Source organism: uncultured Clostridium sp. (assembly GCF_963515715.1).
Classification (GTDB): domain Bacteria; phylum Bacillota; class Clostridia; order Clostridiales; family Clostridiaceae; genus Clostridium_AW.
Genome location: NZ_CAUPZS010000027.1, coordinates 1 through 54,838, shown reverse-complemented (window position 1 = coordinate 54,838; position 54,838 = coordinate 1). Strand labels below are relative to the sequence as shown.

Below are 54,838 nucleotides of genomic sequence, written 5' to 3'. Positions count from 1 at the left end.
AAGGTATGATTCTCTTTAATTTTAGGGGGATTATTTATGAAAAAGAAAAGGGCAGCAGCTTTAAAATATGAAAATGGATACAGTGCTCCAATAGTTACAGCTACAGGTATGGGATATATTGCAGATAAGATAATTGAAAAGGCTGAAGAAAAAAATATACCAATAGTATATGATCAAGAATTAGCAAATTTGCTAACTAGTGTAGATGTAGGGGATTCAATACCCTTCGAATTATATGATGCTGTAGCTAAAGTAATAGCATATGTAGTTGATATAGATGAAATGATAGACAGAGGGTGACTATATGGCAATTTATGCAATTTCCGATTTTCATTTGGCTTTTACTACTGAAAAGCCTATGGATGTATTTGGAGAAAAATGGTTTAAACATGAAGAAAAAATAAAACATAATTGGATTAATACAATAAGTAATGATGATACTGTGCTTATAGCTGGAGATATATCTTGGTCTATGAAAATAGATGAAAGTATTATGGATTTAGAGTGGATTCACAAGCTTCCAGGGAAGAAAATATTTGTGAAAGGAAACCATGATTATTGGTGGAATGGTATAAGTAAATTAAATAATTTATATGAGGATATGAACTTTATACAAAACAATCATTTTTCCTATGGAGAATACGCTATATGTGGAACAAGAGGATGGATATGTCCTGGTGGAGAAAAGTTTACAGAACATGATGAAAAGATATACAAAAGAGAATTAATAAGACTAAGACTTTCTTTGAATTCAGCAGTGAAAGAAGGGTTTAATAAATTTATTGTTATGCTTCATTATCCCCCAACCTATGATAGAAGAGAAGAGTCAGGATTTATTGATATACTCAAAGAATACAATGTAGAAAAGGTAATTTATGGACACTTACATGGTATTCCAAAGGAAAAGGTTTTTCAAGGGAATTTAGGAGGAATAGAATATATTTTAACTTCTTGTGATTATTTAGATTTTATGCCTACAAAAATATTATAGTTTTTGTAGGATAATTTATTGACAACTATATTCAAAAATCGTAATATATAAATATATTGATGGAGGTAATTGAAACATGGATAATCATAATATAAAAGATTTTAACGAGAGAGCAGAGTTATTAAAGGTATTAGCTCACCCTGTTAGATTATGTATAGTTAAAGGTTTAATAGAAAATGGAAAATGTAATGTAACACATATGCAAAATTGTCTTGATATGCCCCAATCAACAATATCACAGCATTTACAGAAACTAAGAACTGCTGGAATTATACAGGGAGAAAGAAATGGACTAGAGATAAATTATAGTATTTGTAATGAGGTAACAATAAAATTAATCCAATCCCTATTTGAGGAATAAAATTTTATGGAGGGTAGAGTATGGATAAAAAAGTTGTAATAGTAGGTGGAGTGGCAGGAGGTGCTTCTGCAGCGGCAAGACTTAGAAGACTGAATGAATCTATAGAAATTATAATGTTTGAAAAGGGAGAATATATATCTTTTGCTAATTGTGGTTTACCTTATCATATAGGAGAAACCATAAAGGAAAGGGAAAATCTCATATTACAAACACCAGAAGAAATGGGAAAGAAATTTAATATTGATATAAGAGTAGAAAGCGAAGTAATAGAAATAGATACTAAGAATAAAAAGGTGAAGGTAAATAGTAAGGAGAAAGGAATATATGAAGAGACATATGATTATTTAATTCTATCTCCTGGAGCAAAGCCAATAAGGCCAGCTATTGAAGGGATTGAGAGCAAGAAAATATTTACTTTAAGAAACATACCTGATATGGATAGAATAAAGTGCTATGTGGATAGTGAAAAAGTAAAGAGTGCAGTGGTCATAGGTGGAGGATATATTGGAGTAGAGATGGCTGAAAACTTAATCCATAAAGGAGTTGCAACAACCTTAGTAGAGGCGGCCCCACATATTTTAGCTCCTTTTGATTCAGATATGGTTACTTATGCAGAAAAAGAACTTGAAGATAATGGTGTGTCCTTAATATTAAATGATGGTGTTAAAGGTTTTAAAGACAATGATGAAAGTATAGAAGTAGAATTAAATAGTGGACACATATTACATGCTCATATGATTGTACTAGCTATAGGGGTTAAACCCGATACTGAATTTATAAAAAATAGCGGCATAGAATTAGGGGTGAAGGGACATATTCTAGTAAATGAAAATATGGAAACTAATCTTTCTAATGTGTATGCAGTAGGAGATGCTATAGAAGTTACAGATTTTATAAATAATAAAAAAACTGCTATACCTCTTGCAGGGCCAGCAAATAAGCAGGGAAGAATAGCTGCTGACAATGTGTGTGGAATAGGTTCAAAATACAAGGGAACTCAAGGAACTTCAATAATTAAAGTCTTTGATTTAACAGCTGCCAGCACAGGAAATAATGAAAGAATGCTTAAAAATCTGAATATAGATTATAAAGTAGTTTATGTTCATCCACAATCCCATGCTTCATATTATCCTGGTGCAATCCCAATGTGTATAAAGGTAATATTCAATGATAAAGGTAAAATATTAGGGGCCCAGGGTTGCGGATATGATGGTGTTGATAAGAGAATAGATGTTATAGCAACTGCTGTTAGATTTGGTGGTACAATTTATGATTTAGAGGAACTAGAACTTTCCTATGCACCACCTTATTCATCAGCTAAAGACCCAGTAAATATGACAGGATTTTTAGCCGAAAATATGCTAGAAAATATAGTAGAAATGATATCGGTAGAAGAGTTAGATAATAGAGATAAGAGTAGAAGTATACTTCTAGATGTTAGAACAGAGTTAGAATACTCTGGTGGGAAATTAGAAGGTTCTGTCAATATTCCACTACAAGAGTTAAGAAGCAAATTGAATAAAATAGATAAAGACAAAGAGATAATAGTATACTGCCAAATAGGTTTAAGAGGATACATAGCCTATAGGATATTGAAAGCCAGCGGGTTCAATGTAAAAAACCTGAATGGAGGATACAAAACTTATACTATGAGTAAGTTTATCCCAAAAAAAGTTGAAGGAAAAATTTCTAATAGTCCACAAGAAGGAGATAAAGAAGCTATGGATAAAGTGGATAAAGAAATAGATATCTGTGGATTAAGTTGCCCTGGGCCTTTGATGCAAGTAAGTAAGACCGTAGAATTCATGGAAGATGGAGAAATTTTAAAAGCTAAAGCCTCTGATCCAGGATTTTTTGGAGATATAAAGGCTTGGTGCCAAAGGACTAACAATGAATTAATAGACTTAAAGAAGGAAAAGGGGATAATTGCAGCTACTATAAGAAAAGGAAATGTAGATAAACTTAGGAATAGTGATATAGCAATCACTTCTAATGAAAAGGACAACAAGACTATTGTAGTATTTAGTGGAGATTTAGATAAAGCAATTGCCTCTTTTATAATAGCTAACGGTGCAGCATCAATGGGCAAGAAGGTGACTATGTTCTTTACATTTTGGGGGTTAAATATATTAAGGAAGCCAGAAAAAATAAAGGTGAAAAAAGGATTCATGGATAAAATGTTTGCAGCCATGATGCCAAGAGGAAGTGAAAGATTAAAGCTTTCTAATATGAATATGATGGGCATGGGATCTAAAATGATAAGAAAAGTAATGAAGGATAAAAATATAACTTCATTAGAAGAGCTTATAAAGGCTGCTATAGATAATGGAATAAACATAGTAGCTTGTCAAATGTCTATGGATGTCATGGGATTGAAAAAAGAAGAGTTAATAGATGGAGTAGAAATAGGAGGAGTTGGATACTACTTAGGAGAAGCGGAGGACTCAAATGTAAACCTATTTATTTAAGTTAGAATTGATAATGAAGATTTGACAGTTATTAGAAAAGGTTGTCCCGCAAGGATAACCTTTTTGATAACTGTCAATTGTGAGCTTTTAATTAGAAAAGTACTATTTACTAAATAGCCTAGAAAAAATACCTTTTTTAGAATCTTCTTCAATATCAGCAGCAGTTTCCTCCACTGCTTCATGGGATTGTTCAGCTTCTTGTTCTTCTTTTATTAAATCCTTACCATCTCTAGCTAATTCTTTTAATTTTTGAGAGACACCAGGAGTTGTGATAACTTGGCTATACCAAAGCAATGCGTTATCATATTCTCCAATCCTTCTATGAAGTTCTCCTATAAGATACATTACTATAAATTTATTCATTCCATAAACGGGGAAAAATTCATTGAAAAAAGTATTATTAAATCCCTCTAAAGCTTGCCTTAAGAAGGTTATCTCGTTTTCTTCATCTTTTAGTAGCCTATACATCCATGCAAGCTTCAGACAAGTTAATGCTTTTTTACTTGACTTTGAATCTATTACAGCATAGTTTAATAATGCTAGTTTATACCTTTCAATAGCTATGTTCTCATCATAATTTTCGGGATATTCTCTAGATTTCCATCTTGATTTAATTACTTTTTCGATTTTTTTAATTTCAGGTTCTTTAAGGTTTTCAAAGTCTACTTTTAAAGCAGCGTATCCACAGCTATTGCATAGCCAAACATCATAGAAATAAGGATTAATAGTAAGATATCTTATAAAGAAGTCTGAGTCTCTCTTACCAATTCTATAGTGGGAAGACTTTACTGACTTTGCTTTAAAAGCATATCCACATACAGGACATATTACCGACTTATTATATAAAGGAGAGTTTATTGAAGATTTTTTATCATCCTTTTCTTCATCATCTGTATCTTTATATATTTTTATATCCTCTATATCCTCAAATCCAAGTTTTTCCAAACCTGAAAAAATATTGTTGTTCATATAATTCAACCTCTAATTCTTATTTTATTAATATAAAGACATTATATCAAAAAATAAGAAAAAATGTATTATTTATTCTTTCTTAATGTATTATAATAATAAATGAAGAAACTTAAGAAGGGGGATATTTATGGCTATAAGAGAATGGAAAACTTTTCTAATACCATATGAGCAGGCTGTAGAAGAATTAAAAGTAAAATTTAGAAGTATAAGAACAGAATTTAGAAGAAAAAATGAATATTCACCTGTGGAGTTTGTAACTGGTAGAGTAAAAGAAATATCTAGCATTTTAGAAAAGGCTAATAAATTTAATATACCCTTAGATAGAATAGAATATGAAATGGAAGATATAGCTGGCATTAGAGTAATGTGTCAATTCGTAGATGATGTAGAGAGAGTTGTTAGTATAATGAGGCAAAGAAGCGATTTGCAAATTATGTATGAAAAAGATTATGTAACCAATGTTAAAGGTAGTGGGTATAGAAGCTATCATGTAATAATAAAATATCCTGTAAATATGGCTGAAGGAACAAAAGAAATATTAGCAGAGTTTCAAATTAGAACATTAGCTATGAACTTTTGGGCTACAATTGAACATTCACTAAATTATAAGTATAAACATGACATACCTTTGGAAATAAAACATAAGCTTAAAGGTGCCGCAGACGCAGCTTTTCAACTAGATCAGCAAATGTTAGAAATAAAAGATGAGATTAAAGATGCGCAAAAGTTATTTGAAATAAAGTCAAATATAGTTTCGAATGTTATGGATAATATACTTACTCTATCATCTATTGGAAAATCAGCAGAGTCTTTAAGGTATCAAACTCAATTAAACAAATTAATAGAAGAAGGAGAAGTATTTGAATTAAACAATTTACTAAGGTCCACAGAGAAAACCTTAGAAATATATAGATAAATATAGTATATAAATAAATGCAGTATATAAATAAATATAGCATATATAAAAATCTAGAGATGAAAATTTTCTAGATTTTTATTTTTTGTTACTATATTATAGAAAGTAGACCTATTTATTAAAAAATCCTTAAAATTATCTATTATTAGCAAATTCTATATATTTTTACGTATTATTAATGTAAAATATGAATAGGTATACTAGGAGGTGAGAATATATTTGGAAAGTATAATTGAATTGAATAATGTACGAAAAGTTTACAGAATGGGAGACGAAAAAATAATTGCTCTAGATGATATTAACCTTAAAGTATATGCTGGAGAAGTTTTATGTCTTTTAGGGACTTCTGGATCTGGTAAAAGTACTTTATTAAACATGATGGCTGGCTTAGAAAAACCAACTAAGGGAGAAATTATTATAAAAAATAATCATATTGAAAAAATGAGCGAAGACCATCTAGCGATGTTTAGACAGAAATACATAGGATTTGTGTTTCAGTCTTATAATTTATTACCTACTTTTTCTGCATTAGAAAATGTAACTCTACCTTTGATATTTAGAAATGCAAGTAAAGCTCAAAGAGAGAATAGCGCAAAAAAAATGCTAGAGGCGGTAGGGTTAGAAAAAAGGCTTTATCATAAACCATCTCAGATGAGCGGAGGGCAACAACAGAGGGTGAGTATAGCAAGAGCTTTTGTAAATAATCCTAACATAGTTTTTGCGGACGAGCCTACAGGAAACCTTGATACAAAAACAACCTTAGAAATAATGGACCTAATTAAAGGTATGGCTAAACAACATAATCAAACACTGATCATAGTAACTCATGATGTAGAAATATCCTCTTATGCAGACAGAATTGTCTATATAAGAGACGGTAATATAGAAAAAATAATAAATAATAAAAATATAGAAGTTAAGGGAGAAGCATAAGAATGAAAAAGTTTTTTGTCTTTTTACTAACAGTAATGTTAATGTTTTCAGGAAATTCATTTCCAGTTTCTGCGGCGGGAGAAACAGAAAGGTATATGCCAAGATTAAACATAATGAATAAGGACATTTCAACTATAGAAGCCGGAAAAGTTGCTGAAATAAAGTTTACTGTAAAGAATAACAGCGGATATTCAGCTTACAACATATTAATAACACCTGAATTTGGAGACGCCGATAATAACCCATTTACTTTTGAAGATTTGGTATTCAACAAGAATATTGATTCTCTTTTAGGAAATAATTCAGCAGACGTTAGCTTTAAAATTAGAGTAAATTCAGATGCGGCAGAAAAAAATTATCCGATAAAAATAAAATATGAGTTTACTAATGCGTATGGAGATTCTAAGACTGAATCTGAGACAATCTATGTAAAAGTAAGAAATACCAATACACCAGCTAGATTAGTGGTAGAAAAAATAGAAACTGATCCTGGAAATATAACAGCGGGACAAACGTTTACAGCATATTTCTATATTAGAAATAAAGGTAATGTGGAAGCAAGAGACGTAAAATATACTCTAGAAGGATTAGGGGGATCATTTACAATTGCCAGTGGTTCAAATATAAACTATTTTGGGGCAATAAGTGGAGAAGGTTATACATATGTAAAATATCAGCTAAAAGCTGCTAGCAATATTTCTAATGGTACACATCCATTAAAACTTAAAATGAATTATAAAGATCCACAGAACAAAGCTATTGAAGAGACCCATGAAGTTTACCTTAATGTAGGAGGAAGTGGTGGCTTATATGATTTAAAAGTTCAAAATATTAGCTATCCTACTAATGGTGTTTCTACTAATCAAGATATAAATATCGGTTTTGACTTAAAAAATGAAGGAAAAGGAAAAATATCTAATGTAAAGGTTACTTTAGATAGTGCTGACGAAGCTGTAGTTCCTAAGTCCACTAAAATTCAAAAAGTTGCAAATTTAGAACCTGGAAAATCAGTAAGACTAAACTACGTGTTCTTTGCAACTTCTGAAGCTAAAACTAAAAATTATCCTATTAGCATCACTGTAGAATTTGATGAGTCAAATGATGTTAAGGTTCCTACTGATGGAAACTCACCTGCTCCAGTTTCAAATAATAAGATAGTTCAATATGTAGGTGTGCTTGTCAACGGTGGGGATTCCAGTAAAGCAGTGCCAAAGCTTATAATTGATAAATATAATTTTGAACCTAAAATAGTAAGAGCAGGACAGGATTTTGACGTTAGTCTATCTTTCTTCAATACAAATTCAAATAAAACAGTTAAGAATATAAAAATATTTTTAACTGTAGATGAAAAGACTGAACAGAGTGGAAGTGTATTTAGTCCTGTTAATAGCAGTAATACATTTTATATAGATGAAATTCCAGCAAAGGGAAGAGTAGAAAAAAGTCTTAAAATGTTTACAGTTCCTGATGCTAAACCAAAAACTTACACTATGACAGCAAAATTTGAGTATGAAGACGAGAATGGGGAAAAATATGAAGCAACAGAACTTATAGGAGTGCCTGTAGTTCAACAGACTAAACTAGAAGTAGGAAATATAGAATTGCCGCCACAAGGATATGTAGGACAACCAATCCCAGTTATGGCTCAGTTCTATAATAAAGGTAAGGTTACTTTAACTAATGTAATGATAAAATTAGAAGGTGATTTCGATAAAGAAAACGGAGATTATTTCTTAGGCGATTTTAATTCAGGAAGTTCAGAAAGTTACGATGGTAGTATTATTCCAAGTGAAACAGGAGAATTAAAAGGAACATTAGTATTTTCTTATGACGATAGTGCAGGAGAACAAGTAGAGGTAAAAAAAGATTTTACTATAAATGTAGTAGATGCTCCACCGATGGAACCAGGAATGGACAATATGTCTCCTGAAATGAATAAAGGAGGGAAGAAAGGTAAATTAATTTGGGGTGGAGTAATAATTATTGCTGCAGGTGCAGGATTTGTTTTCTGGAAGAAAAATAAGAAAAAGAAAGGTATGACCTTAGATGAATAGTTTAGACATTATTAGAATGGGGTTGAAAAATCTATGGCGTAGAAAGTTAAGAACTTTCCTAACCGTCCTAGGAGTAATTATAGGTACAAGCTCCATAATCACTATGCTTTCTTTAGGATTTGGTATGAGTGATAGTTTTCAGAAGGAAATAAGTAATATAGGAAGTCTAAACACTATTAATGTTATGGAAGACTATGGTATGGGTGCACAAGGTGGCGGAACCTTAAATAAGAGAAAGGTTTATTTAGATGATAAGGCCATAAAGGAATTAAGCGAAGTAGAGGGAGTAGAAGTAGTAACTCCACTGATGGACTTGAACATGAAAATAAAGACAGGAAAATACTCAGCATATGTGAATTTAAGAGGTATTGATCCTGAAACTATGGAGGCCTTTGATTTTAAACTTGAAGATGGAAAATATCTTAAAAAAAATGATACTCTTAATGTAATTTTTGGAGGATCTATAAAGCATTACTTCTATGATGAAAAAAGAACTGGTGGTAGCTTTAAGGAACCAAATATAAAACCATTAAAAGATAAATTTACCATGAATTATAATATTTACGATGAAAATGGAAAAGAAAAAACTCCAAAAGAACCTATGAAAATAAATGTAGCGGGAGTTCTTAAAGAAGGAGATTATCAAAAGGACGGCTATGTTTATATGAACATAAGCCAAGTTGAAAAACTAAAAAAAGAGCAACAGAAATTAGACGGAAATAGAAGTAGACAAAACGGTAATAACAAAAATAAATATAGTCAAATACTAGTTAAAGTAAAGGATGTTAAACAAGTAGCTGAAATACAGAAAAAAATTAAAGATATGGGCTACGAGGCGTATAGCTTAAATGATATGCTTGAATCCTTAAATAAAGTGTCACTGACTATACAGGGAGTATTAGGAGGAATAGGAGCAGTATCTTTACTAGTTGCAGCAATAGGTATAACCAATACAATGATAATGTCAATATATGAAAGAACTAGGGAGATTGGGGTTATGAAGGTTATTGGTGCTCAAATAAAAGATATAAAAAGAATATTCCTTTTCGAAGCCGGAACTATTGGACTTTTAGGAGGATTCATGGGTATAGGAATAAGTTATGGTCTCTCTGCTATAATTAACTTTCTTGCGGGTAATATGAATATGCTTGGTTTTGGTGGAGGTCCAGCAACAGATACCAAGTTATCCATCATTCCTATATGGTTAGTTTTTGCATCTTTAGCATTTACAACTTTGGTAGGAATAATGTCTGGATACTACCCAGCTAAGAGAGCAACTAAACTAAGTGCTTTAGAAGCTATTAAGACGGAGTAAAAATACTAAGTATTTTTTAAGTGAAGAGTTAAAAGTCAAAAATGAAAAATAAACGAGGGAATTTTGCATTGCAAAATTCCTTTTGTTTTTTAGTAATATCAATTTATATTTAATCTTGGCTAAAATCTGATCTGATCATTAAGTATATAAAAAAGACTGCTGATAAATTTGCTTTTATACAAATTTATCAGCAGTCTTTATAATAGTAGAAATTCTACCTTTGATAAAATTTCATCATTAATTCTTAAATTTTCATTATTAACTCTTCACTGTATAAAGGTTTATTTAACAACTATATTTACAAGTCTTCCTTTTATAACAATTACTTTCATTAAATCTTTTCCAGCTATATTTTTTTGTGTGTCTGGAGAAGCTAGTGCAGCTAATTTAATTTCATCTTCAGAAAGTCCAGAAGGAACATTAATTCTTCCTTTAACTTTGCCGTTGATTTGAATTGCTATTTCAACTTCATCTTTAATTAATGCACTTTCATTAAATACTGGCCATTTTTCGTTGAATACAGAAAATGGCATATCTAAAAGATTCCATTGCTCTTCGCTGAAATGAGGAGCAAAAGGAGCAAGTAATTTTATAAAATCTATTAAGCACTCTTTTAAGAAAGTAGGATTTTTACTTTCTTCATTAATGTATTTAGATAATGCATTTGTATATTCCATAATTCTTGCTATACAAGTATTAAACTGCATTTTATCCATATCTTCAGTAATAGCTTTAATTGAGGAGTGTCTTACAAAATTCAATTCTTTTTCTAATTTATCCATAGAATTTTTACCGTTCGTAGCATTATTAATATAGTCTCTGCTAGAGTCTAATATTCTCTCCACTCTATCAATAAATCTACCTATGGATTTTATTCCATCGTCACTCCAAGCTCCACCTTCAGTGTAATCAAAACCAAACATTAAATACATTCTAAATACATCGGAGCCAAATTCTTTAATATAGTCATCAGGTGAAATAGTATTCCCCTTTGATTTACTCATCTTAAGTCCGTCTGGCCCAAGTATTAAGCCCTGATGAGTTAAAGACAAGAATGGTTCATCAAAGTTTAAATATCCCATATCTCTTAGAGCTTTATTGATAAATCTAGCATAAAGAAGATGCATACAAGCATGCTCTGGACCACCAACATATTTATCAACAGGGAGAATTTTATTTATTATATCTGTATTGAATGCTTCTTTATCATTCATATTGTCTGCATATCTTAAGTAATACCAAGATGAACAAACAAATGTATCAAGAGTATCAGCTTCTCTTTTCGCTGGGGCACCACAATGTGGACAAGTAGTGTTTATAAAATCTTCGCACTTAGCTAAAGGTGACTTACCATCAGGTGTAAATTCAACCTCATATGGAAGTTTAACAGGAAGTTGATCCTCTGGAATTGGTACAATTCCGCATTTATCACAATATACTACTGGAATAGGTGCTCCCCAATATCTTTGTCTGGATACTAACCAGTCTCTTAATCTGTAGTTTATTTTTTTAGTTCCATGGCTGTCTTTTTCTAATTTGGCTATTATAGCATCTCTTCCTTCTTCAGAGTTCATGCCATCGAATTCACCGCTATTTACCATAATCCCATGGTCAACATAAGGAAGACTTTCTCCACCTTTAATAACTCTCTCTATTGGAAGTTCATATTTAGTTGCAAAAGCAAAGTCTCTTTCATCATGAGCAGGAACAGCCATTACAGCACCGGTACCATAAGTAGCTAATACATAATCTGCAACCCAAACAGGAACCTCTCTTCCGTTTATAGGATTTATAGCATAGGCACCTGTAAATACGCCAGTTTTTTCTCTTGTTATAGATTGTCTTTCAATTTCAGATTGTTTCTTTGTATCTTCTTTATAAGCCTCTACGTCTTTTTTATACTGTTCTGTTGTAATTTTATCTACTAATGGGTTCTCAGGAGCTAATACTACATAAGTAACTCCAAATAATGTATCTGCTCTAGTGGTGAATACGTCAAAGGAAAGATCTGAATCAGCCATTTTAAAGGTTACTTCAGCTCCTATAGATTTTCCTATCCAATGCTTTTGCATTGCCTTAGTTTTTTCAGGCCAATCTAATTCATCAAGTTTTTGTAGTAATTCTTCTGAGTAATCAGTAATTTTAAAGAACCATTGAGTCAAATCTTTCTTAGTAACTTCACTAGAACATCTTTCACATTCACCATCTAATACCTGCTCATTAGCAAGAACGGTATTACAGCTAGGGCACCAGTTAACAGGTGCGTTCTTTCTATATGCCAATCCTTTTTCATATAGCTTTAAGAACAACCATTGAGTCCATTTGTAATAATCTTCATTACAGGTGATTACTTCATTTTCCCAATTAAACATAGCTCCCATAGCTTTTAATTGTTTTTCCATTGTTGCGATGTTTTTTACAGTAGAATCCTTTGGATGTATTCCAGTTTTTATTGCGTAATTCTCTGCTGGAAGTCCAAAGGCGTCAAAACCCATAGGTTGGAATATATTATATCCTTGCATTCGTTTAAATCTTGCCCAAGAGTCTACTGGGCCATAGTTGAACCAATGACCGGCATGAAGATTACTACCTGATGGATATGAGAACATTTCAAGCACATATAATTTTTCGCCACTTTTGTCTTTATCAAATTTATAAAGTTTAGATTCCTCCCATTCCTCTTGCCATTTAGTATCAATGCGAGTTCCGTAATTTCCCATATTTATCGCTCCTTTTCATTTTGTTATATTGTGTCCATTTCAAATAAAAAAACCTTCATCTCCAAAGAGACGAAGGTATGCTTCGCGGTACCACTCTAATTAAAACCTAGATGAGGTTTTCACTCGAAATTTATAACGGAAAAACCGTATTTGCCTTTAGGGCAAATAAACTCCCAGGCGAGTTCGCTTTTTATCACTGCTACTTTTCACCAGCCAATAGCTCTCTTAAAGTGAATCAAAAACTACTACTCCTGTTCACAGTTTCGAATATTGATTTATATAATTCTATAATACTATTAAAGTAATGTCAAGAATGTATTGGATATAAAATAAAACTCTTGATCTCTCAAGAGTTTTATGGCTGCCCATGCTGGATTCGAACCAACACAATGCCTGCTCCAGAGGCAGGTGCCTTACCGTTTGGCTAATGGGCATCAGTTATTTTGTCAATATCGACATTTACTATTATATCAAAATATAATATACTGTCAACTGTTTTTAATAAAAAAATCTGAAACCTTATGTATGAAAAGCGTTAAAGTATAATCGTATAAAAAAAATGATAATACAACTAAAATTATGAGTACAGGTAGTGGAAAAGGGAAATTACTTAAGTTATTAATAGGGAAAATAGTTGAGAAAGCAAAAAAAGCTAAAGAGAGACATAGGATAAAAAATATAAATTTAAGTATTAACTCTATAAGTAAATTATCTATTTTTTCTATTAATAATTTTATTAAGCCGTATACACCAAAAAATACTATATATAAAAAAACAGAAGATTTAAAGCCTATGAGTAATAAAATTAACAAAGAAGTACTTAAGTATATACCTATACCAGTTTTAACGCTAGTACTGATTACTGCTAAAGGAATTAAACTAGAAGCTACCACCAATAAAAAGAGTTTATTTGTTGGAGCAATGCTACTTATATATACTAAAATTACTCCTAGGGAAGTAAGAATACCGCCTCTAGTTAAGTAAGAAGTTTTCATATATAATACCCCCAGTTATACTATATTAACAGCAGCTTATTATATCTCCACCACAACAACATTCGCAACAACAATCTAAAAAGTATAAAGTAGCGCAAAAATTACACAGTTCTGAATCACGTCCATATCTGCTGTTATGATATGGCTGCCTATAGGTGTTATTCATATTATTTATCCTATTAAATGTATCTCTATATTCTGTATTTCTAGGATCCATACTACATGCTGTTCTAAGATAGTTGTTAGCAGCATCGTACCATCCTTTTTTTAGATTTATTATTCCCATTAAGTAGTTCCATTCTGCATTTCTTAAAGATATTCTTGAAAGTTTTTCTTCAGCTTCATGAAGTTTTCCTAATTGTATATCCATTCTTATGGAATGAAAGTTTACAGCATCATTTCTCTGGTGGCTATAATTATCATTGGAATTATTGTTGTTATTATTATAATTATTGTTGTAACTATTATAGTCATTAGTATTTTTCATAAGATAATCATATGCTTCATTTATTTCACGCATCTTCTCTTCAGCTAAATTTTTTAAAGGATTATCACCATATTGATCTGGGTGATATTTTTTTGCCAGCTCTCTATATGCTTTTTTTATATCTTCTTTAGAAGATCCCTCTCTAACTCCTAATATCTCATATGGATTTCCCATTATATATTCCACTCCTTTTAAAAACTTTATCCATTTTTTCCATAAGTCCAAATTGAAGTATATTGTATAAAAGTTCTTCATTTTTTTTAATCGGAAGCTGTTTAGTGTAATAAAGACATTGTCTTGCACAAAAGGTTAGTATAAAGTCAATTCTATTTTTTATATCTAATTTAAACTCTTCAAAGGGTTTATTTTCTTTATTAAAGGCAGAATTTATAGCATTAAATTTATTATGCAATATATCTTTTTCTAAGTCATCCCAAGCGTCTATAATATAAATCCATTTACCTAAATTATATCCTAAATTATAAAGAGTATCGGAGACTTCATCCTTATCAGTTATATATGATGAAAGTATATATGCTGTTAAATGGGCAAAAGGATGGCTTAATTCATCTATAGAGCAGTGAATTCCTTGCCTTTCTAGTACATATAATTCATTAAGGGTCTTCTCAATATAATCTAACTTATCTTTATCATTATCTTTATCAATATATTTTTTTAAAACTAAAGTAAGCATTTTACTTTTTAGGGAATTATCATCATTTACATTATCTATTAACTTAAAATAGGCCAAAACTACATTGCAGAAAGCTGCATACTTTAAAGGTTTATTTTCTAAAAGTACTAATTTTTTTTTCAATGGATGAACCATACAATGTTGTAATTCATAAGAAGGATGGGATTCATCAATTGAGTGTAGTAATATAGCTAAAAATGTCATATCATAATTCAAAACAAATCTAGGTACATTACCAAAATTATTTTTAATAGCTTTGCAAAGGCCACAATAATAGGATTTAAATTTTTCATAATCTTTAAATTTTAATTCCATTTTACAAGGTGTTACATATCCAAACATAATTAAATTCCCTTATTATTAAATATTTCGATTAGTTCGTATATACTTTTAGATGTTGTATCCTCTATTTTATACCCAAGCATTAGAACAACCTCTTCAAGTTCTTTTTCGTTAGGAGATTCAACTTCAATATAGGGAAAAGGACAAAAGGATTTATCGTTAATGTCTATTTCTACTAATGAATTTTTATACTTATAACTTTCTCTGTATTTTTTTATACTTTGAGTTAATTCTAAACCTAATGATTTAAATATCATTTCTCCTTCAATAGGATCAGATATAATTACTTCATTTTCTTCCATAATTTTAAATCTTTCATCGCTTAGTAATTTTTTTACTGTCATATAGTATTTGTATTTTTTATTTAATAAATCTTCTACTATCCTAATTCTTGCATATCCTTGTTGTTTTAAAAGATCTTTGTTTTTAAAATCAAAAAGATTATTTATCTGGTTTTCTTCTTTAACTTTTTCACAATTTAATTCTTTTAATTTTCTTCTAATATAGTTTAAATCTATATTAAGTATCTTAACCTCAAGTTCGTTCAAATATATCACTCCCATTTAATTGAGATTATAGCATATAAATTATTCCCTTGTACACTTAAAAAGTATATGCATTATTTACAAAATTAAAAGATAAATAATTGTTTTTTAAAAGGGTAAAATAAATACCGTAAGATATAAAAAATTATAAATGGGAGGTAAAAATATGAATACAGCCAACAAACAAATAGAAAGCAATAATTTAAAGGTTATATCAGATCAATTAAATTATGAGTGTCTTTTAAACAAAAAATTTAATTTGTATGCACAGTATTGTACAGATACTAAATTAAAAGATTTATGCAATCAAGCGGCTAATACCCATAAACAAAACTTTAATGATTTAAAGTCATACCTTGAGAGCCATCAGTAATAATTAAAAAATTAGGAGGGAATCTTATGCATAATACACCAAATTTAAGCGAAAAGGATTTAATGGATGACTTATTAGCTACAGAAAAACAAACAATTTCAGCATATAGTACGGGAATAACAGAAACATCTTGTCCAAATTTAAGAACAGTATTATTAAACAACTTTAAAAATGCAGAGAATACACAGTATCAGGTATTTGACGCTATGAAGCAAAAGGGATGGTATCAAACAAAGGATGCTCCAGACAATGAAGTTCAACAGATAAAATCAAAAACAACACAAATGCAACAAGAATTAAAATAATCATATAATTGCTAGGGAATTTTCATAAAAGAAAGTTCCCTAGTTTTTTTATATTACATACTTTTTAAGTTCGAATCTTGAAAAGGAGCATACAATTAAGTATCATAAATATTAATATGTCTATTAACTAGATAATAATTATTAAAGGGAAGTGGAAAACTTGCAATATATTAATGAAGTGAATATAAATGAGGCTGTTATACATATATTAGATAATAATGCAGATGAACCAGTATTAAATGAATGTAAATTAAATTTAAATGAAGAAATATATAACTTTTTATTAAAGCACATTGAAAAATGTCTAAAAGATGAGGAGTTAAAATATGCATTATTTAATGAAGAAAGAAATATAGTAAAAGAAATCAGTATGGAGTATTTGAATGGGCAAATGGATATAATTGAAACTTCTAAAGAAATAGGAAGACAGCTTTTTGTATTAATGCAATCCAATGTAAATATACCTTCTGGAGATTTAATAGTAGTATCATTGTCTACAGAGCAGGGGCCTCTTTTAGGCATAATAAAAATGGATTATGTAAAGAATTATACCCATAGCGTTAACTTTGTGGAGAATAAAATTGGTATAGAAATTGTCCCAGAAGTGACAGGACTTCCTTCGAGCGCTCAGAGGATACAGAAATGTGCTTTTATAAAGCCCATACTTGAAGAGGATGATTTTCATTTATATGTAATAGATAAACAAAAGAAAAAGGATGATGAAGAGTATGGTGCTAACTATTTTATTAGTAAATTTTTAGGCTGCACTATAATTGATAATAAAAGAGATTTAACAAAAAAATTCCTTGTAGCTACAGAAAAATGGACAAGAACAAATGTAAAAGAAAATGCAGAAGAGGCTGAAAAAATTAGAAGCAGTGTAAGAAAGAAATTAAAGGAAGAGGAAGATTTAGATGTTTACCAGGTATCACAAGACATATTTGGAGACAATAAAGAAACTCAATCTAATTATATGAATTATATTTATTCAGAGGGAGTTAAAGAAAAAATAGAGGTAGACAAGGATTGGGTTGAGAAAAAATATAAAAGAACCAGACTTAAAATCGATAGGGATATAGATTTATATATAAATGAAGAGGCTTATACTGATGTTAATAAGTTTCAAATTCAAAGAAATGGGGATGGAACCATAAACATTGTTATAAAAAATATTATTAATTATATTGAGAAATAACTTCATTCGTGAGTTAAGAGTGAAGATTGAAGAATGAAGAGTAGAGGATGAGATTCCCTTGCAGGGAATCCTTAAATTATAAATAAAAGGGATTTTAGCTTTGCTAAAATCCCATCAATTATTTTTAACTTTTAATTTTTGATTTTTCACTTAGATTAAAGTGTATTTGAAGAACCTAAAACATTTTTAATTTTATTTTTAACTAATTCTTGGATTGATTCTCTTGCGGCACCTAAATATTTTCTAGGATCTATTTCCTTTGGATTTTCAGCCATAATTCTTCTAACAGATGCTGTCATTGCAAGTCTTAAATCTGTATCCATGTTAATTTTACATACTGCCATAGAAGCAGCTTTTCTTAACATTTCATTTGGAACTCCTTTAGCTCCTCCTATTTCACCACCATATTCATTACACATAGCAACGTACTTCTGTTCAACGGAAGATGCACCATGTAATACTATTGGAAAGTTTTTAATACCATCTGCTTCAAGTTTTTCAGTTATAGATTCAAGTCTTTCAAAATCAAGCTTAGCTTCTCCTTTAAACTTATAAGCACCGTGGCTTGTTCCTATAGCTATTGCTAAAGAATCCACTCCTGTTCTTTTTACGAAGTCTACAGCTTGATCTGGATCTGTGTAAGTAGCCTCATGACTAGCAACTTTTACATCGTCTTCTACTCCAGCTAATTTTCCAAGTTCTGCTTCTACAACAACGCCTTTGCTATGAGCATATTCTACTACTTCTTTAGTTAGTCTAACATTTTCTTCGTAATCATAATGAGAACCATCAAACATAACTGAGGTAAATCCAGTATCTATAGCTAGTTTAACCTGTTCCATATTTGCTCCATGATCTAAATGAAGAGCTATATCTATTCCTGTGTCTTCAATAGCGGCATCTACCATATGTTTTAAATACTTAGGACCAGCATATTTAAGAGCTCCAGAAGAAACCTGAAGAATTACAGGAGAATTCTCTTCTTTCGCTGCATTAACCACCGCTTGAATTATTTCCATATTGTTAATGTTGAAAGCACCTATAGCATAATTCCCTTTAAAGGCCTTCTCAAACATGTCTTTTGTTGTTACTAAAGCCATAATATCCCACCTTCTAATTATTTTTTATTGTTCAACCGTATTAAATCTATTATAAATCATAATATTAAAATTTGCCAGAACCATGGGGGCGATAATGGTAAATCTACAATATGTTTTGGTAACTAATTTTCTCCAAATCTAAAGTGTGTTGAAAGAAAAATTTAATAACATAAAGACTTGCCATAGATTCTTCTTTATTATTGTACTTAACATATTGTGTCAATTTATTTAATTCACTATTTATGTTATCTATTTCATTATGATTTAAAAAAATGTATAATTTATTACAGTCTTTATACCACTTTTCAGATATCTCATTAATCAATAAATTAGAATTTCCCCAATCTTCTTTTTCTATGGATTGTTCTAATTTAGAATTCAAATTATCTAAATCGCCATATATTCTGTCTAGTGCATTTAAGGAGAATATCATTCCTAGTACCATGCAGAAAAATATAAAAAACGAAATAAACACATTTCTCATAAATATTCACCCTTTAAAATTATTTTTTTGACCTTTTTTGAAAATATAATTTACCATGAGAATCAATTAAAACAATAAAGGCTTCTTTAAAGCTTTTTATACCATTTTTATTTAGATTTTTTTCTAACCAATTTGTATTTTTCCCTAAGGATTTAAGATTTTTATGATTTATTTTTCCATCTAGTATGAGAGTAATTGGTAAACTATCTTGAGAAGTTTTTATGTTCAGATCCTCTTTAGTAGGTGGAGTTAAACTTGTTTTAGGTATTATAGATAGTTGACCGCTGGTTTCTAGTATTGCATACTCTATATCCGAAAGATTATAATATCCATTTAATCTCAATTCCTCCATAAGATCATTTACATTAAACCTTTGATACCTTAATTCATTAATATCTATTTCGCCATTCTTTATCAATATACTTGGTGTTCCATTAATTAATTTTCTTATAAATTCACTCTTAAGTTGTAGTATAGCTAAAATAGTCTGTAACAAAACAAGAGTAATAATAGGTATTACTCCATGTATGATAGGAATTCTTGTATCTTGCATTGGTAGGGCTGCAAGTTCAGAAATCATTATGGTAATGGCTAATTCAAAAGGTTCTAATTGGCCTATTTGTTTTTTACCCATTAGTCTCATGGCTGCAATTACTAAAAAATATAATATTATAGTTCTAATCAACACTGTAAACAATCATATCACTCCCTGTAGATTATATTATTTGAATAAAACTCAAAAATATAACTTAGTAAGAGTTAATTTTGAAAAAAATCAGTATAATGAGTTATAATTATATTATATCGACTTGAAATGGGGGATAAATTTATGGAAAAAATACAATTAAAACTAAAAAGCGGAGAGAATATTCAAGTAGAAAAAGGAAGCTCTATTGCTGAGATAATAGATGAAAATTCTATGGAAAAGGATATACCAGTAGTTTTGGCCAAGGTCGGTGAAGATATTTGCGAATTAGCCCATATAATTGATGGTGAAAATAGCCTTGAACCATTAGATATTAGCAGTAATATAGGCATGAGAACCTATGCAAGAACACTGCAATTCGTGCTAATAAAGGCAGTACTTAATTTATTTCCAGAAGCGAGAATATCTATAGAACATTCCCTAAGTAAAGGGCTTTATTGCGAAGTTAGTAAAGATACGCCTCTTACTGAAGAGGACTTAAGAAAAGTCAAAGAGAGTATGAAGCAAATAATAGGAAGAAATTCTCGTATAAATAAAATTGCACTTGAAAGAGAAGAAGCTATAAAAATATTTGAAGATTACAAGATGGAGGATAAGGTTAGATTATTAAGACATGTAAGGGCAGATGAAGTAAAATTATATGAACTAGAGGGAAGATATGATTATTTTTATGGACCTATGGCATATTCAACAGGAGTGATAGAAGTTTTTGATTTAATGTATTATGAACCAGGATTTATATTAAGGTATCCTACAGAAAACAATCCTAAAGAAATATCAGAATTTGTAGAACATAAAAAACTAGCTAAAATATTTAAAGAAACTGAAGAGTGGGGGAAAATATTAGAGGTTGGAGATGTAGGTTCCTTAAATGATAAAGTTGAGAGCGGAGAAGTTTATAATATTATAAGAGTATCAGAAGCATTGCATGAAAAAAAGGCAGCTTATATAGCAGATATGATACATGAGAGAGAGGATGTTAAACTAGTTTTAATTGCAGGTCCATCCTCATCAGGAAAAACTACTTTTGCAAAAAGATTAGGAATACAATTAAGGGTTAACGGATTAATGCCAATTCCTTTAGGTTTAGACGATTATTTTATAGATAGAGAAAAAACACCTAAAGATGAGTTTGGAGAGTATGATTTTGAATCTATTAATGCCTTGGATTTAGAGCTATTTAATAAACATCTTATCTCTATATTAGAGGGAGAAGAGGTGGAAATGCCAAGTTATAATTTTATAACTGGAAAAAGAGAATGGCAAGGGCATAAAGTAAAACTTCCTGAAAATGGTGTGCTTATAGTAGAAGGAATACATGGATTAAACGAAATGTTAACTTCCTCCGTATCTACGAACAAAAAATTTAAGATTTATATAAGTGCTTTAACGCAATTAAATTTAGATGATCACAATAGAATAGCTACAACAGATGTAAGAATAATAAGAAGAATAGTAAGGGATTTCTTATTTAGAGGATATAGTGCTGAAGATACTTTAAATATGTGGCCTTCTATTAGACGAGGAGAAGAAAAAAATATATTTGTATTTCAAGAAAATGCTGATGTTATGTTTAATTCTACTTTAGTTTATGAGTTGTGTGTCTTAAGACAGTATGCATTAAAGGAACTAAACAAAGTTGCGCCTTCTAGTCCAATTTATCATGAAGCTTCCAGATTAAAGAGCTTTTTAAACTTTTTTAAGGATGTAGATGTAAAGCATGTACCTGATAATTCTATATTAAGAGAGTTTGTTGGAGGGAGTTATTTCAAATAGCATTATCAACAATAATAGGTAATAAAATTATATTTCTTTCCATATAGATAAATATAAATTAAGTTTTATATGTGGTGTGTAAAATGAATCATAGAAGAGTAGTGGAAGGGTATTATGGAGATATAAATAATTTAACTGAACTTCTAGCGAAGCTAGTTAATTCATATAGACTGCTTGTTGGAGGAGCGGGGGAATTAAATGGCATAGCATTAGCTAGAAAGAAAGACGTGCGAGATGCTATTGATAGGGCTAATGACCTAGGATGCGTCATTGATGAAATAATAGATGCTTTAGAACATTGTTCTTGTGAGTATACTAATTATTGCAGGATAAAAGGAGATGTAATTAAGTCTAAAGTTCACCTTAAGAATATACTAACAGAAATAGATGAGGAATTAAAATTAAAAGACTAACCTTATGAAAGAAGCAAAGGGTTAGTCTTTTATATTTTTAAATTAAACTTTTTTAAATTTTAATTTACTTACCATAAGATATGAGAATGTCACCACTAAAGTTATGGTAAGGACGGGACTCATAATTCTATCCATGGTAAGCAAGGAATAAAGAGCCATAAACATACCAGCTGCAGTAATAGGAACACCTGTAAAGGCGCCATCAAAAGCAGTTGTATTATACCTTGCCAATCTATAAGCTCCTGCTAATGGGAATACTAGAACTAAAAGATATCCTAATAAGCCAAGAGCAGAGAAATTATGCATATTAAAGACTAATATGGATGGAGCTACACCGAAGGAAACTAAGTCTGCAAGAGAATCAAGCTCCTTACCAAGGTCACTACTAACCTGTAAATATCTAGCAACTCTTCCATCATATCTATCCATCAATCCAGCTAATAATATGAATAAACAAGCATTTTTATAATTACCCTGAAAAGTCATCATTAAAGACAAAATACCACAACATAAATTACCAAAAGTAAATAAGTTTGGTAAAGCATTTTTTTGCATTAGATTATCACTCCTAAAAACTTTATACCTAATTATACTACATTATAACTTATTTTCGTTAAGTTTTTAGGTAAATTTAAGATATTTTTAATCTTTAAATTTCCCTAAATATTATATGACCTTAAAGGGTAAAATATTTTAGGAGGTGTTTTTAATGAAAGTGAAGGATGTTATGACTAAGACTTTAGCAACTTTATCTCCTGAGGATACTGTGGAACGTGCAGCTCAGATGATGAGAGAACATAATATAGGTTCTCTTCCAATTTGCCAAGAAGATAAAGTAATAGGAATAATAACAGATAGAGATGTAGCTTTAAGATCCGCAGCAGAAGGAGAAAATGCTCAAAGGCAAACGGTAAGAGATATAATGAGCTCTAACCCTGTAATAGTAAGTCCAGAAATAGAGGCAAAAGAAGCTGCTAGAATAATGAGTGAAAGACAAATAAGAAGACTACCAGTTGTTGAAAATAATTCTTTAGTTGGAATGCTATCATTAGGAGATCTATCAGTAGAGCCAAATTTATCAAATAAAGCAGGAGAAACATTGACAAATATATCAGAACCAAGCAGCCCTAGTATACAGTAGAAAATTAAGATTTTAAGAGATAAACGTAAATAGATTTTAAATGACTATTTACGTTTATCATCTATACTTTTGATGACATAGATATTGTATAATGCTATAATAATATATGCATATTATAAAAAATAGGAGAGACTTAATATGAATAAGGTAAAATTTATTTATAATCCATATTCGGGGGAAAACTCAATTATAAATGATTTAGATAGAATTATAACAATTCATCAAAAGTATGGATACACCGTAGTACCTTATAGAATAAGTATGAATTATACTTTGGAGAGTGCCTTTGAAGATATAAATAAAAATTATAAATATATATTAATTGCAGGTGGAGATGGAACGGTAGATAGCATAGTAAACTTTATTAAAGAAAAGGACATTGATCTGCCTATTGCAATATTGCCTGTAGGTACTGCAAATGATTTTGCAAAATTTATAGGAATGCCTACAGATATAGGGGAAGCGTGTGAGCAAATACTAAATAGCATACCTAAAAAAATAGATATAGGAAAAGTAAATGATAAATATTTCATTAACGTAGCAAGCGCGGGGTTGTTTACAGATATATCTCAAAAAACTGATACAAATTTAAAAAATAATTTAGGTAAATTAGCTTATTATGTAAAAGGAATAGAACAAATCCCTAACTTTAGAAAGTTGAAGATTAAAGTTAGTTCAGATGAGATAAATTACGATGGGGATATGTATCTTATATTGGTTTTTAATGGTCAAACTGCTGGAAATCTACATCTTGCATACAAGGCTGAAGTTGATGATGGTATGCTAGATGTAATAATAATTCAAGCAGGTGCGCTTATAGATTTAATACCATTATTTATAAGCATGTTAAAGGGAGATCATCTAGAGAATGTGCCAAACCTATTGTATTTTAAAACAAATAAACTACATATTGAATGTTACGAAGATATAGTTACTGATATAGATGGAGAGAAGGGACCAGACTTCCCTTTGAGCATAGAATGCATAAAAGATGGAATAGAAATATTGGGAGCCGTAAATACAAAGCATAATCCTAAAAAAAGAAGTAGAATATTAACAAAACCTAAAATGGATATAAAAAGAATCACTGAGTAATTCCTTGGTGATTTTTTATTTTTATTAAATTTATAAAATAAATGTATTTTTTTACGCTCTTAGGTAAAAAATAAGATAAGAAAAATTAACATTTACTGAGGAGTGTATTAACATGAAGAAATATTTTTCTTTTAAAAAGATCGTTCTCTATATGATGGTAGCCTTAATAACCTATTTCAGTACTATTATATATTTCGCTCCCTATAATAAAGCTTTAAGCGTAGTTACATATTATTATGGTTCAAGAGGTGACGTTGTATCTGAAATACAAAGAAAGCTTAAAAATTGGGGGTACTATGATGGGGCAGTAGATGGAATATATGGCTACCAAACTTTTCAAGCTGTACAAAAGTTTCAAGGTAAAAATGGATTGGCGGTAGATGGAATAGTGGGAAGTGCCACTTTAGCCGCTTTAGGTGTCAATCCAAATACAACTGGTACCAATCCTGGTACATCTAATCAAGATGTTCAGCTACTAGCAAGACTGATAAATGGTGAGGCTCGTGGTGAACCTTACGAAGGTCAAGTAGCTGTTGGAGCAGTAGTGCTAAATAGAGTCAGAGACTCTAGATTCCCTAATACTATAGCAGGAGTAATATATCAACCACTAGCATTTACAGCTATAGCAGATGGGCAGATAAATGCTGCAATGCAACCAGATAGTATAAGAGCAGCTAATGATGCTTTGAATGGGTGGGATCCTTCAGGAGGCGCGATGTACTATTTTAATCCAGTAACGGCAACTAGTAGTTGGATATGGTCTAGACCTTTAATTAAAGTTATTGGAAAGCATAGATTTTGCAAATAAAGTGGTTGACAAATACATCAATTAGAATATAATAATTATATAAATCATAGTGAAACAGTCGGAAATACATTGAAGAAGGAAAGTAACATATATGGAATATACAGAGAGGAAATTTATTATGCTGAGAGGATTTCTATTGAAAGTATATGTGAAGTGCCCTTTGGAGTAGTGCACCGAATATAGTAGGCTGCATCGGGATTACCCGTTATAGTAATAGAGCATTTAAAAGTGCTTGAATGTATTAATACATTTTACTTTTTGTAGAGTGGAACAGCGAAAAATTTACTTCGCCTCTATTTTGGAGGTGAAGTTTTTTGTTTTTGCAGAGTTATAATCTAATATTTTTTAAATTAAATATAATTTTTATCGATGGAGGGTTTTATGTTTATGAGTATCAAATATGATATAGATTCTATTATGAAAAATGATCCCGCAGCAAGAAATAGATTAGAAGTTTTTTTGTTATATCCTAGTATTCATGCAGGTATAAATCATAGAATTGCTAACTTTTTTTATAAACGCAAAATGTTTTTCTTTGCAAGATTAGTATCACAATTGTCCAGGCATTTGACAGGTATAGAAATACACCCAGGGGCTAAAATAGGGAAAGGTTTATTTATAGACCACGGAATGGGTGTAGTAATAGGTGAAACAGCAGAAATAGGAGATAATGTAGTAATGTATCATGGTGTTACTTTAGGTGGAACAGGAAAGAATAAAGGAAAGAGGCATCCAACTGTTGGGAATAACGTTATAATAGGAAGCGGAGCTAAGATATTAGGACCAATTACTTTAGGGGATAATTCAAAAATTGGCGCTAATGCCGTAGTGCTAAAAGACATTCCAGCTAACAGTACAGCAGTGGGTATACCTGCAAAAATAGTTGGGCACCAAGAGTAAAATATAAAAATATATTTTTGGAGAAAATGAAATGAATAATAAAGAAAAGATAGTAAACTTCTGTAAATCTTTAGGCTTAGACACCTTAGGAGTTACATCTATTAGAAGATTGACGGAATTAGAGGAAAATCTTATATATAGAAAAAACAGTGGATTAGAAAATGAGTTTGAAAGCTCAGATATTGAATCAAGAGTAAATTTAGAAAGTTTTTTAGAAGGCGGAAAAAGCATTATTTCTATAGCATTCCCCTATTTATTTAATGATGAGAATACTACAAATCACATTTATTTTTCTAAGTATACACTAGGACAAGATTATCATAGTGTAGTGATAAATTATCTAAAACAAATAGGTGAATATATTTCTCAGCTAGGAGGTAATTTTAAATATTTCGTTGATAGTAATCCATTGCCAGAAAGATATATTGCTAATTTATGTGGTGTAGGTTTTATAGGTAAAAATAATATGCTAATAACAAAAAAATACGGTTCTTTTGTATTTTTAGGTGAGATAATTACAGACTTAGAACTAGAGGAGGATGAGAAGATGCCATCTAAGTGTGGTGAGTGTGATTTATGCTTAAAGTCATGCCCAACTAAGTCTATAAAGGAAGGCATTAGCAATCCAAACGTTTGTTTATCCTATATTACTCAAAAGAAGCATATTGAAAAGGAATGGTTTGAATTATTTAATGGTAGGATGTTTGGATGTGATACTTGTCAAATTGCATGTCCTCATAATAAGGAAGTTATTGAATCAAATATTAAGGAGTTTAAACCTTTTACTTTTATGAAAAATCCTAATTTAGAAGAATTGATAAGATTAGATAATAAAACATTTAAAGAAAGGTACAGGTTGACTTCTAGCGGCTGGAGAGGAAAAAATATTATAATTAGAAATGCCATGATAAATACTTTTGTAGATGGTAAACTTGACCAAAGCTTAGATAAAGATATTAGCTCACCTTATTTAAAGGATTATTATAATAGACTTTTAGGACTTTAGAAACTATAATTTAATTATATAATCTTTTACGAAAGGTGGAGCGTCTATGATTTCGCCCAAAATGGCTAAGCTAATTTCATGCCTTCCAGAAGGGGTAGTAGTATATATAGCTAAAAAAATATTAGCAGGATATTTAGATAAATATGCAGATATAGAAGTAGAAGGATTAGAGAACTTAAAAGAGTTAAAAAAACCAGTTTTATTTATATGTAATCACTTGAGCAATTCGGATGCTTTAGTTATAAATGAAGTGTTAAAAGATCAAGATTTAACCTTTGTAGCAGGAATAAAACTTTCTGATAATCCTTTAACTAATTTAGGAATAAAGATAACAAAAAACATTACAATAAAACCTAATACAGCAGATAAGGAAGCAATTTCTAATATTGTAAAAACTCTAAAGAGAGGCAATAATGTTTTGATTTTCCCAGAAGGAACTAGAAGTAGAGTAGGGAGTATGATAGAAGGGAAAAAAGGTGTAGTTTTGATACAAAAACTATCTAAAGCCACTGTTATACCTATGGCTATGACAGGTACGGAAAAGCTTTTACCAATAAGTGAAAAAGATATGGGCTCTGAAAAATTCCAACATGCAAAGGTTAAAGTTACAATAGGAAAGCCTATAGAAGCACCAAGCAGGGAAGAAGGAGAAGATAAGCATCAATATGAAGAAAGAACCCTTAATCATTTTATGTATGGTATAGCGGCTCTTTTGCCAGAGGAGTATCAAGGAGTATATAAATTGGATAACAGGTAATATATAAAGATGAGGTTCTGTAAAGGAACTTCATCTAAATTTATATTCAGGTATTGTTCTGAGGAAAATAATTTTTATTTAAAAGTAGGTGATAAGTATTGGATAAAGATAGGATAGATAAAATATTAAATACATTAATGCATACTTATCCTAATGCAAAGTGTGCACTTCATTTTAATTCTTCTTACGAACTTTTAATAGCTACCATACTGTCCGCTCAATGTACTGATGTTAGAGTAAATATTGTGACAGAAGAATTGTTTAAAGAGTATAATACTCCAGAAAAAATGGTAGCTTTATCAGAAGAAGAATTAGGAGAAAAAATAAAAACTTGTGGACTATATAAAAGTAAAAGCAAAAACATATTAAAAACTTCAAGAGAATTAATAGAAGACTATGGGAGTAAAGTACCTAGCATCATGGAGGATTTAATAAAATTACCTGGAGTAGGTAGAAAAACTGCAAATGTAGTGTTATCTAATGCTTTTGGTGTTCCAGCAATAGCTGTAGACACGCATGTGTTTAGAGTATCAAATAGAATAGGAATAGCTAAGGGAAAAACCCCCGAAGCCGTTGAACAGGAACTTATGAATAACATACCTAGAGAATTATGGAGCGATGCCCATCATTTTTTAATATGGCATGGAAGAAATATATGTGTTGCTAGAAAGCCTAAATGTGAGGAATGTCCTATAGCTCCTTATTGTGAATACTTTTCTTTAATTGAAAATTAAGAATTAAAAATTTAGAGTTGAGAGTTAAAATAAAAATTTTAAATTAAAAAATTAATATTTTAACTCTCAATTTTATTGTAAATTACCATGGATTAAAGAAATTTTTCCTTGAGAAGTCTTCTCAGCCAATCTAAAGAAAAAGTTACAGTTCTTTCTCTTATAGTCTGTCTATTACCGGATAGATTAAGCTTTTTTACAAAAGTTTCACCATTTATGTAGATGCCTACGTAAACTAAACCTAATGGTTTCTCATCAGTGCCACCAGCGGGGCCAGCTATACCAGTAGTAGAAATTCCTATATTGGAGTTAGAAGTTTTAGCTATTCCCTCTGCCATCTCTTCTGCAGTTTCTTCACTTACTGCTCCAAACTTTTCTAAGGTGGTTTCCCTTACTCCAAGCCTACTGATTTTTGAATCATTGCTATAGGTTACGCAGCCTTCTATCAAGACTTTTGATATGCCAGGATAGTTTACTAACCTTCCACAAAGTAGTCCCCCTGTACAAGATTCAGCTACAGATATAGTTAAATTGTTTTCTATAAGTATTTTTCCTACTACCCCTTCTAATGTATCCTCATTAATACCGTATATATTATCTCCTAATATATTTCTTATTTTACTTTCCATAGGAGCTATAAGTTTCTCTCCATCCTCTTTACTATTAGCTTTAGCGGTTATTCTTAATGTAACCTCATTATCTTTTGCATAGGGAGCCACTGTTGGATTAGACTGATTGTCGATTATATCATTTATTTTTGTTGCCACCATTGATTCGCCCATGCCGCAAATTCTTAGAGTTTTAGATATTAATGTATGATTAGAAATCTTATTAATATAGGGTACAACATAGTTTTCAAACATAGGTATATTTTCTTTTGGAGGACCAGGAAGCAGTATTAAAGTTTTACCATTTTTATTTATTATGCACCCTGGAGCAGTGCCAAAATGGTTAGGAAGTATTGTAGAGCCTACTGGGAAATATGCTTGTTTTATATTGTTTTCTGTAAGTTTTCTATTTTGCTTTTTAAAATATTCAGTTAATTTTATATAAGATTCTTCATGGAGCTCCATAGATATATTAAAGTACTCCGCCCCTATCTCTTTGGTCAGATCATCTTTAGTGGGTCCCAGACCTCCAGTAGCTACAACTAAATCTGAACGACTAAAAGCCCTTTCTAACTCCTGCTTTAGCCTTTGGGCATTGTCTCCTACTACGGATTGATGATAAAGATAAATACCTAAATTGGCTAATCTTTTAGATAAGTACTCAGCATTAGTGTTTAAAATATCTCCTAATAAAATTTCAGTTCCTATAGAAATTATTTCGCCAATCATATAAATCCCTCCTTGTATAATATAAACATAACATTAAATTATTATTAAATAAATATTATATTCTTGAAGTAAGGGTATTTTTTAAAGTAGAATATATATAATATCTTATAGGTACTTACAAGAGGAGGTATATGAATGAATAAAACATTAAGAAATATACTTATAGTAATTGGGGTGTTGATACTACTAATATCTCCAGTTATATCAAGTTATAACAAGATGGTAGGCTTAGAACAGAAGGTTAAAACAGCTGAATCAAATATAGAAAGTGATCTTCAAAGGAGATCAGATTTAATCCCTAATTTAGTGGAAACAGTTAAGGGGTTTGCAAAGCAGGAGCAACAAATTCTTGCAGATGTAACAAGTGCTAGAGCAAAACTTGGAGGAGCTAATACTGTAAATGAAAGAGCTAATGCGGATAGCGAATTATCAGGTGCTCTTTCAAGATTACTTGTAGTAGTAGAGAACTATCCTGAGCTTAAATCCAATGAAAACTTTAGAAGTTTAATGGTTCAATTAGAAGGAACAGAGAACAGAATTAATATAGCTAGAAAAGACTATAATGCTACTGTAGCTGAGTATAATAGTAAAATAGTAAAATTCCCTAGTTCAGTAGTAGCTTCAATTTTTAGATTTGAAGAAAAACAATATTATAAGGCAACTGAAGGAGCCAAGGAAGTACCTAAAGTAGATTTTAATACAGGTAAGTAGTTATGAATAAATTAAAAAGGTTTTTTGTAGTTTTATTATTTTTGTTGACCTTATGTATTACTACTGTTAGTGCAGAAGTTAGCATCCCTAAACCTACGAATTTAAAATATGTAAATGATTATGCAGGGGCATTAAGTTCGGAGGCTAAGGAGTATATTGTATCAGTAGGAAAAGAATTAGAAGATAAAACTGGAGCGCAATCTGTAGTTGTTATTGTGAACTCACTTGAGGGATATGATATTGAAACTTATGCAAATACTTTATTTAGAAACTGGGGCATAGGACAAAAGGAAAAAAACAATGGACTCTTAATGTTGATATCCATGGATGATAAAAAAAGAAGAGTAGAGGTAGGGTATGGCTTGGAAGGAGCTATCCCAGATATTTATACAGATAATGTAATGGAGCAACTATTTAAGCCCGCATTTAAAAATGATGATTATGATAAGGGCATAAGAGATTCTTACTCAGCTTTTGCTGATGCAATAGCTAAGGAATATAATGTGCAGTTAGTTAAAAATGATAAGGTTAATTTGCAAATTGACAAAAGTAAGAGTAATTCTATTCCAGGAAGTGGTATAATCAAAATAATAGTATTTTTAATCATTCTAGATACATTATTTAATAGAGGAAGAGTAACAAGAGAAATAATGTCCGCTATATTTTGGAGCTCCTTTTGGAACAATAGAGGCGGACGAGGTGGACGAGGAGGCCGTGGCGGCGGAGGCTTTGGTGGCGGCGGTTTCGGAGGCTTCGGGGGAGGTTCATCAGGCGGCTTTGGTGGTTTTGGAGGAGGTTCCTCTGGTGGCGGAGGTTCTTCAGGAGATTGGTAATACTGGAATATCAAAAATGAATAGTGATAAATTAATTTTGGGATTTTGGCTATCAAAATCCCTTTAATCAGTATAATATAAGAAATTTATGTTCTTAACTTTTTATCAAAAATAATACATATTAAAGAATGAAAAATTACTACTATTTTCCTGAACATTATTGTTAGTTTTAAATTGACTTTTAGTACATAAGACTCGTACTATTATTATATATGATATTATATAGTATAATAAAAATGTAACTAGTGAGGTGATGCAAATGAAAAGGAAGAAGAAAAGAGCCAGAGCCAAGAAAAAGGCAATTATAATGATATTATCTATATTTATGTTACTTTTATTGGGTTTTGGTTCAGCGACTGTAGCTTATGGATATAGCTATGTAAAACATTATAATAATTTAATTTTTCCTGGTGTTAAAGTAGAAAATGTAGATATATCAGGAAAAAGTGTACAAGATGCTAAAGCTATTTTACAAAAAAGCTTTAATGATAAAGCATCAATGAGCAAATTAGTTGTAAAAACTCCAGGCAAGGATTACACTTTAGGTTTTGATAAAGTAGAGCCTAAATATGATATAGATACAATAGTTAATGAAGCTTTTAACTATGGAAAGAACTTAAATCTATATAAGAAGTATAAAATTATAAAGAGACCTGAAAATAAGTCATTTAGCCTAAAATTTGCTTACAATAGAGATGCTGTACAAAAATTTGTTGATGAAATAGAAAAAGAGGTAAACAAAAACCCACAAGATGCTAAAATTACTAAAAGCAATAGTGGTTTTAATATTACATCAGAAGTGGTAGGTAAAAAGCTTAATAAAGAAAAACTTATGGAAGATATTTTAAGTAATATAGAATATGGTATAAAAGAAGACTTACAAGTAACTGCTGTAGTACAAGATGTAAAAGCGAGAATAACTAAGGAGTCTTTAGCTAGTATTGATGGTCTGATTTCAACTTTTTCAACTAATTATGGTAATATTTCTTCTGCTGAAAGAGCTAACAATATTGTAGTTTCAACTAAAAGTATAGATGGAACTCTACTTATGCCAGGAGATGTTTTTAGCTTCAATGGCGTTGTTGGTGAAAGAACAGAAGCAAGAGGATATCAGGCAGGACCAGTTATAATCGGAAATAAGGTGGAATCTGGATTAGGAGGAGGAATATGCCAAGTTTCCTCCGCATTATATAATTCAGTGCTAATGTCTAATATGAGGTCAGTAGAAAGAGTTCATCATACTCTACCTTCAAGTTATGTACCATTGGGTAGGGACGCAACAGTGGATTGGGGAAATATAGATTATAAGTTTAAAAATACATTAGACTTTCCAGTTTATATACAAGGTATCACTAGTGGTGGTAATGTAACTTTTAACATATACTCTAGCCAATCCTTATCTAAGAGACGTTATGCTATAACCAATGATGTGTATTCAGAGGTGCAATCAACTACTAAAACTGTAGAGGATTCACAGTTGGCTGAAGGAACAGAAGAAGTAGTTCAAAAAGCATATACAGGATATAAAGTGAAGGTTTATAGAAATATTTATGAAAATGAAGTTTTAATTAAGCAAGAACTTGTATCCGATGATTTTTACAGACCAGTTGAAGGGCTTATAAAAGTGGGAACTAAGAAAAAGTAATTATTTAGGGTTGTGCAAAGTATGTACAACCCTTTTATCTATTTTATTGATATTATAATGTTTTATTGGTATATAATATATAATAAATTTAAATATAAATATAAATATAAATAGGGTGAAGTAGTATGGGAGAAAATGAAATAATTAAAAGTATAGTATATAATGTTTCTAAGGTTATAGTAGGCAAGGAATTTGAAGTTTATAATATAATTAAAGGAATAATTGCCAATGGCCATATTTTAATTGAAGACGTGCCTGGGGTAGGAAAGACCACTTTAGTGAAAGCTCTAGCTAAATCAATAAACCTCTCTTACAAAAGAGTTCAATTTACACCAGATTTGCTTCCATCAGATATTCTAGGTATATCTTTATACAATCAAAAAACTATGGAGTTTGAATTCAGAAAAGGGCCTATATTTTCTAACATAATATTGGCAGATGAAATAAATAGAACTTCACCTAAAACTCAATCCGCCCTATTAGAGGTTATGGAAGAAAGACAGGTGACAGAGGGAAATGAAACTTATAAATTAAAAGATCCATTTATAGTTATGGCAACTCAAAATCCAATAGATTATGAAGGTACATTTATACTTCCAGAAGCTCAATTAGATAGATTTATGATTAAAGTTAAGGTAGGGTATCCAGAAAAGAAATTTGAAAAAGAAATGTTAAATATTTATAGAAGTGAAGAACCTTTAGAAAAAATTAATAGTGTGGCCACAGGAGAAGATATTGTAAATCTTCAGAATATGGTTAGAAAGGTCTATGTATCTGAACATATAAACGAATATATAGTAAGTATAGCGGAGGCTACAAGAAATAACAAATCCATATCATTAGGAGCTAGCCCTAGAGCATCCTTAGCCTTATTAAGAATAGCTCAGGCTTGGGCATTTATTAATGGTAGGGATTATGTAATACCAGAGGATGTAAAGGAAAATGCTATATCAGTATTAAGTCATAGAATTACATTATCGTCTTATGGAAGAGTAAATAACTTTACTGGAGAAGATATAGTAAAAGATATTATTAAAGCCCTACCAGTACCAAGAGTAAAAGGTGGAAGAATATGATAAAAATAAATAAAAGAATTATTTTATATATTCTTATAACATTTATTTACGCTTATCTTGAAGGTGGATATTTTCCCTATGCATTATTTTATAGCTTTCTTATACCATTCCTATTATCCTTTATCGTAATAGTCATATTACATAAAAATGTAGGAATGGATATAAGGTTTGACAGAAATATTATAAGCACTACGGAAGAGATAAAAATAACAACAGTTATTAAAAATTATAATATACTACCTTTACCCTACATAGAGCTGAAAAACAAGGTTCTATATTCTTTAGATAGGGAGTATAATGGAGAAGTTTTTAATATGAAGCTCGATGAAAACAAAAGGCTAAGCAGAAATGTAAAATTTTTAAATAGAGGGATTTATGACTTTGGAAATATCACTTTAGCCTTTAAAGATTATCTATATATATTTACATTAAGTAAAACTTTAAAAAAGGACTTAAAAGTAAAGGTGTATCCTAAAATACACCAAGTAGAAGATTTTAGCATTCGTGGACAAGAGGTAATAAATAAATTTGTAAGTAGGAAGGGCATGATTAATGAAGATTATACTATAAGTAATATAAGAAAATACAGAACAGGCGATAGCTTAAGAAAGATACATTGGAAGCTAAGTGCTAAATATGGAGAATTTTTTGTAAAAAACTTTGATACTTTAAAAGGAGAAGAATATAATATATTTTTGAATATGAATAGAGAAGATTTCTATGATCAACATGGAGAAGAAGAAGAACTAGTAGAAATTTGTGTATCAATAATAAATAATATACTTAATAAGGATATGAAAGGTTGTATACACATACATAACGATGAAAGTATTGGTATGTGTATAAATAATAGAGAAGATTTTGACGCCCTTATGGAATACTTTTTGTTAAATAAAAGTAAGGGTGAAAGAAATTTTGCTCAATGTATAATAGATAATTTACACAAAACGGGAGATGACAATACAATTATAATATGTACTTCTAAAATAGACGCTAATCTAAGGGAAGCTTTACTATTAACAAATAAACTAGGATACAGGGCTATAGTCTTTTGTCCAAATAAAAGTTTGGAAACTTCTAAGAATGATTATCACCTAGAAGAGAGAGGAGTAGAGGTTGTCGGTTTTACTTTAAGGAAGGAGAGTTATGAGTGATTTTAAAAAGTTAATAAATTTATTTATAACATATATAAATTTATTATTTATTATAAGAGTTACAGAAAAATGTTTTAAAATAAATAACTTTTCTTATGTATATTTCACAGCATGTTTTTTCACGGGAGCTTTTATATATCATTTTTATAATTCTTTAAGATGGAAAAGAATATATAAAACCTTTTTTACACTAGCCATAATTTTCATTGGAACTCTACTATTTTATCATTACAAAATTTACATTCTTAACAAAATAGCATTAAATATAAAATATATTTTAGAGCTAAATGATAGCATTTTTAATGGAAAGGTTACATTTTTCCATCAATATAAATTTATAATAGGTATAATTATACCTTTGATTGTAATACTTGTTTTGAATGTAGCAAATAAACTATTTAGTGATTTTATAGTAATAGTTAATTTAGAAATTATGCTATTTTATTGGTATTACGGATATGTAGAAATAATTAAACAATATACATTTTATTTTGTACTATTAAATATTTTTACCTGGTCTATAAATAGTTATATAAGCAATATAAAAAGTTTTAATATAAGAAGCGTAAAAAATCGACTATCTATATTTAGACCAATAATATATATTATGATTTTTTCTATTCTTCTTTCAAGCATACAAAGTTTTCTACCTAAAAACATAGAAGGCAAATATTATAGTGAAAATGGAATCTTCAATGGAACGTTGAAAAGTAAAAAGGACTTGGAAAACTCATATAATATAGCGGATTCAGGATATGATCCAACAGATAAGAAGTTAGGAGGGGCTGTTGTATTAGATAGTAGGGAAGCATTTAAAGTAGCATCAGATAAACCTTACTATTTGAGAGGAATTACTAAGCAATATTACGATGGATTTTCATGGAAGACTTATGAGGATTCTTTTAAAAAGGTTAATTTTAAAAATAGTGTTTCTATTCCTGATAATTTAAATGAAAGTCAAAAGGTATATATTACAATATATCCAACAAAAATTAATACATCAACTTTATTTGCTCCTATTAATACTATAAGTGTTAATAATAAAAAGTCAGATGTATATGTAAACAAAGATAAAATCTTTCTATCTTCTAAAATCATAAAGAATGAATATAAAGTTGAGTTTTATGATTCTTTCAATAATAATTCTGTTTTAAATATTAATGAGCTTCCTACGATTAAGTATAATAACTTATCTGAGGATTATAAGGAGTATTTGCAGTTGCCAGATAATATTCCTAGAAGAGTTTATGATTTGGTGGAAGATATAACTAAAGATTCCTCCACAGTAAATGGCAAAATAAAAAATATATATGATTTTCTTCATAAAAACTTTAAATATTCTCTAAATGTATCTGATGTACCAGAAGGAAAAGAATTTGTAAGCTACTTTTTGTTTGAAGAAAAAGAAGGATACTGTACTTACTTTGCCACAGCAGCTACAGTCATGTTAAGAATGATAGGTGTTCCTGCAAGATATGTAGAAGGGTTTAATATGAGCTATGATAAAGATGTAAATGGCCTATATATTGTATCAAATAAAAATGCTCATGCATGGGCAGAGATTTTAGTATCTCCAGAGTTAGATTCATGGACTATATTCGATGCCACCCCTCAAGCTTTTGATGAGATAGAAAGACATGAAAGAGAAAGAATCTATGAAGAAAATGTTAATAATGGTAATTATAATAAAGATAATAAAAATAATATAGAGAAAGTGGAGGAAAGTGAGGATAATATAGAATATACCCCTAAAACTTCACAGATTAATTATTTGAAATATTTGCCATGGGTTATATCCATGTTATTTATTATTAGGATATGTTATATAATTATCAAAAAAAATAAATTGATAAGATCCAATAAATCAATACCACTATATCTTTATATACTAAAAAGACTTAAAACTATAAATATAAATATGAATCAATGTGAAGGGGAAATGGAATGTCTCAATAGACTAGAAGATGAAGGACTTAGATTAAATCTGAAAAAAATAGTGGAATGTGTTTGCGAGGAACATTATGGATGTAATTATCGCAACACCATGTCTATTGAAGAAAAAAAGTATTGTTATTATTTTGTAGAAAATTATATTAAAGAAAAACAAGGATTATTTAAATATTATATATTGAAACTTTCCCAATTTTAGTATTATTTATATAATAGAATTTTACAAAATATGGTATAATGTATTTGTGTGGGTATAGCAAAATATTTAGTGATACCCCACAAATATTTTGCAGAAGAGGGAAAGTGGGAATTATGAAATATAAAAATAATGAAAAGCCTTTGAGAGTATATATTTTTTTTATTTTGTTGGTGGTATTTTTTGTAAATTACGATATGACTTACAATCATAATTTATTATATAGAAAAAGATTTGTTTCCCTTTTTACAGAAAAAAGTGATAAAAAATATTCTGTAGTAATAGATCCGGGTCACGGTGGTATTGATAAAGGGACAAACTATGAAGATTTATATGAAAAGGATATAAATCTAAAGATAGCCCTATATATGAAAGAATACTTTGAAGAAAAAGGATTTCAAGTATATATGACAAGAGAAGAAGATGTTTTATTACCTCTTAAGGAAATTGGAAATTTTGTTAATGAGAAAAAACCTGATGTTTTTGTTTCTGTCCATGTAAATTCCTTTAAGAAACCCGAATACGATGGAATAAGCGCTTTTTATCACTCGCCAGATGGATTTCAAAATGTGGAAAGAATTAAGTTAGCAGAAACAATACAAGAGGAAGTTAGTAAGGATGGCATTTGGTTTGATAGAGGAATAAAAGAACAGGACATTGCGGTTTTAAGATATAGTAAATATGTATGTTCTTTGGTAGAAGTGGGATTTATGACGAATAAAGAGGATAGAGTAAAACTACAAGATGAAAATATATTAAAAAATACAGGTGAAAACATTGCCAACGGCATAATAAAATACATAATGCTAAATAACTGAAAGAATTAATAAATTAATAAATTTTATTTTTGGTATAATATAATATAGAGCATTATTGATGAAAGGAATGTTGGAATTGTCTTATAAATTAATTTGTATTGATATGGATGGTACTTTATTAAATAAGGATAGTGAAGTTAGTAAAAGAAATATTGAAGCTATAAAAAAAGCAACAGATAAGGGTGTTCAAGTAGCAATAACAACGGGAAGAGTTTTCGTATCTGCCAATTATTATGCAGATGTTATAGGCGTGAAAACTCCTATAATCGCTTCTAACGGAGCTTATATAAGAGAAAGAGGAAGCGACAAAGTGATTTATAAAGGGCTTTTAGGGTTAGAAAATTGTCAAAAGGTCATAGAGATGGTAAATAAATATGGAGTATATCCTCACTTTAATACTTATGACACCATCTATACTGAAAAGCTCATATATTCTTCAAAATATTATTCAAAATCTAATGAGAGTCTTCCTAAAGAAAGGAGGATAAATATTGAAGTAACTTCTAATTGGTATGAAACATTTCTAAATAATTCAGATAAAATATTAAAATGTATAATCGTAGATGATGATTTGGAAAAACTAAGACTACTTAAAGAAGAACTAAGAAAAGATAAGGACCTAGAGGTAGTTAGCTCTTTTAAAAATAATGTAGAAGTAATGAAAAAGGGCGTATCAAAAGGAAATGCTGTAGAAATGCTTGCAAAGCATTATAATATAAAAATGGATGAAGTAATTTGTATTGGAGATAGTGAAAATGATCTTTCAATGATTAAAGTTGCAGGATTGGGTGTTGCTATGGGAAATGGAGATGAAATAGTAAAAAATCATGCAGATTATATTACAGATTCAAACAATGAAGATGGAGTAGCTAAGGTAATTGAAAAATTTGTTTTATAAAAATATATAAGAATAAACATACTAATGCCTAAGAGGTGATTAAAATGTTTAACCCTAAAAGAGTTATATTTGAGGAAAAGGCCCTAGATTATAAAATAGGGAAAGATTTATTTGACAGATTTAAAGATGAAGATGTAGAAATATTATACTCAAAGAGTGGAAGGATAACTGGTATTCCAGGAAAAGATACTTCTCAAATGTATGGTGAAGGAAAAAATACCTTAGTTGTTGGTATAAGAAAAAGCTTAAAGTTTCAATCTTGTAAGCCATCAGCTCATTATCAACTGCCTATTGTCAGCGGCTGTACAGGGATGTGTGAATATTGTTACTTAAATACTCAAATGGGTAAAAGACCTTACATAAAAATACATGTAAACATAGATGATATATTAAATATAGCAGAAGGATATATTGAAGAGAGAAAGCCTGAGGTTACTATTTTTGAAGGATCAGCTACTTCTGATCCAATACCTGTAGAGAAATATAGTGGTGCATTAAAAAAAACTATAGAATTGTTTGGAGCAAATGATTATGCACTATTTAGATTCGTTACTAAGTATACAGATGTAGATGATTTGTTAAATTTAAAACACAATGGAAAAACCATTATCAGATTTAGTTTAAATAGTGAAACAATAATAAATAGATATGAACATAGAACTCCTTCATTAGAAGATAGATTAATTGCAGCAAGAAAAATAGGTGAGAGTGGATATCCATTAGGCTTTATTATTGCTCCAGTTTTTTTATATGAAGGTTGGAAAAAAGATTATTTAGAATTAATGAATAAGATTTATTATAATTTTAAAGGCTTAGAGCTAAAATTTGAAGTGATTTCTCATAGGTTTACAAAAAAAGCAAAAGAAAATATACTTAATATATATCCAAATACAGCTCTACCTATGGAGGAGGATTTGAGAAAATTTAAATTTGGTCAGTTTGGTTATGGAAAATATATTTATAAAGATGAAGATTTAAAGGATATGAAAGAGTTTTTCAAAAATAATCTTACAGATTTATTCGGTGAACACAGTATAAACTATATAATTTAGCATGCTTTACTATTTATTAATTATAGAGTAATATATGATATATATTTACCATGGCTTTAACATACGAGGGGGAATATAATTGTTTTTAAATATAGTATTATTTCAACCAGAAATTCCGCAAAATACAGGTAATATAGCTAGAACTTGTGTACTTACTAATTGTAAGCTTCATCTAATTGAACCCTTAGGATTTAATTTAGACGAAAAGCATTTAAAGAGAGCAGGTTTGGATTACTGGCCATATCTAGATTTGGAAATTCATAAGACTTACGAAGATTTAAGAGATAAATATAAAGATGGAAAGTTTTATTTTTCCACAACTCACGGAAGCAATTTCCATAGCGATGTAAAGTATAAAGAAGGGGATTTTATTGTATTTGGAAGGGAGTCTTCAGGGTTACCGGATTATATAAGAAATAATGAATTAGAGAATTGTATAAGAGTTCCTATGATCAATACAACTACTAGATCATTAAATCTTTCAAACACTGTGTCTATAGTAACTTATGAAGCCTTAAGACAAATGAATTTTCCAAATATGAAGTAGGAGGGTTTTAGCAATGGAGAAGATAAAAATAATAACGGATAGCACGTCAGATTTACCTAAGAGTATAATTGACAAATATGATATAGAAGTCCTTCCCTTATATGTGAATTTTGGAGAGGAAACTTATATTGATGGAGTAGATATAAACCTTCATGAACTATTGAAGAGAATGGATAATTCAGATATATTTCCTACTACATCACAGTTTAACCCTCAAAAGTTTATGGAATGTTATAAAAAATATTTAGATGAAGGATATAAAATAGTTTCATTACATATTTCTTCAAAGATGAGTGGAACCTATCAATCGGCGTGTATAGCTAGAGACATGCTTGAGAGTGACTCTATATATGTAATAGATTCTCAAAAGGTTACAGCAACTTTTGGTGCCATAGTAATTAAAGCAGCAAAATTAAAAGAAGAAGGATTAAGTGCAGAAGAGATTCATAATGAAATATTAAGAATAATACCACACGTAAAGTGTGCCTTTGCCTTTGATTCTTTAGATAATTTAGTTAAAGGTGGAAGATTATCTAAAACAGCAGGGGTTATAGGTAGTATACTGGGCATAAAACCAATACTTGGAATGATAGATGGAGAAATGGCAGTAATAGACAAGGTAAGAGGGAGCAAGAAAGCCATAAGATATATATTAGATTATATTGACAAAAATGGCATAAAGAAAGATGAAACTGCCATACTTTTGCATGTGGAAAATGAGGATATTTTAGATGTTTTAAGAGAAAATTTGAGGGAAAAACAAGTGGAGTTTATAGAATGTGAAGTTGGATGTGTTGTTGGTGTGCATGCAGGAAGAGGAGCTTGTGGAGTAGCTTTTATAGGAAACAATTAACTCATATAACTTATAAAATTAAGAAATTAATAAAAATAATTTTAATAGAATTCAAAAAAATATTATTCATTGTTAAAACTGCTAATAAGTGGTAAAATAGTAGCACGGGTTTCCATTTGGCAGAAGGAAATTATTAAAAAATGTAGAATAATAACTATGACGTTCAAAATTTTAATATATATTTTTTTAGGAGGGGTATTAAAAATGAATAAAAAAAGATTAGTGTCCTTGCTTACAGCAGCGTTAATGTCAGTTACATTATTCGCAGGCTGTGGTGGCGGAGAAAAGAAACCTGCTGGAGAGGGTAAAGAACCAGCTGCACAGGCTATAAAAGTTGGTCTTGTTACAGACCAAGGTGGAGTTAATGATGGTTCTTTCAACCAATCAGCTCATGTAGGAATTGAAACAGCAGCTAAGGATTTAGGAATTGAACAAATAAATCCAATAGAATCAAAACAGCCTGAACAATATGAACCAAACCTAAAGACTATGGCTGGAGCAGCTGACTTAATCGTAGGTTGTGGATTTATGATGGAGCAGTCCATGTTAAACGTTTCAAAGCAAATGGCAGATAAGAAGTTTTTAATAGTTGATGCTGTAGTAAATACTCCAAATACACTATCAATAACTTTTAAAGAAGAAGAAGGTTCCTTCCTTGCTGGAGTTATAGCAGGAAAAATGACTAAAACTAACAAAGTTGGTTTTATAGGTGGTATGGAAGGAGAAGTTATAAACAGATTTGAATCTGGATTTATAGCTGGAGTTATGTCTGTTAATCCAGAAGCAGGAAAACTATTAATGCCTGTGAATGAAGAGACACCAGGAAAAAATGTTAGGTATGTTGGGTCTTTTGATGACCAAGGAAAAGGTTATGACGCAGCTAAAGTTCTTTATGGAGATGGCTGTGATATAGTATTCCATGCAGCAGGTGGAGCTGGATTAGGACTATTTAAGGCTGCAAAAGATATGAATAAGTTTGCTATAGGTGTTGACTCTGACCAAGCAGCAGATCCAACATTAGCTGAGTATAAGGATACAATACTTGTTTCCATGGAAAAGAAAGTAGGAGACTCTGTTATCGATACAATAAAGTTAATACAAGATAACAACTTTAAAGGTGGAGAACATATAGTACTTGGTATAAAAGAAGATAGAGTTGGATTAGCACCAACAATAAATGAAAAAGTTACTAAAGATTCATTAGAATTATCTGATAAGTATAAAGAAGCTATAAAAGAAGGAAAGTTTCAGGTGCCAGGAACAAGAAAAGAGCTTAAAGAATTTAAAGCTCCTCAGATTTAGTTAATTATGAGGCTAGGTGCTTATGCATCTAGCCTTTTTTATAAAAATACAATAATTATAAGGAAGGGGGACCAAAATGGAAAAAGTTGTGGAAATGAAGGGAATAACAAAGGTGTTCCCTGGTACAGTAGCTAATGACAATGTGGATTTTACCTTAGAAAAGGGAGAAATCCATGTACTTTTAGGAGAAAATGGAGCAGGTAAAACTACATTAATGAATGTATTATATGGTCTTTACCAGCCAGAAACGGGCGAAATATATGTAAATGATAAAAAAGTTGAAATTAAAAGTCCTAAGGATGCTATAAACCTTGGTATAGGAATGGTACACCAACACTTTATGCTTGTACATAATTTTAGCGTGGCAGAAAATATGGTCCTAGGTCAAGAACCTAAAAAGGGATCCATGAGTATAAACATGGAAAAAGCTAAAAAAGATACTAAGGAACTTGCAGATAAATACGGTTTTAATATAGATCCAGAAGCAATAATTGAAGATATCACAGTAGGGCAACAACAAAAGGTTGAGATTTTAAAAGCTCTTTATAGAGGAGCAGAAATACTAATTCTAGATGAGCCAACAGCGGTATTGACACCGCAAGAAATCATTGAATTGGGTGCTATACTAAAAAATTTGGTTAAAGAAGGAAAGTCAATTATATTGATTACTCATAAATTAAAGGAAGTTATGAGTATGAGTGATAGAGTTACAATAATAAGAAGAGGAAAATATATAGATACAGTAAAAACAAAAGATACTAATATAGATGGCCTTGCAGAAATGATGGTAGGAAGAAAGGTCAATTTGGTAGTAGAAAAGAATAAGCCTAAAATAGGCGATGGAATTTTAAAAGTAGAGAACTTAAAGGCTTTAGATCATAGAGGATTACCAGCCTTAAAAGGTGTAAACTTTGAACTAAGAGCTGGAGAAATCTTAGGAATTGCAGGAGTAGATGGAAATGGTCAGACAGAGCTTATTGAAACCATAGTAGGATTAAGAAAAGCAACAGAAGGTAAAGTTTATTTAAAAGGTGAAGATATTACACAAAAAACTACAAGAGAGATTATTGAAGCGGGTATAGGGCATATTCCTGAAGATAGGCATAAGAGGGGACTTGTACTTAAATACTCACTTTTAGAGAACTCTGTTTTAGGAATTCACTATAGGGAACCTTATTCAAAAGGAATTATAATGAATTATAAAAAAATAAGAGAACATGTAAATACTTTAATTAAAAATTTCGACGTAAGAACCCCAAATGAGGATGTAGGGGCTTCGGCATTATCAGGAGGTAACCAACAAAAACTAATTGTAGCTAGGGAAATTGAGAAAGATCCAGAGATGATAATTGCTGCACAACCTACAAGAGGATTGGACGTAGGAGCTATTGAATATATACATAAAAGACTAATTAAAGAAAGAGATAATGGCAGAGGGGTGCTTTTGGTTTCCTTGGAGTTGGATGAAGTTATGGCATTATCAGATAGAATAGCAGTAATATATGATGGTGAAATTGTAGATGTATTAAATGTAAAGGACGCTACAGAGCAAAAACTTGGTATACTTATGGCAGGAGGAACTTTACATAAGGATGCAGAAGGAGGTAAGAAGAATGAATAAGGAAAAGGGAAATTATATTAGGAAATTTGGATTTTTAAGAAATTTTTCTATATCTCTAATATCTATAGCAATAGCTTTATTTATTTCTGTGTTTTTTGTAATGTGGGCTAAGGATTATGGATTTATTGCTTCTGTAAAATTATTGTTTACATCTATATGGAAAGGAAGCTTTGGCACAAAAGTAAATTTAGTAGAGACTTTAGTGTTTGCAACTCCATTAATTTTCACAGGGCTTGCACATTCGGTAGCTTTTAAAACAGGGCTTTTTAATATAGGAGTAGAAGGACAATTTATAATGGGTGGTACAGTATCAACTTTAATTGCACTTATACCTGGTATACCATCTCCAATTCATATAATAATTACATTGTTAGGGGGAATAGTGGCAGGAGTTATTTGGGGAGGAATTCCTGGATACTTAAAGGCTAAAATAGGAACAAACGAAGTTGTTAATACTATTATGATGAACTTTATTGCTCTGCACTTAACAAATTATTTGGTTATGGGACCATTTCATAAACCAAATTCAGCAAGCACTCCTTTAATTCAAAATTCTGCTACATTATATAGATTTTTAGGGCAGAGTAATAGATTAAATGTAGGAATATTTATAGGGTTGGCCCTTGTAGCAGTAGTATATATATTACTCTGGAAAACTACAATAGGATATGAAATTAGAGCTGTAGGGTTTAGTCCTTCTTCAGCAGAGTATGGTGGTATTAGCATAAAGAAAAATATAATACTAGCTATGGGTATTTCAGGAGCACTTGCGGGTATTGGGGGAGCCGTTCACATTATGGGAGTTCAGCATCAAGCCATACAGTTAGGTGGATTTACTGGTTTTGGTATGGATGGAATAGCAGTGGCTTTAGTCGCTAAGAGCAACCCCGTTGGTGTAATATTCTCTGCGATTTTATTTGCTGCATTAAATTATAGCTCAGGTACATTAATGCTTTATGGTATACCTAAAACTATAGTTTATTTAATTCAGGGTATAATAATTTTATTTATAGCAGGAGAATACTTATTTAGAAAAATAGCAGATAGAAGAAAAAAGGGGGCTTTAATAAATGAATAGCTCAGTGTATATGGCTTTAGTAACTATTATAGCAGCTACATTAAGGTCAGCAACGCCTTTGATATTTGCAGCATTAGGTGGAGTGTTTTCTGAAAAATCAGGAGTAGTAAATATAGCCCTTGAAGGTATTATGACTACAGGAGCATTTTTTGCAGTACTTGGTTCAGAACTTACAGGGAATCCATGGATAGGAGTATTATTTGCTATTGTAGCTGGTATGATTATGTCATTAATACATGCTTATTTAAGTATTAACCTAAAGGCAGATCAAGTTGTATCTGGTGTTGGTATAAACGTATTTTCAGCAGCATTAACTAGTTACTTAATAGTTAAGTTCTTTAAAACAAATTCACAAACCAATGTAGTAAAATCTATTCCATATCCTTCTCAGGCTATGGGAAAAATTCCAGTAATAGGTCCAATTTTAGCTGAATTGAATTGGTTTGTTTTTATAGCCTTTATTTTGGTGTTTGTATCCCATTATGTTTTATATAAAACACCCTTAGGTTTAAGAATAAGATCCGTAGGAGAACACCCAAAGGCTGCGGATACTTTAGGAATAAATGTATATAAAATTCGATATCTTTGTGTATTGTTGTCAGGAGTATTAGGAGCTTTAGGAGGAGCAACTCTTTCCATAGGTGTTATGAATCTTTATAGAGAAAACATGGTAAGTGGAAGAGGGTATATAGCACTAGCCGCTATGATATTCGGTAACTGGAAACCTATTAATGCTATGTGGGCATCCATGCTCTTCGCATTTGCAGAAATATTTCAGCTCTTTGCTAAGGGCTTTGGATGGGCTATTCCAGGTGAATTTTATTTTGCGTTCCCCTATATACTTACAATGTTTATATTGGCAGGTTTTGTTGGTAAAACACAAGCTCCTGCTGCAGATGGAGTACCTTACGACAAGAATAGTAGATAAAAAATACAGGGCTAGGAGTAAAGTTCTAGCTCTATTCTTTTATTTATGCCATCTAGATTTATTTCTTTAACTAAGCTTTTTACTAACTTCCTTTGAGAATCTATATCTGTGCAGCTGTCGAATAGTTGTTTGAAATTTTTCAGATGCTCCCTAACAAATTCTTTATTATAATTCGAGACATCATTAAGCAGATTATTTCTTTCAATTTCACTTATGTTTCTTTCAATATCCTCAGCTTCGATTTTGAGCTCTTTAATTTGTTCTAAGAAGATACTTTCAAGTTCTTCATCTAAAGACATTTTTAGTAGTAAATTCTTTATTTGTTTTCTTTTCTTTTCTAAATCTAATTTAAGAGCAGAAGTGTCTATTGTATTATTTTTTACATCTATATCACTAATCTCATAATTTAAAAGTTTATCTAATACGGTTTCTTCTACATCATTAATTTTAAGCATTTGATTTATACACTCTACGATTCCAGTATCTTTTTTCCCGCAAGCAAAATATTTGTACATTTTACCACTAGAATTTTTCTTTTGCTTGGTACGCATATATCCTCCACAATAAGAACATCTGCATATACCATTTAGAAATGTGACTTCACCAGTGCCTCTCCTTCCTTTATTACTATTACTTTCAAGTATATTTTGAATTTTTATATACTGTGATCCACTGATTATCCCCGCATGTTTTCCCACTGAAACAATCCATTCAGACTCATCTCTAAATTCTACACCTTCATCTTGAGTTTTATCTGTTTTGCCATAAGAAGTAAGTCCATTGCCATCCATTTCCTTGCATGGAGTTATGTTTCTGCTTTCTAAATATCTAAGTATGTCTATATCAGATTTAGTGTAGACTAAATTGCTTAGGATTCTCTTAATGCTAGTAGGCTGTTTGTTAATGTTGTATGTAGATTTGAGCCACTTTGATGTCGCAGACAGACTTTCAGTATCTAAGTATTTTTCAAATATTTGTTTAGCTACCTCAATTGTATTTTCATCTTCCATAAGATATTTCTTTCTATCTATAATTGTTGTAGAATACCCAAAAGGCACAATACCACCAGTCCATTGACCATCCTTTGCCATTTCATTCATGTTTGCAGATACTCTTTGAGAAATGTTTTTCCTCTCCATTTCGGCTACTGCGGCTAACATTGTCATCATAAGTTTTCCAGCCGGAGTAGATGGGTCAAATCCTTCTGTGACAGATATAATGGTAACGCCTAACTTTTCCATTTCATTGTGAAACTCCAAAAATTCCAAAGCATTTCTCGCTACTCTGTCAAGTTTCCAAAATACTATAACTTTATAATAGCCTTTTCGTGCTAATTTCATCATTTTATTAAAGTCTGGTCTATTCATGTTTCTACCACTGTAATCATCATCAAAGTATTCATCTATCAGAGGATTTTTATAAGACATTTCCGTGTACCTGCGACATATAGCCAATTGGTTTTTTATACTTTCACCAGTTTCTTTTTCTTCACTTCTTCGTGCATAATTCGCAACTCTTATCATATGCAACTCTCCTTTTTAGACTTTAGTTTATATTAAAACTAAAGAAGCAATTTTATTTTTGCTTCTTTAGAGCTAGTATATGTTTTAAATCAGCCTTAAGAGCAGTCTTAAGAACTTCATCTACTGCAGAGCTAAAATCCTCCTCATCATTTATCATATTTAATTCAATAAGCTGATAGACAGCTTTTTTAAACATTTTGAAATCCTCTCTTTTTTCCAAGAAATCTTTTTCAGTTTCTACGCCGTACAACCAATATTCATCGGGCTTACCACTAAGTAGAAAAAGTCTATCTAAAACTTTCTTTGATGGTGTTCGTTTACCATTCTCTAACATATTATATAACTGTTCGCTAATTTCTAGATTTTCAGCCATCTCTCGCTTTGTATCGATACCAAGGCTAAGTCTATATTCCAATAGTCTTTTACTAAAATCATTATTCACGTGTAATACCTCCCAGTGTTCTTACTAATACATATTATATAACATATTTGTTAAATAAGAAAGGGTTTTTTATAAAAAAGTTTAACAAATATGTTAAGTTAGTAAAAGTAAGATAATGGATGTAAAATGAATTAAATAGGACATATTTTATAATAATGATTATTTATAAGGTTTTACAGTTTAACAAATTTGTGTAATAATTAATCTAACGAAAGGGGGTGTACGGTTTTGACGCTTAAAGAGATAAGACTGAAAAGTGGGATAAAGGTAAAAAAGATTGCCGACTGTTTAGGGGTAAGTAGGACGCATTATTACAACCTAGAAAACGGCACAACTGAAATGAATTTAGAAAAGGAAGAGAAACTTTCTAAACTGTTTGGTATAAGCATAGTAGTCCTAAGAAAAGCCATGGAGGTGAACACAAATGAATGAGATTCTAGAATTAGAGAAACTAACATTAATAAAACTTGACGACCTAATTAAAAACTTAGAGCAAAAGAGGCGTGAAGGGAATGAGGACAATGCTCCTAGAATGTGTGATTAAAGGAGAATTAGATTCTGAAAAAGCTAAGCAAATTTTAGGGAGGGTTGCAAGCGAATTAATCAGAGATGGAAAGATAGATTTTTCTAAATTAGTTGAAAAGGAGGGTACGCATGAACAATCTAACAATTTTAACCAATGAGCTTATACCAGTTTACAGAAATGAAAAAGGACATAAATTAGTAAATGCTAGAGAACTTCATGAATGGCTAGAAAGTGGACAAGACTTTAGCACATGGATTAAAAGTAGAATTACACAATATGGTTTTGTAGAAGGTATAGACTTTACCTCGTTCCATAATATTGTGGAACGAGAAATAGGAGCTACAAAGAGGATAGAGTACATAATTACTTTGGCTATGGCAAAAGAACTTTCAATGATAGAAAGAACAGAAAAAGGGAAGCAAGCTAGACAATACTTCATAAAGTGCGAAGAAAAGTTAAAAGAAGTAATTGCAGATACTTCACAGCTAAGTCCAGAGCTTCAAATGTTCAATAGCCTATTTAAAGCATTAGCTAAAAATGAGTTAGAGCAAAGGAGATTAACCGCAGCAGTACAAGAAACCAAAGAAGAAGTCCAAGCTATAAAAGATATTATAGTTTTAAATCCAAAGGCAGCATGGAGAAGGGAATGTAACAGGATATTAAACGCCATAGGAATGAAAACAGGGAATTATAAATTGCATAAGGATGAAGTTTACAAGGCGTTGAAAGAAAGAGGAAGCTGTAGACCTAATGTACTAGTAAACAACCTTAAAAAGAGGGCAGAAGCTAATGGAATGGCTCCAAGTAAGGTAGAGAAGTTAAACATTTTAGATGTACTTGAGAATGAGCCAAGGCTCAAGGAAGTTTATGTAGCCATAGTAAAAGATATGGCTATAAAGAATGGTGTAAGGATATAAGGCATAAAGCCTTAATTAAAAAACTTTTATTAGCAACTTAGGTAAAGACTTCCCCAGTATATGTATACTCTTGAAAATTAAAAATATAACCAAGGAGTGAGGCAAATGAGTAAAAATTTTAGAGAAGGACATAAGTATGTGTTTACAAAGAAGAAGTTTGTATAAAGTGAAGGGAAGGAAGATTTAAAGTTTCCGGGGATGAAACAGTGGGTCAATGAATGTAATGGTAGCGAAGTGAAAATTGAAGATAGCTATAGTGGAGTTGTAGGAATCTATAATGTGTTCCCCGATTGGTGCAAGTGCATAGGTAAGGAGGATTAACCATGTTAAGAAAATCCTTAGAATCTAAAGGGATAACTTTAACCGATGAAGAGTTCAGCACAGTTATGCAGATGGCTACAGATGATATTAAATTTAACAACATAGGTTTTAACAGAAAGACTAGTTTAAATGACATTGCAACTATTGCGGAAATATCAGCGAGGACATTAAAAAGGTGTGACTTAGATGGTTCAGAGATTTATGACAGCAGTGGACAAACTGTAGCAAACCTAGAGGACTTGGTTTTAGAAGAAATAGAACAAATATTGGAGGGCGAGAAAAGTGGAGAGAGTTGAGGATCATATGGGCTTAGTTAATTGGATAGCTAGTAAGTACTATAAAGTTTACAAAGAGAGGTATGAGTATGATGATTTAGTACAAGTTGCTTGTATAGGTCTTTGTAAAGCTATAAAAGGATTTAAACCAGAGTTGGGATATGAATTTACCACTTATGCAGTACCTAAAATAAAAGGGCAAGTAGCTATGCTTATACGAGATGATAGATATTACCCTATACACAAGAAACAAAGATTTAATCCGAGTTCAGCATTTATAAGTTTAAATCAAATGGTTTCCGATGAAGGTTCAATAGAATTTATAGACACTATAAAGGACAGAGGTTCGCTAGATAATGCTTTTGAAAGAATAGATTTAGAAGATGTATTAAGTAAATTGCCATCTTTGGAAAGAAAGGTTATACACCTTTACTATTTTGAGGATCTTACACAGGCTGAAATAGGTAAGTTACTTGGAATGACCCAAGCTAACGTATCAAGGGTCATAATACGTGCATTGGAAAAATTAAGAAGATATTTGGCATAAAAAAAGACCCTTTGCAGAGGGTCAATAACAAAAAATACGTTAATAACAGTTTATAAGAAAATGGAGGATTTGTAAAGTGAATAAAGCACTAGAAATATTAATCGAAAGCATAAATGCACAACTAGCAATATTAAATGCTAATGATTTTAAAATTCATGATGAAGAAAATCCAGAGTGGATTATAAAAGAGATTTATTATAACCAGGATGATGATAACCTTTATTTTAAATGCCAGGAGGATAAGTAATGGAAAATAAAATAAACATATATGAGAATCAAGCTCCAGAAGCTAAAAAGACAACCACAGAAATGATGGTTAGCAGACAAGCACAAGAAGTTCAAGCTGCTATGGTTATAGCTAAAAAATTCCCAAGGGATGAAATAGAAGCTTTTAATAAAATACTTAGAGCCTGCCAAAGAAAGAGTTTAGCAGAGCAATCCATGTATGAATACCCAAGAGGTGGAACTAAGGTTACAGGGCCATCTATAAGACTTGCAGAAGCTCTAGCTCAAAATTGGGGTAACTTAGATTATGGAATTATAGAGTTAGAGCAAAAGAACGGTGAGAGCCAAGTAATGGCATATGCTTGGGATTTAGAAACTAATACTAGACAAACTAAAATATTTAATGTTCCTCATATTAGGTCTACAAGGCAAGGAAACAAGACTTTAACCGACCCTAGAGATATATATGAAATGGTAGCTAATCAAGGAGCTAGAAGACTAAGAGCTTGTATTCTAGGGGTAATACCAGGGGATGTAATAGATAGTGCAATAGAACAGTGCGAAGTAACCCTTAAGAGCAATAATACAGAACCTTTAATAGATAGAGTTAGGAAGATGGTAAAAGCCTTTGAAGATAAGTTTAGTGTTACTAAAGAAATGATTGAGGAGTTTCTTGGATGCTCTAGTGAAGCATTTAGTGAAAATGACTTTATAAGACTTAGGAAAGTATATGGATCACTTAAAGATGGTATGGCTAATAGAGAAGATTATTTTAAAATAAAACCTGCTGAAAAGTCAGCTTTTGAGACAGTTAAAGAAGAAACGGAAGAAGATATGTTTAAAGGCAGCCCATTCGAAGGAAGTGAAAACTAGTGGAACTTAATAAGCACAATTACTTTAGCTTAGAAGCAGATAAGGAATATTTTTCAGTATCACAATTTAAAGCTTTTAGAGAATGTGAAGCTAAGACTATGTCCAAGCTCAACGGAGAATGGATAGACGGAGAGAATGAAGCTTTCTTATTAGGCTCTTATGTACACGCATGGAACGAAGGAACTTTAGAAGAATTTAAGGATAGTCACCCCGAAATGTATTCCAGTAAAGGTGCTACAAAAGGGCAGTTAAAATCTAATTTTCTAATAGGTAATAAGATGATTAAAACTTTAGCTAATGATCCATTAATAACTAAAGTTAGGCAAGGGGAAAAAGAAGTAATTATGACAGCCAATCTCTTTGGAGCACTATGGAAAATAATGATTGATATATATAATCCAGTAATGAAAGTATTTGTAGATTTAAAGACCTGCAGAGAGATAAGAAAAAAATATTGGAATGAAACTTTAAGTATTAAACAAAACTTTGTTGAGTACTATGATTACTTATTACAGATGGCAGTATATGCGGAAGTTATAGGGCTAAATACAGGAGAAGTGGATTATTACCAACCACACATTATAGCAGTATCGAAAGAAGCTGAACCCGATAAAGAGATAATTTTAATAGGAACCGATTTTATAAAGGATAAGCTCCTTGAAGTTGAATCTAGAATGGATAGATTTATAAAAGTTAAGAATGGACTAGAAAAACCAACTAGATGTGAAAAATGCGACTACTGCAGAAGCACAAAACAATTAAATAGAATTATTCATTATACAGATTTATAAGGAGGGTTACCTATGATTAAGCAAATAGGGTTTGAATATAAAGGTCTTAAGTTACAGGAATTTGACGTTGATTATAGCAGCCAAGAATACACCATAGAAACAAATGACATGAAAATAACTTTAGATAAATTTCATTTTGAGGAACTTAGGACTAAGTTAAATAGTTTGCATGAAGAAGTGAATTAAGGAGAGATAACATATGCAAGAGCCAAAGATAAAAGGAGGGTACATCCTCCTTTCAAGGAGGCTAATTGAAAGTGAGATATTTGAAAAACCTCCTCTTTATCTTAAGGTTTGGGTATATCTACTTTCAAGAGCGCAACATAAGGAATTTAAAGATTTAAAAGCAGGAGAATTATGGACAAAGATTCCAGAGATACAAGAAGCCTGTAGTTGGTATGTTGGATATAGAAAAGTTACTCCTACATACAAGGAAGTGTATGCAGTTATAGACTGGCTAAGGAGTCCCCACGAAAGGATATGCGAAAGAACTACGAACGGGAATACGAAAGGGAACATGATAGGAACCACGAAGGGAACACAGGGTATGCTCGTAAACATAGAGAACTACGGCTTTTACCAAGACCCCAAAAACTACGAAAGTAACTCCGAAGGTAACACCGAAAGAACTACGAAAGAACCACGAACGGAATTTGAAGGGAACAATATAAACAAGAATGATAAAGAATGTAACAAGAATGAACAAGAATGTAATATATATGACCCGACAAATGAAGCTTTGGAACTATGTAAATATTACTCTAGTTTAAAACCATCATCAACTATAACTCAACATCTTCCAACTTTAAAAATATGGATTAATGATTATGGTTTTAACTGGACCAAAGAAGCTATGGAGAAATGTTTAAAGAATAAGAATAGATTTATACAGCCATATATAGAAACGTTGCTTAAGAACTGGCAGAGAGACGGAAAGGAGGAGCATAGTGGACACTCTAGAGCAAATAATTCAAAGGATGAAGGAAAATATACAGGATTCAAGCCAGCACCACCAAAAGTTGCAGACGATATCGACACCACAGGACTTATATAAGTGTGATGTTTGCAGAGATACTGGATATTTAATAAAACAAGAAGAAGGCAGCCAACCAATTATGCAAAGGTGTAAATGCCAAGAAATAGAGATAGCTAAAAGGCAATGGAAGAGTGCGGGATTGAACCCAGATAAATCTAAACAAACATTTGCCAACTTTGAAACTTGGAATAATAGCTCCAAACTGGCAAAGCAAACCGCAATTACTTATCTTAAAAACTACACAGATATTAAAGACACTAGAAAGAACTCCATAATGCTTTGTGGACAAGTTGGGAGTGGCAAGACACATCTTAGTATAGCATTAGCATTAAACTTCATACAGAAGGGGATTAGAGTGGTTTATATGCCATACAGGGATGTAATTACAGAGATAAAACAAAACATGCTGGATGAAGAATTTTACAAGAAGCAAATAAGTAAATTCCAAACCGTAGAAGTTCTATTAATAGATGATCTATTCAAGGGGAAGGTTACAGAATCAGACATAAACATAATGTTTGAGATTATAAACCACAGATACCTTAACTATCTTCCAATAATAGTTTCTACAGAGTTTACTATGGAGAGGATGTTAAATTTTGATGAAGCAGTAGGAAGTAGAATTTATGAAATGTGTAAAGATTATACGGTTCAGATAGAGGGCAAAGAGAATAATTATAGATTAAAGTAACGAAAAGGAGAGGGAAATATGAAAAATATAAACAAAGAAAAGTATGAAATGTTTAAAAGAGGTGAATGTGTTATAAGTTTCGACACTAA

General features: G+C 30.9%; 60 protein-coding genes, 1 tRNA gene and 2 other annotated features. Of the genes, 48 read left to right on the top strand and 13 right to left on the bottom strand.

Annotation, left to right across the window (positions count from 1 at the left end):
* Positions 1-36 precede the first annotated feature (36 nt).
* The 4 genes from RYO54_RS16205 to RYO54_RS16190 all read left to right on the top strand — a co-directional run bounded on the left by RYO54_RS16205 (position 37) and on the right by RYO54_RS16190 (position 3,820).
* Positions 37-300: an EscU/YscU/HrcU family type III secretion system export apparatus switch protein gene (locus tag RYO54_RS16205; RefSeq protein WP_315121077.1), complete on the top strand. Its 264-nt coding sequence runs from the start codon at positions 37-39 to the stop codon at positions 298-300.
* Between the two features lie 4 nt (positions 301-304).
* Positions 305-991, top strand: a complete 687-nt coding sequence (locus tag RYO54_RS16200) for a metallophosphoesterase (protein WP_315121075.1) — start codon at positions 305-307, stop codon at positions 989-991.
* A gap of 76 nt (positions 992-1,067) precedes the next feature.
* Positions 1,068-1,352 (top strand): metalloregulator ArsR/SmtB family transcription factor, encoded by a 285-nt coding sequence (locus RYO54_RS16195; RefSeq protein ID WP_315121073.1) that lies wholly within the window; start codon positions 1,068-1,070, stop codon positions 1,350-1,352.
* A gap of 20 nt (positions 1,353-1,372) precedes the next feature.
* Positions 1,373-3,820: a CoA-disulfide reductase gene (locus RYO54_RS16190; RefSeq protein ID WP_315121071.1), complete on the top strand. Its 2,448-nt coding sequence runs from the start codon at positions 1,373-1,375 to the stop codon at positions 3,818-3,820.
* A 102-nt stretch (positions 3,821-3,922) separates the two neighbouring features.
* On the opposite strand, the gene RYO54_RS16185 is transcribed toward RYO54_RS16190, so the two are convergent.
* Positions 3,923-4,789 carry a DUF2225 domain-containing protein gene (locus RYO54_RS16185; protein WP_315121068.1) on the bottom strand — a complete coding sequence of 289 codons (867 nt, stop codon included), beginning with the start codon at positions 4,787-4,789 and terminating at the stop codon, positions 3,923-3,925.
* A 130-nt stretch (positions 4,790-4,919) separates the two neighbouring features.
* Here RYO54_RS16185 and RYO54_RS16180 point away from each other — a divergent pair, with 130 nt between their 5' ends.
* The 4 genes from RYO54_RS16180 (at position 4,920) to RYO54_RS16165 (ending at position 10,010) form a co-directional block, all read left to right on the top strand.
* A complete protein-coding gene (locus RYO54_RS16180) occupies positions 4,920-5,708 on the top strand; it encodes a GTP pyrophosphokinase family protein (RefSeq protein ID WP_315121065.1) in 789 nt (262 codons plus the stop codon).
* Positions 5,709-5,927: 219 nt separating this feature from the next.
* Positions 5,928-6,641: an ABC transporter ATP-binding protein gene (locus RYO54_RS16175; protein WP_399549628.1), complete on the top strand. Its 714-nt coding sequence runs from the start codon at positions 5,928-5,930 to the stop codon at positions 6,639-6,641.
* A gap of 2 nt (positions 6,642-6,643) precedes the next feature.
* On the top strand, positions 6,644-8,695 hold the full coding sequence (locus tag RYO54_RS16170) for a CARDB domain-containing protein (RefSeq protein ID WP_315121063.1): 2,052 nt from the start codon (positions 6,644-6,646) through the stop codon (positions 8,693-8,695).
* The gene (locus tag RYO54_RS16165) at positions 8,688-10,010 is read left to right on the top strand and encodes an ABC transporter permease (protein ID WP_315121061.1); all 1,323 of its coding nucleotides are present in this window, start codon (positions 8,688-8,690) and stop codon (positions 10,008-10,010) included. Before RYO54_RS16170 ends, RYO54_RS16165 begins: the two co-directional genes overlap by 8 nt.
* Before the next feature lie 281 nt (positions 10,011-10,291).
* On the opposite strand, the gene leuS is transcribed toward RYO54_RS16165, so the two are convergent.
* Positions 10,292-12,730 carry a leucine--tRNA ligase gene (leuS, locus tag RYO54_RS16160; protein ID WP_315121059.1) on the bottom strand — a complete coding sequence of 813 codons (2,439 nt, stop codon included), beginning with the start codon at positions 12,728-12,730 and terminating at the stop codon, positions 10,292-10,294.
* Positions 12,731-12,792: 62 nt separating this feature from the next.
* Positions 12,793-12,998: a binding site (T-box leader), on the bottom strand.
* A gap of 90 nt (positions 12,999-13,088) precedes the next feature.
* Positions 13,089-13,164 (bottom strand) — tRNA-Gln (locus tag RYO54_RS16155).
* Between the two features lie 145 nt (positions 13,165-13,309).
* Between RYO54_RS16155 and RYO54_RS16150 the strand changes: the two genes are divergently transcribed.
* Positions 13,310-13,714: a hypothetical protein gene (locus RYO54_RS16150; RefSeq protein WP_315121057.1), complete on the top strand. Its 405-nt coding sequence runs from the start codon at positions 13,310-13,312 to the stop codon at positions 13,712-13,714.
* Between the two features lie 36 nt (positions 13,715-13,750).
* On the opposite strand, the gene RYO54_RS16145 is transcribed toward RYO54_RS16150, so the two are convergent.
* From RYO54_RS16145 to RYO54_RS16135, 3 genes are read right to left on the bottom strand one after another with little or no spacing between them, the layout of a single operon-like run.
* Complete coding sequence (locus tag RYO54_RS16145) at positions 13,751-14,386, bottom strand: DnaJ domain-containing protein (protein WP_315121054.1); 636 nt, start codon at positions 14,384-14,386, stop codon at positions 13,751-13,753.
* Positions 14,370-15,248, bottom strand: a complete 879-nt coding sequence (locus RYO54_RS16140; RefSeq protein WP_315121051.1) for a DUF5685 family protein — start codon at positions 15,246-15,248, stop codon at positions 14,370-14,372. Before RYO54_RS16140 ends, RYO54_RS16145 begins: the two co-directional genes overlap by 17 nt.
* A gap of 2 nt (positions 15,249-15,250) precedes the next feature.
* Complete coding sequence (locus RYO54_RS16135) at positions 15,251-15,796, bottom strand: CYTH domain-containing protein (protein ID WP_315121048.1); 546 nt, start codon at positions 15,794-15,796, stop codon at positions 15,251-15,253.
* Positions 15,797-15,959: 163 nt separating this feature from the next.
* Here RYO54_RS16135 and RYO54_RS16130 point away from each other — a divergent pair, with 163 nt between their 5' ends.
* The 3 genes from RYO54_RS16130 to RYO54_RS16120 all read left to right on the top strand — a co-directional run bounded on the left by RYO54_RS16130 (position 15,960) and on the right by RYO54_RS16120 (position 17,666).
* Positions 15,960-16,166: a hypothetical protein gene (locus RYO54_RS16130; RefSeq protein WP_315121046.1), complete on the top strand. Its 207-nt coding sequence runs from the start codon at positions 15,960-15,962 to the stop codon at positions 16,164-16,166.
* Positions 16,167-16,192: 26 nt separating this feature from the next.
* On the top strand, positions 16,193-16,471 hold the full coding sequence (locus RYO54_RS16125; RefSeq protein ID WP_315121042.1) for a spore coat protein: 279 nt from the start codon (positions 16,193-16,195) through the stop codon (positions 16,469-16,471).
* Between the two features lie 160 nt (positions 16,472-16,631).
* Positions 16,632-17,666, top strand: a complete 1,035-nt coding sequence (locus RYO54_RS16120; RefSeq protein WP_315121040.1) for a nucleoid-associated protein — start codon at positions 16,632-16,634, stop codon at positions 17,664-17,666.
* Between the two features lie 155 nt (positions 17,667-17,821).
* On the opposite strand, the gene fba is transcribed toward RYO54_RS16120, so the two are convergent.
* The 3 genes from fba to RYO54_RS16105 form a co-directional block, all read right to left on the bottom strand.
* Positions 17,822-18,766, bottom strand: a complete 945-nt coding sequence (fba, locus tag RYO54_RS16115; RefSeq protein ID WP_315121037.1) for a class II fructose-1,6-bisphosphate aldolase — start codon at positions 18,764-18,766, stop codon at positions 17,822-17,824.
* Between the two features lie 103 nt (positions 18,767-18,869).
* A complete protein-coding gene (locus tag RYO54_RS16110; protein ID WP_315121034.1) occupies positions 18,870-19,250 on the bottom strand; it encodes a DUF4363 family protein in 381 nt (126 codons plus the stop codon).
* Positions 19,251-19,269: 19 nt separating this feature from the next.
* Entirely contained in the window at positions 19,270-19,947 is a 678-nt protein-coding gene (locus RYO54_RS16105; protein WP_315121032.1) for a DUF421 domain-containing protein, read from the bottom strand.
* A 132-nt stretch (positions 19,948-20,079) separates the two neighbouring features.
* Here RYO54_RS16105 and RYO54_RS16100 point away from each other — a divergent pair, with 132 nt between their 5' ends.
* Together RYO54_RS16100 and RYO54_RS16095 are read left to right on the top strand one after the other, a co-directional pair.
* Positions 20,080-21,732, top strand: a complete 1,653-nt coding sequence (locus tag RYO54_RS16100) for a nucleoside kinase (RefSeq protein ID WP_315121030.1) — start codon at positions 20,080-20,082, stop codon at positions 21,730-21,732.
* Positions 21,733-21,815: 83 nt separating this feature from the next.
* Positions 21,816-22,145, top strand: coding sequence for a hypothetical protein (locus tag RYO54_RS16095; RefSeq protein WP_315121027.1), 330 nt, complete (start codon positions 21,816-21,818; stop codon positions 22,143-22,145).
* Between the two features lie 42 nt (positions 22,146-22,187).
* On the opposite strand, the gene pssA is transcribed toward RYO54_RS16095, so the two are convergent.
* The gene (pssA, locus tag RYO54_RS16090; RefSeq protein WP_315121025.1) at positions 22,188-22,700 is read right to left on the bottom strand and encodes a CDP-diacylglycerol--serine O-phosphatidyltransferase; all 513 of its coding nucleotides are present in this window, start codon (positions 22,698-22,700) and stop codon (positions 22,188-22,190) included.
* 154 nt (positions 22,701-22,854) lie between these two features.
* Here pssA and RYO54_RS16085 point away from each other — a divergent pair, with 154 nt between their 5' ends.
* The 7 genes from RYO54_RS16085 (at position 22,855) to nth (ending at position 28,586) form a co-directional block, all read left to right on the top strand.
* A complete protein-coding gene (locus RYO54_RS16085) occupies positions 22,855-23,286 on the top strand; it encodes a CBS domain-containing protein (RefSeq protein WP_315121023.1) in 432 nt (143 codons plus the stop codon).
* 138 nt (positions 23,287-23,424) lie between these two features.
* Positions 23,425-24,381, top strand: coding sequence for a YegS/Rv2252/BmrU family lipid kinase (locus RYO54_RS16080; RefSeq protein WP_315121020.1), 957 nt, complete (start codon positions 23,425-23,427; stop codon positions 24,379-24,381).
* A 112-nt stretch (positions 24,382-24,493) separates the two neighbouring features.
* Positions 24,494-25,189 (top strand): spore cortex-lytic enzyme, encoded by a 696-nt coding sequence (gene sleB, locus RYO54_RS16075; protein WP_315121017.1) that lies wholly within the window; start codon positions 24,494-24,496, stop codon positions 25,187-25,189.
* A gap of 60 nt (positions 25,190-25,249) precedes the next feature.
* Positions 25,250-25,487: a binding site (T-box leader), on the top strand.
* 83 nt (positions 25,488-25,570) lie between these two features.
* Positions 25,571-26,089, top strand: a complete 519-nt coding sequence (epsC, locus tag RYO54_RS16070) for a serine O-acetyltransferase EpsC (RefSeq protein WP_315121014.1) — start codon at positions 25,571-25,573, stop codon at positions 26,087-26,089.
* A gap of 31 nt (positions 26,090-26,120) precedes the next feature.
* On the top strand, positions 26,121-27,095 hold the full coding sequence (gene queG, locus RYO54_RS16065) for a tRNA epoxyqueuosine(34) reductase QueG (protein ID WP_315121011.1): 975 nt from the start codon (positions 26,121-26,123) through the stop codon (positions 27,093-27,095).
* Positions 27,096-27,141: 46 nt separating this feature from the next.
* Positions 27,142-27,852, top strand: a complete 711-nt coding sequence (locus RYO54_RS16060) for a lysophospholipid acyltransferase family protein (RefSeq protein WP_315121008.1) — start codon at positions 27,142-27,144, stop codon at positions 27,850-27,852.
* 98 nt (positions 27,853-27,950) lie between these two features.
* Positions 27,951-28,586 carry an endonuclease III gene (nth, locus tag RYO54_RS16055; protein ID WP_315121006.1) on the top strand — a complete coding sequence of 212 codons (636 nt, stop codon included), beginning with the start codon at positions 27,951-27,953 and terminating at the stop codon, positions 28,584-28,586.
* A gap of 92 nt (positions 28,587-28,678) precedes the next feature.
* Here nth and RYO54_RS16050 read toward each other — a convergent pair whose 3' ends face one another.
* Positions 28,679-29,920: a competence/damage-inducible protein A gene (locus RYO54_RS16050; protein WP_315121004.1), complete on the bottom strand. Its 1,242-nt coding sequence runs from the start codon at positions 29,918-29,920 to the stop codon at positions 28,679-28,681.
* A 135-nt stretch (positions 29,921-30,055) separates the two neighbouring features.
* On the opposite strand from RYO54_RS16050, the gene RYO54_RS16045 reads away from it, so the two are divergent.
* The 15 genes from RYO54_RS16045 (at position 30,056) to RYO54_RS15975 (ending at position 46,582) form a co-directional block, all read left to right on the top strand.
* Positions 30,056-30,631, top strand: coding sequence for a LemA family protein (locus RYO54_RS16045; RefSeq protein WP_315121000.1), 576 nt, complete (start codon positions 30,056-30,058; stop codon positions 30,629-30,631).
* Positions 30,632-30,633: 2 nt separating this feature from the next.
* Positions 30,634-31,464 carry a TPM domain-containing protein gene (locus tag RYO54_RS16040; RefSeq protein ID WP_315120998.1) on the top strand — a complete coding sequence of 277 codons (831 nt, stop codon included), beginning with the start codon at positions 30,634-30,636 and terminating at the stop codon, positions 31,462-31,464.
* Between the two features lie 259 nt (positions 31,465-31,723).
* Positions 31,724-33,109: a VanW family protein gene (locus tag RYO54_RS16035; protein ID WP_315120995.1), complete on the top strand. Its 1,386-nt coding sequence runs from the start codon at positions 31,724-31,726 to the stop codon at positions 33,107-33,109.
* A 125-nt stretch (positions 33,110-33,234) separates the two neighbouring features.
* Positions 33,235-34,185 (top strand): MoxR family ATPase, encoded by a 951-nt coding sequence (locus RYO54_RS16030; RefSeq protein ID WP_315120993.1) that lies wholly within the window; start codon positions 33,235-33,237, stop codon positions 34,183-34,185.
* Positions 34,182-35,339: a DUF58 domain-containing protein gene (locus RYO54_RS16025; RefSeq protein ID WP_315120990.1), complete on the top strand. Its 1,158-nt coding sequence runs from the start codon at positions 34,182-34,184 to the stop codon at positions 35,337-35,339. Before RYO54_RS16030 ends, RYO54_RS16025 begins: the two co-directional genes overlap by 4 nt.
* On the top strand, positions 35,332-37,488 hold the full coding sequence (locus tag RYO54_RS16020; protein WP_315120988.1) for a transglutaminase-like domain-containing protein: 2,157 nt from the start codon (positions 35,332-35,334) through the stop codon (positions 37,486-37,488). Before RYO54_RS16025 ends, RYO54_RS16020 begins: the two co-directional genes overlap by 8 nt.
* Before the next feature lie 113 nt (positions 37,489-37,601).
* Positions 37,602-38,303: an N-acetylmuramoyl-L-alanine amidase gene (locus RYO54_RS16015; protein WP_315120985.1), complete on the top strand. Its 702-nt coding sequence runs from the start codon at positions 37,602-37,604 to the stop codon at positions 38,301-38,303.
* A gap of 76 nt (positions 38,304-38,379) precedes the next feature.
* Complete coding sequence (locus RYO54_RS16010) at positions 38,380-39,201, top strand: Cof-type HAD-IIB family hydrolase (protein ID WP_315121079.1); 822 nt, start codon at positions 38,380-38,382, stop codon at positions 39,199-39,201.
* A gap of 44 nt (positions 39,202-39,245) precedes the next feature.
* Positions 39,246-40,253, top strand: a complete 1,008-nt coding sequence (gene splB / locus RYO54_RS16005; protein ID WP_399549618.1) for a spore photoproduct lyase — start codon at positions 39,246-39,248, stop codon at positions 40,251-40,253.
* Positions 40,254-40,332: 79 nt separating this feature from the next.
* Complete coding sequence (gene trmL, locus RYO54_RS16000) at positions 40,333-40,800, top strand: tRNA (uridine(34)/cytosine(34)/5-carboxymethylaminomethyluridine(34)-2'-O)-methyltransferase TrmL (protein WP_315120982.1); 468 nt, start codon at positions 40,333-40,335, stop codon at positions 40,798-40,800.
* A gap of 13 nt (positions 40,801-40,813) precedes the next feature.
* Positions 40,814-41,653, top strand: coding sequence for a DegV family protein (locus tag RYO54_RS15995; RefSeq protein ID WP_315120979.1), 840 nt, complete (start codon positions 40,814-40,816; stop codon positions 41,651-41,653).
* Positions 41,654-41,857: 204 nt separating this feature from the next.
* Positions 41,858-42,955: a BMP family ABC transporter substrate-binding protein gene (locus RYO54_RS15990; RefSeq protein WP_315120978.1), complete on the top strand. Its 1,098-nt coding sequence runs from the start codon at positions 41,858-41,860 to the stop codon at positions 42,953-42,955.
* A 76-nt stretch (positions 42,956-43,031) separates the two neighbouring features.
* Positions 43,032-44,576, top strand: coding sequence for an ABC transporter ATP-binding protein (locus RYO54_RS15985; protein WP_315120976.1), 1,545 nt, complete (start codon positions 43,032-43,034; stop codon positions 44,574-44,576).
* A complete protein-coding gene (locus tag RYO54_RS15980) occupies positions 44,569-45,654 on the top strand; it encodes an ABC transporter permease (protein WP_315120974.1) in 1,086 nt (361 codons plus the stop codon). The genes RYO54_RS15985 and RYO54_RS15980 overlap by 8 nt, the downstream gene beginning before the upstream one ends.
* Complete coding sequence (locus tag RYO54_RS15975; protein WP_315120973.1) at positions 45,647-46,582, top strand: ABC transporter permease; 936 nt, start codon at positions 45,647-45,649, stop codon at positions 46,580-46,582. The genes RYO54_RS15980 and RYO54_RS15975 overlap by 8 nt, the downstream gene beginning before the upstream one ends.
* Positions 46,583-46,593: 11 nt before the next feature.
* Here the strand turns inward: RYO54_RS15975 and RYO54_RS15970 are convergent, their stop codons facing one another.
* Positions 46,594-48,105 (bottom strand): recombinase family protein, encoded by a 1,512-nt coding sequence (locus RYO54_RS15970; RefSeq protein WP_315120971.1) that lies wholly within the window; start codon positions 48,103-48,105, stop codon positions 46,594-46,596.
* 52 nt (positions 48,106-48,157) lie between these two features.
* Positions 48,158-48,547 carry a helix-turn-helix transcriptional regulator gene (locus tag RYO54_RS15965; protein ID WP_315120967.1) on the bottom strand — a complete coding sequence of 130 codons (390 nt, stop codon included), beginning with the start codon at positions 48,545-48,547 and terminating at the stop codon, positions 48,158-48,160.
* A 228-nt stretch (positions 48,548-48,775) separates the two neighbouring features.
* Here RYO54_RS15965 and RYO54_RS15960 point away from each other — a divergent pair, with 228 nt between their 5' ends.
* From RYO54_RS15960 to RYO54_RS15905, 12 genes are all read left to right on the top strand, one after another.
* The gene (locus RYO54_RS15960; protein ID WP_315120964.1) at positions 48,776-48,979 is read left to right on the top strand and encodes a helix-turn-helix transcriptional regulator; all 204 of its coding nucleotides are present in this window, start codon (positions 48,776-48,778) and stop codon (positions 48,977-48,979) included.
* Between the two features lie 104 nt (positions 48,980-49,083).
* Positions 49,084-49,230 (top strand): hypothetical protein, encoded by a 147-nt coding sequence (locus tag RYO54_RS15955; RefSeq protein WP_315120961.1) that lies wholly within the window; start codon positions 49,084-49,086, stop codon positions 49,228-49,230.
* The gene (locus tag RYO54_RS15950) at positions 49,202-49,990 is read left to right on the top strand and encodes an antA/AntB antirepressor family protein (protein ID WP_315120959.1); all 789 of its coding nucleotides are present in this window, start codon (positions 49,202-49,204) and stop codon (positions 49,988-49,990) included. The genes RYO54_RS15955 and RYO54_RS15950 overlap by 29 nt, the downstream gene beginning before the upstream one ends.
* 198 nt (positions 49,991-50,188) lie before the next feature.
* Positions 50,189-50,311 carry a hypothetical protein gene (locus tag RYO54_RS15945; RefSeq protein WP_315120957.1) on the top strand — a complete coding sequence of 41 codons (123 nt, stop codon included), beginning with the start codon at positions 50,189-50,191 and terminating at the stop codon, positions 50,309-50,311.
* Positions 50,312-50,313: 2 nt separating this feature from the next.
* Entirely contained in the window at positions 50,314-50,607 is a 294-nt protein-coding gene (locus RYO54_RS15940; protein WP_315120955.1) for a hypothetical protein, read from the top strand.
* The gene (locus RYO54_RS15935; RefSeq protein WP_315120953.1) at positions 50,594-51,133 is read left to right on the top strand and encodes a sigma-70 family RNA polymerase sigma factor; all 540 of its coding nucleotides are present in this window, start codon (positions 50,594-50,596) and stop codon (positions 51,131-51,133) included. Before RYO54_RS15940 ends, RYO54_RS15935 begins: the two co-directional genes overlap by 14 nt.
* Before the next feature lie 76 nt (positions 51,134-51,209).
* Positions 51,210-51,380 (top strand): hypothetical protein, encoded by a 171-nt coding sequence (locus RYO54_RS15930; RefSeq protein WP_315120950.1) that lies wholly within the window; start codon positions 51,210-51,212, stop codon positions 51,378-51,380.
* Positions 51,380-52,231: a hypothetical protein gene (locus RYO54_RS15925; RefSeq protein ID WP_315120947.1), complete on the top strand. Its 852-nt coding sequence runs from the start codon at positions 51,380-51,382 to the stop codon at positions 52,229-52,231. Before RYO54_RS15930 ends, RYO54_RS15925 begins: the two co-directional genes overlap by 1 nt.
* On the top strand, positions 52,231-53,022 hold the full coding sequence (locus RYO54_RS15920) for a PD-(D/E)XK nuclease-like domain-containing protein (RefSeq protein WP_315120944.1): 792 nt from the start codon (positions 52,231-52,233) through the stop codon (positions 53,020-53,022). Before RYO54_RS15925 ends, RYO54_RS15920 begins: the two co-directional genes overlap by 1 nt.
* A 12-nt stretch (positions 53,023-53,034) precedes the next feature.
* Positions 53,035-53,208: a hypothetical protein gene (locus RYO54_RS15915; protein ID WP_315120941.1), complete on the top strand. Its 174-nt coding sequence runs from the start codon at positions 53,035-53,037 to the stop codon at positions 53,206-53,208.
* A gap of 13 nt (positions 53,209-53,221) precedes the next feature.
* Positions 53,222-54,076, top strand: a complete 855-nt coding sequence (locus tag RYO54_RS15910) for a hypothetical protein (RefSeq protein ID WP_315120938.1) — start codon at positions 53,222-53,224, stop codon at positions 54,074-54,076.
* The gene (locus RYO54_RS15905; protein ID WP_315120935.1) at positions 54,000-54,749 is read left to right on the top strand and encodes an ATP-binding protein; all 750 of its coding nucleotides are present in this window, start codon (positions 54,000-54,002) and stop codon (positions 54,747-54,749) included. The genes RYO54_RS15910 and RYO54_RS15905 overlap by 77 nt, the downstream gene beginning before the upstream one ends.
* The last annotated feature ends 89 nt before the right edge of the window (positions 54,750-54,838 follow it).

Excerpts from the sequence above, each read along its gene's own strand:
- RYO54_RS16080 (WP_315121020.1), top strand. The coding sequence starts at position 23,425 with ATGAATAAGGTAAAATTTATTTATAATCCATATTCGGGGGAAAACTCA.
- RYO54_RS16060 (WP_315121008.1), top strand. The coding sequence starts at position 27,142 with ATGATTTCGCCCAAAATGGCTAAGCTAATTTCATGCCTTCCAGAAGGG.
- RYO54_RS15985 (WP_315120976.1), top strand. The coding sequence starts at position 43,032 with ATGGAAAAAGTTGTGGAAATGAAGGGAATAACAAAGGTGTTCCCTGGT.
- RYO54_RS16025 (WP_315120990.1), top strand. The coding sequence starts at position 34,182 with ATGATAAAAATAAATAAAAGAATTATTTTATATATTCTTATAACATTT.
- RYO54_RS16200 (WP_315121075.1), top strand. The coding sequence starts at position 305 with ATGGCAATTTATGCAATTTCCGATTTTCATTTGGCTTTTACTACTGAA.
- RYO54_RS16170 (WP_315121063.1), top strand. The coding sequence starts at position 6,644 with ATGAAAAAGTTTTTTGTCTTTTTACTAACAGTAATGTTAATGTTTTCA.
- RYO54_RS15905 (WP_315120935.1), top strand. The coding sequence starts at position 54,000 with ATGAAGGAAAATATACAGGATTCAAGCCAGCACCACCAAAAGTTGCAG.
- RYO54_RS16185 (WP_315121068.1), bottom strand. The coding sequence starts at position 4,789 with ATGAACAACAATATTTTTTCAGGTTTGGAAAAACTTGGATTTGAGGAT.
- RYO54_RS15940 (WP_315120955.1), top strand. The coding sequence starts at position 50,314 with ATGTTAAGAAAATCCTTAGAATCTAAAGGGATAACTTTAACCGATGAA.
- RYO54_RS16020 (WP_315120988.1), top strand. The coding sequence starts at position 35,332 with ATGAGTGATTTTAAAAAGTTAATAAATTTATTTATAACATATATAAAT.
- RYO54_RS16205 (WP_315121077.1), top strand. The coding sequence starts at position 37 with ATGAAAAAGAAAAGGGCAGCAGCTTTAAAATATGAAAATGGATACAGT.
- RYO54_RS16150 (WP_315121057.1), top strand. The coding sequence starts at position 13,310 with ATGAGTACAGGTAGTGGAAAAGGGAAATTACTTAAGTTATTAATAGGG.
- RYO54_RS16095 (WP_315121027.1), top strand. The coding sequence starts at position 21,816 with ATGAATCATAGAAGAGTAGTGGAAGGGTATTATGGAGATATAAATAAT.
- sleB (WP_315121017.1), top strand. The coding sequence starts at position 24,494 with ATGAAGAAATATTTTTCTTTTAAAAAGATCGTTCTCTATATGATGGTA.
- RYO54_RS15990 (WP_315120978.1), top strand. The coding sequence starts at position 41,858 with ATGAATAAAAAAAGATTAGTGTCCTTGCTTACAGCAGCGTTAATGTCA.
- RYO54_RS15925 (WP_315120947.1), top strand. The coding sequence starts at position 51,380 with ATGGAAAATAAAATAAACATATATGAGAATCAAGCTCCAGAAGCTAAA.
- RYO54_RS15945 (WP_315120957.1), top strand. The coding sequence starts at position 50,189 with ATGAAACAGTGGGTCAATGAATGTAATGGTAGCGAAGTGAAAATTGAA.
- RYO54_RS16125 (WP_315121042.1), top strand. The coding sequence starts at position 16,193 with ATGCATAATACACCAAATTTAAGCGAAAAGGATTTAATGGATGACTTA.
- RYO54_RS15980 (WP_315120974.1), top strand. The coding sequence starts at position 44,569 with ATGAATAAGGAAAAGGGAAATTATATTAGGAAATTTGGATTTTTAAGA.
- RYO54_RS16165 (WP_315121061.1), top strand. The coding sequence starts at position 8,688 with ATGAATAGTTTAGACATTATTAGAATGGGGTTGAAAAATCTATGGCGT.
- RYO54_RS16050 (WP_315121004.1), bottom strand. The coding sequence starts at position 29,920 with ATGATTGGCGAAATAATTTCTATAGGAACTGAAATTTTATTAGGAGAT.
- RYO54_RS15915 (WP_315120941.1), top strand. The coding sequence starts at position 53,035 with ATGATTAAGCAAATAGGGTTTGAATATAAAGGTCTTAAGTTACAGGAA.
- RYO54_RS16085 (WP_315121023.1), top strand. The coding sequence starts at position 22,855 with ATGAAAGTGAAGGATGTTATGACTAAGACTTTAGCAACTTTATCTCCT.
- RYO54_RS16195 (WP_315121073.1), top strand. The coding sequence starts at position 1,068 with ATGGATAATCATAATATAAAAGATTTTAACGAGAGAGCAGAGTTATTA.
- RYO54_RS15950 (WP_315120959.1), top strand. The coding sequence starts at position 49,202 with ATGAACAATCTAACAATTTTAACCAATGAGCTTATACCAGTTTACAGA.
- RYO54_RS15995 (WP_315120979.1), top strand. The coding sequence starts at position 40,814 with ATGGAGAAGATAAAAATAATAACGGATAGCACGTCAGATTTACCTAAG.
- RYO54_RS16100 (WP_315121030.1), top strand. The coding sequence starts at position 20,080 with ATGGAAAAAATACAATTAAAACTAAAAAGCGGAGAGAATATTCAAGTA.
- RYO54_RS16145 (WP_315121054.1), bottom strand. The coding sequence starts at position 14,386 with ATGGGAAATCCATATGAGATATTAGGAGTTAGAGAGGGATCTTCTAAA.
- RYO54_RS16040 (WP_315120998.1), top strand. The coding sequence starts at position 30,634 with ATGAATAAATTAAAAAGGTTTTTTGTAGTTTTATTATTTTTGTTGACC.
- RYO54_RS16190 (WP_315121071.1), top strand. The coding sequence starts at position 1,373 with ATGGATAAAAAAGTTGTAATAGTAGGTGGAGTGGCAGGAGGTGCTTCT.
- RYO54_RS16045 (WP_315121000.1), top strand. The coding sequence starts at position 30,056 with ATGAATAAAACATTAAGAAATATACTTATAGTAATTGGGGTGTTGATA.
- splB (WP_399549618.1), top strand. The coding sequence starts at position 39,246 with ATGTTTAACCCTAAAAGAGTTATATTTGAGGAAAAGGCCCTAGATTAT.
- epsC (WP_315121014.1), top strand. The coding sequence starts at position 25,571 with ATGTTTATGAGTATCAAATATGATATAGATTCTATTATGAAAAATGAT.
- leuS (WP_315121059.1), bottom strand. The coding sequence starts at position 12,730 with ATGGGAAATTACGGAACTCGCATTGATACTAAATGGCAAGAGGAATGG.
- RYO54_RS15970 (WP_315120971.1), bottom strand. The coding sequence starts at position 48,105 with ATGATAAGAGTTGCGAATTATGCACGAAGAAGTGAAGAAAAAGAAACT.
- queG (WP_315121011.1), top strand. The coding sequence starts at position 26,121 with ATGAATAATAAAGAAAAGATAGTAAACTTCTGTAAATCTTTAGGCTTA.
- RYO54_RS15975 (WP_315120973.1), top strand. The coding sequence starts at position 45,647 with ATGAATAGCTCAGTGTATATGGCTTTAGTAACTATTATAGCAGCTACA.
- RYO54_RS16130 (WP_315121046.1), top strand. The coding sequence starts at position 15,960 with ATGAATACAGCCAACAAACAAATAGAAAGCAATAATTTAAAGGTTATA.
- RYO54_RS16180 (WP_315121065.1), top strand. The coding sequence starts at position 4,920 with ATGGCTATAAGAGAATGGAAAACTTTTCTAATACCATATGAGCAGGCT.
- RYO54_RS15910 (WP_315120938.1), top strand. The coding sequence starts at position 53,222 with ATGCAAGAGCCAAAGATAAAAGGAGGGTACATCCTCCTTTCAAGGAGG.
- RYO54_RS16110 (WP_315121034.1), bottom strand. The coding sequence starts at position 19,250 with ATGAGAAATGTGTTTATTTCGTTTTTTATATTTTTCTGCATGGTACTA.
- RYO54_RS16035 (WP_315120995.1), top strand. The coding sequence starts at position 31,724 with ATGAAAAGGAAGAAGAAAAGAGCCAGAGCCAAGAAAAAGGCAATTATA.
- RYO54_RS16140 (WP_315121051.1), bottom strand. The coding sequence starts at position 15,248 with ATGTTTGGATATGTAACACCTTGTAAAATGGAATTAAAATTTAAAGAT.
- pssA (WP_315121025.1), bottom strand. The coding sequence starts at position 22,700 with ATGCAAAAAAATGCTTTACCAAACTTATTTACTTTTGGTAATTTATGT.
- RYO54_RS16015 (WP_315120985.1), top strand. The coding sequence starts at position 37,602 with ATGAAATATAAAAATAATGAAAAGCCTTTGAGAGTATATATTTTTTTT.
- fba (WP_315121037.1), bottom strand. The coding sequence starts at position 18,766 with ATGGCTTTAGTAACAACAAAAGACATGTTTGAGAAGGCCTTTAAAGGG.
- RYO54_RS16030 (WP_315120993.1), top strand. The coding sequence starts at position 33,235 with ATGGGAGAAAATGAAATAATTAAAAGTATAGTATATAATGTTTCTAAG.